Raw genomic sequence first — 57428 nt, 5'->3', positions numbered from 1 at the left:
AGATCGCGGGGGCATCGCCCGGCGCCGTGGAGGAGTGTATCGCCCTCCGGAGGCAGGGGCGGCAGTTCGAATCTGCCTGGGGGCACACCAAGAAAGGCCCGGGAATGACGCGGCGGCGGGTTACGAGCTACGCCGTGACGTCGAGGGCCGCTTGGGGCGCCTGCCCGGTCAGGTAGCTCAAAGCATTGTCGATGGCGAATCCGAATGATTGCGAGTACTCGTCACCGGCGTATTTGGTGGCCAGGAGCTGAAGGTACGCCGGTGAAATCTCCTGACCGGCAAAGAGATATCCCGACTGACGGTCCAAGGCGATTTCGACCGCAAACATGGACACGATCTTTGAGCTGTCATCGACTCGACGTCCGGTCGCTTGATAAACGACCTCGCGATCGGATGCCGTCAACAGAGACATGAGCTTATCGCCCGGCTGCGCTCCGGTGGCGCGAGGGGCAGAAGTTCGCCTCAGGGCGAGCCCAGCGATCGATGGGGCGGAGTTGACGCTCAGTGACATAGAAACTCGCTTCTAATAGAAGTAGTCAATTGGGGATGTGGGTCCCACTGTATCGAGGTGGTTTCGTCTATGTGTGTAGGGACCGCCGCTACTACTGCGCGCGGAGCAACTCCAGAAACTCGTCGGCCATGCCGAGTTGGTGCTGGAGTTTCTGGCGTCGGGCAACGGTTTCGGTGATGAAGGCGTCCAGTTGCTGCCTGGTTTCGGGGGTGTCGGCATCCGCTTCACCGTTTTGTCGGGCGTCGATGACCGCCAGCAGTGTCGTCATCTCGTCGAGGGTGAAGCCGAGCGGTTTCATGCGACGAATGAGCATCAGCCGAGTGAAATCGTCGGGCGTGTAGAGCCGAAAGCCACCATCGGTGCGAGCGGATGCCTTGAGTAGGCCGACCTCGTCGTAGTGACGGATCGTGCGCAGCGAGAGCCCGGTCTTGTCGGCGAGTTCGCCGATATGCATCGTGACCGCAGGGACTGTCGCGCCTGGTTCCACCGGAAGCCTCTTTCTTTAGGATCATAATCAACCCTTACGTTAGGGTAGTGTTGCAGAAGTCGGCTGACATTCATCTGTGAGCCCACTCTCCCACCATTGTCCTTGAACGCCCTGCCCGTGTGGGCACGGCCTCAAGGTCCGGTGGAGGTGCGCACTGCGGCGCCCACCCAACTCTTCCCTATCCACTTCGGCCGCATTGTCGGCCCAGCTTCTGGAGGCCTCATGGCCATCGTTCAAAAATCTGCTGCATCCAACCGCTATAAAGCGGAACCCTCGGTGCTCACCGCACTGCGCACGCCGCGCCTGCTCACCCGCGAAGTGCTCGCCGGACTGGTCGTGGCGATGGCGCTGATTCCCGAGGCCATCGCCTTCTCGATCATCGCCGGCGTCGACCCCCGCGTGGGCCTGTTCTCCTCGTTCGTCATGGCCGTCACTATCGCGTTCGTCGGCGGACGCCCGGCCATGATCACCGCCGCGACCGGCGCTGTCGCCCTCGTGATCGCCCCGGTCGCCCGCGACTACGGGATGGAATACTTCGTCGCCACCGTCATCCTCGCCGGGGTGTTCCAAATCGTGCTGAGCGTGGTCGGCGTCGCCAAACTCATGCGGTTCATCCCGCGCAGCGTGATGGTCGGCTTCGTCAATGCCCTCGCCATCCTCATCTTCACCTCACAGCTCCCCCAGCTGCTCGGCGTTCCGTTCCTGGTGTACCCGCTCGTCGCCGCCGGCCTGATCATCATGATCGTCATGCCACGTATCACCAAGGTCATTCCGGCGCCGCTCGTCGCGATCGTAGTACTCACCGTGGCGACCGTGGTCATCGGCCTCAACGTGCCGACGATCGGCGACCAGGGCGAACTGCCCAAGAGCCTTCCCGAACTGTTCCTCCCAAGCGTTCCGCTCAACTGGGAAACGTTCACCATCATCGCGCCGTTCGCGCTCGGCATGGCGCTGGTGGGAATTCTCGAGTCCCTCATGACGGCGAAGTTCGTCGACGAGATCACCGATACCCACTCCAATAAGACCCGCGAGACCTGGGGCCAGGGCGTCGCCAACGTCATGTCCGGCATCTTCGGCGGCATGGGCGGCTGCGCCATGATCGGCCAGACCATGATCAACGTGAAAGCCTCCGGCGCCCGCACCCGCATCTCCACCTTCCTCGCCGGCATCTTCCTGCTCGTGCTGGTCCTCGGCCTCGGCGACGTGCTCGCCGCAGTTCCCATGGCCGCCCTGGTCGCGGTGATGATAATCGTGTCCTATCTCACGTTCGACTGGCACAGCATCCGCTTGTCTACGTTGAAGCGGATGCCGAAAAGCGAGACCACCGTCATGGTCGCCACGGTCATCGTCATCGTTCTCACTCACAACCTCGCGATCGGCGTGGTCGTCGGGGTCATCGTCGCAATGGTCGCCTTCGCCCGCCGCGTCGCCCACCTCGCCCGGGTGGAACGCACTCTCGAACTCGACCAGCCCGTTCCTACCGCGTATTACACGGTGACCGGAGCGCTGTTCTTCGCCTCCAGCAACGACCTGATGACCCAGTTCGAGTACGCCGACGACCCCGACCGCATCGTCATCGATATGTCGGCCTCACACATCTGGGATGCCTCGACGGTCGCCACCCTCGACGCCATCACCTACAAGTACGCCCGACACGACAAGCACGTTGTGATCGAGGGGCTCAACGAGGCCAGCCACGAACTACACGCCCGTCTCGCCGGCAACCTCGGCGGCGCCCACTGACGCCGGCCTCAGTGGACAACTTTGTACGGTTGGGGGCGGCCAACACCCCACAAAAGTGACTATTGAGCGGGCCGGTCCCCCCATACCTGGGCCATAGGGATCTCTTGGTGCAGAATATTCGACGCCGCTCGGTGGCCGGAGCAGAGGGCCGCGGTGACCGTCGCGGGATCGTCCGTCCAGGTTGCCTCACCGGCGAGGTGCAGCACTCCCCCGATGGGCGTCGCGAGGTCGTCGTGGTCCGCCGTCGTGGAGCCGAGCTTCATGTAGGCGTACGAACCGTGAGCGAAAGGATCGTCCTGCCAGGCGGTGATGTGCACACTGGTCGGCTGCTCAACTCGGTCGCCGTACAGCCGCCGCAGCTGCGCGAGAACGGAGTCGACGACCTGTTGTTCTGACCACTCGCGAATCTCTCGGGCCACCGGACCCGCTGCAAAGGTCAACAGTGTCGGCGGTCCGTGCAGGGCCGTGAGGTCGTACCAGGAGTGCCACCGACGCCCTTCGGCCCCTTGCTGCCGGATTGCATAGACTCCCTCGTCCCAGAACGTGGTCGAAAACCGCAGAAAGACCTTCTCGAAGGCGTTCATGGTGAGTCGCCCCAGGGCGTTCGCGTTCGGTTCGGGGAGCGCTGGTTCAATCGTGAAATCCGGCGACTGGAGCACCCCGACGGGCACCGTCACGACCGCGGTGCCCGCCGTCAGCGTGCCGCCCCCTGTCGTGACGGTGACGCCCTCCGTCGACCAGCGCACCCGGGTGACGATCTGGTCGAAGCGGATGTCCAGCCCGGCCGCCAGGCGCCCCGGCAGTTGGTCATAGCCGTTTGGAAAGACCACTTCATCGCCGTCGATGACATCGTCGTCGAGGCCGTGCGCGGCCAGATCTTCGATCCACGCCCCGTATTGTTCCTCGCTCCGGTGCTGCAAAAACTCGCGCACCCGTTCCCCGCGCTCGAAGCTCCAGCCCTGGCTGGCCAAGGCCGTCTCGGTAGCGTCGCGGTAGGAGGCATCCGCTTTCGAGGTAGCGACCGCCGTGACGAGCGCGGCGTCGACCGCCCGCACGTCGTCGGCGAAGGCCAGCGCGGCATCATCAGAGAGTCGCTCGCCGGTCGGACCGTAGTAGGCGATCGGGCGGCTGTCCGGCTGGTATCCCCCGACGGTGAACTCCACGGTCGGCAAGCCGAACACCTCTGCCGCTGCCGCGACGGGGTTGTCAGTCACGCCGTGAATCCAGGATGCGCCCAGGTCGGTGACCAGCCCGTCGGCGCGGTTCGTGTACACCCGGCCGCCGACGCGGTCGCGGGCCTCGAGCACGACGACGCTGCGGCCCGCTTTCGCCAGCAGTCGAGCGGCCGTCAGGCCGGCTACGCCGGCGCCGACCACGATGGTGTCTAAATGTTCCATGCCTGACTTTGGCACACTTCTGCCACCGCGACCGTGTCTCAAGTCTGAACGGATACAACCAGGAAGCCCCAGTCTTTCGACTGGGGCTTCCTGGTCACTCAGTGGAAGTTAGTGGCTGCTCAAAGCCGGTTCCTCGAACTGGTTGCTCGTGTTATTCACGCCGCCAGCCTTGAGGGCTGCGGCACCGGCGAAGTACTCCTTGTGGTTGTCACCGAGGTCTGAACCAGACATGTTCTGGTGCTTGACCGTGGCGATTCCCTCGCGGATTTCACGACGCTGCACGCCCTTGACGTAGGCGAGCATGCCCTGGTCGGCGAAGTAGCCCTTGGCCAGGTCATCCGTCGAGAGTGCGGCCGTGTGGTACGTCGGCAGGGTGATGAGGTGGTGGAAGATGCCAGCCTCTTTCGAGCTGTCGCGCTGGAAGGTGCGGATCTTCTCGTCGGCGTTCACGGCAAGTTCAGTCTCGTCGTAGTCGACGCTCATGAGCTTGGCGCGGTCGTAAGCGGAGACGTCCTTGCCCTCGGCGAGGAGTGCGTCGTAGGCCTGCTGACGGAAGTTCAGGGTCCAGTTGAACGACGGGCTGTTGTTGTAGACCAGCTTGGCGTTCGGGATGGCCTTGCGAACCTCGTTCATCATGCCGGCGATCTGGCCGATGTGCGGCTTCTCCGTCTCGATCCACAGCAGGTCGGCACCGTTCTGCAGCGACGTGATGCTGTCGAGCACGCAACGAGCTTCGCCGGTTCCGGCACGGAACTGGAACAGATTGCTGGCCAGGCGCTTCGGGCGCAAAAGCTTGCCGCCCCGCTTGATGACGACGTCGCCGTTGCCGAGGTCGGCCTCTGTGATTTCGTCAACATCGAGGAAGGAGTTGTACTGGTCGCCCAGGTCGCCGGGCGTGTACGTCACGGCGAGCTTTTGGGTGAGGCCGGCACCGAGCGAGTCGGTGCGCGAGACGATGATGCCGTTCTCGATGCCGAGTTCGAGGAACGCGTAGCGAACGGCGTTCAGCTTGGCGATGAAGTCTTCGTGAGGAACGGTGACCTTGCCGTCCTGGTGGCCACACTGCTTCTCGTCCGACACCTGGTTCTCGATCTGGATGGCGCAGGCGCCAGCCTCGATCATTTTCTTGGCCAGGAGGTAGGTGGCTTCCGGGTTACCGAAGCCGGCATCGATGTCGGCGATGATCGGCACAACGTGGGTCTCGAAGTTGTCGATCTGCGTCTGGATCGTAGCTGCCTTGGCGTCATCGCCAACGATGCGGGCGTTGTCGAGGCCGGTGAAGAGCAGGTCGAGCTCGCGGGCGTCAGCCTGGCGGAGGAAGGTGTAGATCTCCTCGACCAGAGCCGGAACGGTCGTCTTCTCGTGCATGGACTGGTCGGGGAGCGGACCGAATTCGCTGCGCAGCGCCGCAACCATCCAGCCGGACAGGTACAGGTAGCGCTTGTTCGTCGTCTTGAGGTGCTTCTTGATCGAGATCATCTTCTGCTGGCCGATGAAACCGTGCCAGACGCCCAATGACTGGGTGTAGACGGAGGAGTCGGCGTCATACTCGCCCATGTCTTTCCGCATGATGTCGGCGGTGTACTGCGCGATCTCGAGGCCGGTCTTGAACCGGTTCTGGGCACGCATCCGGGCGACGGACTCGGCGTTGATGGCGTCCCAGCTGCTGCCGACCTGCTGCTTGAGAGCTTCGATGTCCTCGATGTCTTTCTGGTACTCAGTCATGTTCATTCCTTCGACGTATGAGTTGGGCTGAGCCGGGACTGCTGACTCAACTGGCCGGTATCGGCTGCTAAACCCAGATTGGCGCAAGAACAAGCGGTCTTCTCAAGAATGTTCACCAGAATAAACGTGATTCTTCTGCAATTGAAAAGTTTTTCGCCAGGGATCGGCCTATTCCGGCCAGAGGCCGGGTATGACGATAACCAGTCGGCATCGTGGGCACCGATGGCAGGATTCCAGCCCCTCGGCGGTGTCGACGCCGTCGGTGATCATCGTGACGCCGCAGGCAGGACACAGGGGGGCGTCCGCGGGGTCGTCGTCGATCATGAGTACCGCGTGGTTGACGTGGGCGATTTCAGGCCGGCACCGCAGAGGGGCACGACCACCGACTCGGCCGTGAGCAGGCTCTCGGCCGCCGCCCAGGTGCGGCTGGCGGAGTCGAACGTCTGGTCGACGGCGGCGCGCACCGCGGCGAAACACACGGCCGAGGTCGGCTCGACGAAGAGTCCTTCGTCGGCCAGTTCCTGCCGGGCGGCCGCGGTCTGCCGGTCGGTGATGGAGACGATGGTGCCGCCGGTCGCGCAAACGGCCGCGAGAATTTGTCGTCCCCGCGGTGGCGCCGCAATGGCGATGCCCTCCGCGATCGTGGCTGAGCCGTCAAGGGTCACGGGCGAGTCGAGACCCTGTGCCATGGCCTGTTCCAGCGGTGCACAAGCGGATGCCTGCACCGCGACAATCCGCGGCATCCACTCGGCGAGACCCGCGGCCACCAGCTCGCTGAAGGCGAGGTAACAGCCGAGCAGCATCGTTCCGTTGCCGACTGGAACCACCACGGTCTCGGGTAGGGAGCGCCCGCGCTGCTCCCAAATTTCGTAGCCGTAGGTTTTGACGCCGTGCAGAAAATAGGGGTGGTAGACGTGGCTCGCGTACAAAACGCCGGGTTGCCCGGCAGCCCGCAGGGCCGCCGCGGAGGTGTCGGCGCGCGAACCGGGTACCAGTTCAACCGTGGCGCCGTGGGCGCGCATCTGCGCGAGCTTGCCGGGCGAGGTGGATTCGGGAACGTAGACCGTGCAGTCGATGCCGGCCCGACTGAAGTACGCGGCCATCGCTGTGCCGGCGTTGCCGCTGCTGTCGACCATGGCGCTTTCGACGCGCAACTGTTTGGCGAGGGTCGCGAGCACCACGGCGCCGCGGTCCTTGAACGAGAGCGTCGGCAGCAGAAAGTCCAGCTTGAGCTGCACGTGCGGCAGCGCGCGGGCTGGCACGAGCGGCGACAAGCCCTCCCCCAGGGTGATGGTGGGGTCGGCGGCGATCGGCAGGGCTTCGGCGTAGCGCCAGAGTGAGGGGGCGCGGCCGGGCAGGGCCGCGGCATCCACTGTGGTGTCGAAGGCAACCACGTCGAGCATGCCGCCGCAGCTGCAGAGCCAGACCAGGCTCTCCACCGGGTAGATGGTGCCGCAGTCGGAGCAGACGAGGTCGGGCATCTCTCCAGACTAGCTACCCGTGGTGAATTTCCAGCTGGTCGATGAGACGGGGTTGCCGGCCAGGTCGCGCACGCCCGCGGCACCGCCGGTGACCGTGACCGTGAAACTGGTCCTGGCCGCGAGCGTGGAGTTGGGGCGCAAAATCGTCGAGGTGCACAGCCCCGCTTCAACCTCAGTTTGCGCGCCGACCGCCACAGAAATCGGATTCAGCCCACGGAACGGGTCCGAGCATGACCGGGTATGGACTCAGCTCTCGGCCGTCAGCGATTGCCCGCGCGCGCCCACAATCGACGAATCTTTAGTGGTCCAAAGCTGACTCTGGCATGCCGCGCTGGTGCGGCCGGTCGGCGCGGGCGACACCCTCATCGCCGCATGCGCTCTCATCAATGATGCGACTGTTGTGCACTACGACAGCGACTTCGAGTCCGTCTCGAAGGTAATAACCCAGTTTCGACACGAGTGGATCGTGCCACGCAGCACCCCTTGAGGCTTCCCGCTCGTCTGAGCCAATAAATTGTTTCGATAAGGTCACAGGTAGTGAACCACAAATTGGGGGAATGATGGAATTTGCAGAATTAATTGGGGCATTGGCTCTCAAGGTGCGCAACCAGCGCGAAGCAATTCAGACTGAAGAAGCAACCAAGAACGCGTTTATCATGCCGTTCATCTCGACCATTTTGGGCTACGACGTTTTTAATCCATTGGAAGTTGTCCCCGAATTTACCGCTGATGTCGGCGTGAAAAAGGGCGAGAAAGTTGACTATGCGATTATGCGCGACGGTGAGGTCCAGATCCTCATCGAATGCAAGAAATCCACGGAAGCATTGAAGATAGAACACGCCTCGCAACTCTTCCGTTACTTCGCGGTCACCAATGCGCGTATCGCCGTTCTCACGAATGGCGAGATTTACCAGTTCTACACGGACCTGGATGCACCCAACCGCATGGACGAGAAGCCGTTTCTGGTTCTCGATTTGATGGACATCGATGAAACACTGATTCCGGAACTGCGGAAGCTCACCAAGGAAGTCTTTGACCTCGACTCGATCATCAACTCGGCTGAAGAGCTCAAGTACATTGGTCAAATCAAGCGCACTATCGCAGCTCAGTTCACGCAGCCCGAAGACGACTGGATTCGATTCTTCACGACGCGAGTCTATGAGGGTGCGTTTACGCAGAAAGTCCGTGAGCAGTTTACTTCCCTGGTCGCAAAGTCTACGAAGCAGTTCCTGAATGACCAGGTCAATGACCGCTTGAAGACGGCGTTAGGCGGGTCGAACTTCTCAGGAGCTTCAGCAACAGAGGGCGGTGTCATCAACAGCCACGACATTGTTGAAGTTGATCTCGCCCGTGACACGGAGATTGAGACGACCCTTGAGGAGTTGGAAGGGTATCAAATCGTTAAGGCGATCGCCTGCAGCGAGGTGAAGCCTCAGCGAGTGATGCACAGGGATTCCAAGTCGTATTTCGCTGTTCTTCTCGATGACAACAATCGCAAGCCGGTCGCTCGACTTCACTTCAACGGAAAGAAGCAGAAGTATCTTGGAGTCTTCGACGCTGAGAAGGTCGAGACTCGCCACCCGATTGAAACTCTCGATGAGATCTACCTATTTGCGAATGACATCCGCGAAACGATTAAGAGTTATCAGGACTAGATAGTCAAGTCAATCTCCGCATTTTAGGGTTGGACGCATGATGTTTCACCGGTACTGGCCCATTGCGTTGCTGGCGCCCGTACTCGGATTTCTTCTGGGTACCGCCGTGCTCGGCGTGATGACCATGGGCGGTAACCCCCAGGCGCGAGCTGGTCAGACGATCGAAGGCGTCGTACGGTCAGTTCTGGGCTTCGGTTCCGTCGGTCTGGCGGTCAGCATCGCGGCGCTGATCGGCGGCGTCGTTCTGGTCGCCTGCGTCGACCGGCAGCTCGAGAAAACGTCGGGCGCGCGCAGTGCATGGGCCGCTTTGGGGGCGGCCAGCGGCGTGCTGGTCCTCGGAATCGTGTTCGCCACCGTGGAGGGAGTCATCGGAGAGGGCTGGGCATACCTGATCATCACTTTCACCCTGGTGCTGGCCGCTGCGGCGGGCATCGTGGCAGCGTTTCTGGTGTACCGGATGGAGCGGCGAAGCGAGCGCATCGCGCCGACGCGAGTGGAGCATCCGCTGCCCAGTGCGTGGGTGGAGTTCTAGAACGTAGGGTGGGCACATGATTATTCGGCGTTACTGGCGCATCGCGGTGTTCGCACCGTTCGTGGGGTTTCTTCTCGCGGCGGTCGTGGCGATCGTCATGACCAATGCCGGCACCGGGGAAACCGAATTTCGGTTCTGGTTTGTCGTGCGTTCCATGGCGAACTACGGCGTGATCGGCGCGGTCATCGCGGCGGTGGCGCTGCTGGGCGGCCTGGCCACCGTGGCCCTGGTCGATCGGCACCTCACGAAATCGCGGCGGGTGCGCACCTCGGTAGCCGCAGTCGGCGCGACCCTGGGCGTGGTGCTGTTCTCAGTGGTGGTGGCCGGAGTGCTCTCCCTGGTGGACGACGGAGCCTACGCCGGAATCACCATTGCCTTCGGTCTGGTCTTCGGTGTGGCTGCCAGCGTTGTGGCGGCCGTCATGGTGTTCTATGCGGAATGGCGCACCCTTTAGGCGGCAGCAAACCGCTTCTGGGAGCGCGCTTTGGCCTTCTCCGCCTCGATTTCACGGTTCTTCGGTGGCGCGGAGATCACCAGATCTTCGAGCAGATGACGGGAAATGTGCGCGATCTCGTGCACCGCGCGGTCGAACGCCTCGGCGTTCGCCTTCGACGGATGCGCCCCGCCGCTGATCTTGCGCACGTATTGCAGCGCGGCCGCGTGCACCTCGTCGTCGGTCGCGGCAGGCTCAAAATTACTCAGGACATGAATGTTTCGGCACATGCCCTCAGGGTAATCACGCTTCCGTCAGCGTTCAAGACCCGGGCGTGTTCGTGCCTCGGCGGCGTACCGAGTTTCTGGTGACGCAGGCCCTCGCGCTCTGCCCGCGCGACGCGCTCGTCGTCGATCTCTGCTGCGGATCCGGCGCCGTGGCTCTCCCCCAGCGGATGCCTGCTCGTTGAAACCGGGCAGCGTCAAGCACCGCGGACCGCCGAGATCTTCACCCGCTTCGGCCTGCTCCCGCGCATCATTCGGAGCGAGGAGCTGGACTCGACCATCGTGATCGGCCTTGCCGTCTAGTGAAATCAGTGTTTTACTGAGTGCACTTGAAGGGACGAGCGCGATGGAGAAGGCCGACAGTACAACCCGCACGGCGGAGCGCGCCCTGACACTGCTGAGCGTGGTCTGCGAGGGCGGTTCGGTCACCCTCGGCGACGCGGCCAAGGCCGCCGACCTGTCGCCGAGCACTGCGTTGCGGTTGCTGCGAACTCTCGAATCGACATCGTTTGTGCGGCGGGACGATGCCGGACTCTATCGGCCCGGCACGGCCATCGTTCGGCTCGGTGTACTCGCGCTCAGTCAGGAATCGCTCGTCGCCGTGTGCCGAGAACCGATGAACCGCATAGTTGGAGAGACCGCTGAATCCGTGTATCTGAGTGTTGCGGCCGCCGCCGGTCAGGGGCTCTACATTGCCATCGTCGAAGGCACCCACTCGGTGCGACACGCGAACTGGGTCGGCCGTCGCTTTCCCCTGGAGTCGAGCGCTTCGGGCCGCGTGCTCGCCGGTGCGACCGGCGACAGCGGATACTGCGTCGTCAGCGACGGCGTCGAACAGGACGTCACCGCCATAGCCGTACCCATCCGGGTGGGTGAGCGCGTCGTCGGAGCCCTGAGCGTGGTCGTTCCCAGCTACCGAGTCACCCCGTCCAGCATCGAGCACATGGCGCGGGTTCTGCTCACTGAAAGCAGCGCGCTGTACCGCGCCGAAGCATCCGTCTAATTCTGTAATCAAAGGAGATTCACATGACGACCACCCACACCGCACGCCCCGTTCGCGCTGCCCGCGGAACCGAACTGACCGCGAAGAGCTGGCAGACCGAGGGCCCGCTGCGCATGCTCATGAACAACCTCGACCCCGAGGTTGCCGAGCGCCCCGACGACCTCGTCGTCTACGGCGGAACCGGCAAAGCCGCCCGCAACTGGGAGTGCTACGACGCGATCGTGCGTACCCTCAAAACCCTCGAGAAAGACGAAACCCTGCTCGTGCAGTCCGGCAAACCGGTCGGCGTGTTTCGCACCCACGAATGGGCGCCGCGGGTGCTGATCGCCAATTCCAACCTCGTCGGCGACTGGGCCACCTGGCCGGAGTTTCGCCGACTCGAGCACCTGGGGCTCACCATGTATGGGCAGATGACCGCCGGATCGTGGATCTACATCGGCACCCAGGGCATTCTGCAGGGCACCTATGAAACGTTCGGCGCAGTGGCAACCAAGAAGTTCAACGGCACCCTGGCGGGCACGCTGACCCTCACCGGCGGGGCCGGCGGCATGGGCGGCGCGCAGCCGCTCGCCGTCACCATGAACGACGGCGTTGTGCTCATTGTCGACGTCGACCCGGCGCGGTTGCAGCGCCGCGTCGATCACGGTTACCTCGACGAAATGACCGACGACATCGACGACGCCATCGCCCGGGTACTCGCGGCCAAGGCGGAACTCCGCGCTCTGTCGGTGGGTCTGGTCGGCAATGCCGCAACCGTGTTCGCCGAGTTGCTCGACCGCAAGGTGCCCATCGACATCGTGACCGACCAGACCAGCGCCCACGACCCGCTCTCCTACCTGCCCGAAGGCGTGATGGTTGAAGAATGGCACGCCTACGCGGCCGAAAACCCCGAAGAGTTCACCGTGCGCGCCCGAGCTGCGATGGCCAAGCAGGTGCAGGCGATGGTCGAATTTCAGGATGCCGGCGCCGAAGTCTTCGACTACGGCAACTCCATTCGGGCCGAGGCGAAGCTCGGCGGTTACGAGCGGGCTTTCGAATTTCCGGGGTTCGTGCCGGCCTACATCCGCCCGCTGTTCGCCGAGGGCAAGGGCCCGTTCCGCTGGGTGGCGCTCTCCGGCGACCCCGCCGACATCGCGGCCACCGACAAGGCCATCCTCGAACTTTTTCCCGACGACGCCGGGTTGCACCGCTGGATCACCAAGGCCGAAGAGAAGGTGCAGTTCGAAGGCCTGCCGGCCCGCATCTGCTGGCTCGGCTACAAGGAACGACACCTCGCCGGGCTGAAATTCAACGAGATGGTCGCCTCCGGCGAGCTCAGCGCGCCGATCGTGATCGGTCGCGACCACCTCGACTCCGGCTCGGTCGCATCGCCCTACCGCGAGACCGAGGGAATGAAGGACGGGTCGGACGCGATCGCTGACTGGCCGCTGCTGAACGCACTGCTCAACACAGCGTCCGGCGCAACCTGGGTGTCGATTCACCACGGCGGCGGCGTGGGAATCGGCCGCAGCATCCATGCCGGGCAGGTCATCGTCGCCGACGGCACCGCGCTGGCCGCCGAGAAGATCGAGCGCGTGCTCACCAACGACCCCGGCACCGGCGTGATGCGTCACGTGGATGCGGGTTACGAACGGGCCGAAGAAGTGGCCCGCGACCGCGGCCTGCGCGTGCCCATGTGGGAAGAGTGAGCATGCTGGCGGGCCTCGCCGAAATCGCGGAGGTCGGCCGCGATTCCCGCCGCAGCGGCTACTCTCGCCACCTCTGGCAGGCGGCCGACCTCGAGCTGCGCTCCTGGTTTGTGGAGCGCGCCGAGCGCCTCGGCCTCGATGTCGAAACCGACCGCAACGGTAACCTCTGGGCGTGGTGGGGCCAGCCCGGAACGGATGCCGTCGTCACCGGCAGCCACCTCGACTCGGTTCCCGGCGGCGGCGCCTACGACGGTCCGCTCGGCGTGGTCTCCTCACTGGAGGCCATCGCCCGGCTGCAGGCGAGCGGATTCGTGCCGTCGAGGCCGTGCGCCATTTTGATGTTCGCCGAAGAAGAAGGTTCCCGCTTCGGCGTTGCCTGCCTCGGCTCCAGGCTGTTGGCCGGCGCGATCGACGCCGACCAGGCCCGAGCGCTCACCGACCGTGACGGCGTCACGCTCGCGGAGGCCGCCCGAACTGCCGGTGTCGACCCGGCGCACCTCGGCGTCGACCGCGATGCGCTCGCCCGCATCGGGTTGTTCATCGAACTGCACGTTGAGCAGGGCCGCGGCTTGATCGATCTCGGCCAGCCCGTGGCCGTGGCGTCGTCGATTCTCGCTCACGGACGCTGGCGACTCACCGTCACCGGCCAGGGGAACCACGCCGGTGCTACCACCATGGCCGAGCGCCGCGACCCGATGGTCGCCACCGCCGCAGCCATCGTCGGCGTGCAGACCGCAGCCCTGGGTCGCCCGGGCACCCGCGCGACGATCGGCCGCATCGAAGCGATCCCGGGCGGCACCAACGTCATCGCCAGCCGCGTCGACGCCTGGCTCGACGCTCGCGCCGAAACCGACCAGGAAACCCGCCTGCTCGTGGCCGACATTGCCGCCAGCGCCCAGCAGGCCGCCGCGCAGAATGGATGCTCCGCCACCCTCACCGAGGAATCCTGGGCTGGAGCGGTGCAGTTTCACCCCGGGCTGCGCGAGCAGTTTGCGCAGGCCCTCGGCCACGTGCCGCAACTCTCGACCGGGGCCGGCCACGACGCCGGCGTGCTCGCCGCCCGGGTGCCGAGCGCGATGCTGTTCGTGCGCAACCCCACCGGCATCTCGCACGCGCCGGAGGAATTCGCCGAGGTCGCGGACTGTGTCGCCGGCGTCGACGCCTTGGAACTGCTGCTGCGAGAACTACTGTGAACGCATTCTGGTGCGAGTACCTGCTGATCGACGGCCGGGCAGCCGCGGGAGTGCGGCTGGAAGCTGGCGCAGACGGACGCATCGCGCGGGTTCAGACGGGGGCTGCGGAGGAGGCGGCGGACATCCGTTTGGGAACGGTCATGCCGGGGTTTGGCAATGCACACTCGCATGCTTTTCACCGGGCACTGCGCGGCCAGACCCACGGCGAAGGCGGCGATTTCTGGCTCTGGCGCGAGCGGATGTACCGGGTCGCCGCCCAGCTCGACCCCGTCAAGTATCAGGCGCTGGCCACGGCGGTGTTCGCCGAGATGCTCGTCAGCGGCTACACGGCGGTCGGCGAGTTTCACTATGTGCATCATCACTTCGATGGAACGCCGTATGACACCGAGCACGCCATGGAACTGGCGCTTGCGGCGGCGGCGCGGGCCGTCGGCATCCGTTTGGTGCTGCTCGACACCGTCTACCTGCAGGGCGGCATTGGGCAGGAGCTCGCACTCCAGCAGCAAGCGTTTGGCGATGGCAGTGCCGCCGGCTGGCTGACCCGCTGGCAGTCGCTGAACGAAGTGCTGGCCGGAGACGATCTGGTCACACTCGGGGCGGCCCTGCACTCGGTGCGCGCGGTCACGCCCGACGCGATGCGCGAGGTACTCGCCGGGCTGCCCGGCGAGATTCCCCTGCACATTCACCTCTCCGAGCAGCCGCAGGAGAACGCGGATTGCCTGGCCGCGTACAAAATGACCCCGGCCGGCCTGCTCGCTTCGCTCGGGGCACTCGCGCCGCGCCTGAGCGTGGTGCACGCGACCCATCTCAGCGACGACGACCGTGCACTTCTCGGCGATGCCGGGGTGAGCGTCGTCATGTGCCCCACCACCGAAGCTGACCTCGGCGACGGCATCGGGCCGGCGCTCGCGCTGGCCGCAGCGGGTGCCCCGATCGCGCTCGGCTCCGATCAGAACGCGGTCATCGACCCGTTGCTGGAGATGCGCGGCCTCGAAATGGGCGAACGGCTCGCCTCCCACCAGCGCGGACGGTTCACCCCGTCCGAGTTGCTGAACGCGGCGTCGACCGCCGGCTACGCCGCCCTCGGGGTCGGCCGCCACCGGCTGCAGGTCGGCGACCCGTGCGATCTCGTCGAGATCAGCACGACCGGCGTGCGCACGGTCGGGTCGTTGCCGGAGCAACTGCCGCTGACCGCGACGGCCTCCGACGTGCTGCGCGTGTTCGTCGGCGGGCGCCTGGTCGCCGAGTGCGGTCAGCTGGTAGACGGCACTCGACCGGCAACACTCATGGCCGATGCGCTCACTAGGCTCGGCAGATGACAGAGTTGATCACGGGTATCGGCGAGCTGACCACGCACGATGACTCCGGCGAGCGCCGGCACGACGCGGCTCTGGTGATCGGTGACGGCCACATTCTCTGGATCGGCCCGGCCGCCCAGGCACCCGCCGCCGATCGTCAAACGGATGTCGGCGGCCGCGCCGTTCTGCCCGGCTGGGTCGACACGCACACCCACCTCGTGTTCGGCGGGGACCGCTCGGCCGAGTTCGAAGCACGCATGGCGGGCCAGGCCTACGCCGCCGGCGGCATCAACACGACCGTCGCGGCGACGCGTGCTGCGAGCGAGGTCGAGCTCGTGGCCACGGCGCGCGGCCTGCGCCGCGAGGCGGAAGCCCAGGGCACCACCTTTCTCGAAACGAAGACCGGCTACGGGCTCGACGTTGAAAGTGAGGCGCGTTCGGCGCGGGGCGCCGCCCAGGTGGCCGATGTCGTGACCTTTCTCGGTGCCCACATCGTGCCCCCCGGCATGGATCGTCGGGATTACCTCGACCTCGTGACCGGGCCGATGCTCTCGGCGGTGCTTCCCTACGTGCAGTTCATTGATGCGTTCTGTGAGCAGGGCGCATTCGACGTCGAAGAGACCCGCGAGGTGCTGCTGGCCGGCCGGGCCGCCGGCCTGGGATTGCGGGTGCACGGCAACCAGCTGGGATTCAGCGGTGGTGTGCGGCTCGCCGCCGAGCTGGGCGCTCACAGTGTTGACCACTGCAACTACCTGGAGCCGGCCGATATCGACGCGCTGGCCGCATCGACCACGGTCGCCACGCTGCTTCCGGCCTGCGATCTGTCGACCCGGCAGCCGTTCCCGCCGGCCCGCCGGCTGCTCGACGCCGGCGTGAGCATCGCCCTCGCGACCAACTGCAATCCGGGCACCTCGTACACGACGTCGATGCCGTTCTGTGTGGCGACCGCCGTGCTGCAGATGGGTCTGACCGTCGGTGAGGCTGTTTGGGCGGCAACCCGCGGGGCAGCCCGGTCGCTCGGCCGCGACCAGGGAGCGGATGCCGTCGGCTCCCTGTTTGTCGGCGGCCGCGCCGACCTGCAGGTTCTGAATGCTCCGTCGATTTCCCACCTGGCCTACCGCCCCGGAGTGCCGTTGACCGCTTCGGTCTGGCGCCGAGGGGTGCGCGTTGACTCCGACGTGAGATGCGAGAGGCAGGGAGCGCAAACTACGCTGGGGGGATGACCTCTGGCCCGATCACACCTCCCCTCGCCGCACCCGTCGCCGCACAGAAGCCGCACCGCCGCGAACACCACAATGACGTCTATATCGACGACTACGAGTGGCTGCGCGACAAGGACAGCCCCGAGGTCATCGCCCACCTCGAGGCCGAGAACAGCTACACAGAGGCCCGAACCGCCAATCAGGAGCCACTCCGGCAGCAGATCTTCAACGAGATCAAGAACCGCACCCAGGAAACCGACCTCAGCGTTCCGGTGCGCCGCGGCGACTTCTGGTACTACACCCGCACCGTCGAGGGTCAGGAATATGGCATCCACTGTCGGGCACCGATCAGCGGCCCGGATGACTGGGCCGCGCCGATTCTCGGTGACGCCCACCAGGGTGTGCCCGGCGAGCAGATTCTGCTCGACGACAACGTTGAAGCCGAAGGCCACGAGTTCTTCTCGCTCGGCAGCTTCGACCTGAGCAATGACGGCACCCAGCTGCTCTATGCCGTCGACGTGGAGGGCGACGAACGCTATACAATCCGCGTGCGCACCATCGCGACCGGCGAAAACCTCACGGACACGATCGAAAACACCAGCGCCGGTGCTCTGTTCGACCCGAGCGGACGCTACCTGTTCTACACAACCGTCGACGATGCCTGGCGCCCCGACACCGTGTGGCGGCATGAAATCGGCACCGCCCGAGACACTGATGCCAGCATCTTTCACGAACCCGACGAACGATTCTGGGTGGGCGTCGGCATCACCCGCAGCCGCAAGTTCCTCATGATCGAGGCCGGGTCAAGCGTCACCACCGAGTCCTGGGTGCTCGACGCGAGCGACCCGACCGGCGAGTTCACCGTGGTCTGGCCACGGCAAGACAACACGGAATACGACGTCGAGCACGCCGTCATCGCTGAAGAAGACCGCCTGCTGATCGTGCACAACGGCGGCAATGCAGTGAACTTCGAGCTGGTCAGCGTAGCAGCCGAAGACCCGCAGGGCGTTAAGCGGATGCTGCTGCCCCACGACCCCGAGATCCGCCTCGAAAGCGTCGACGCCTTCGCCGACTTTCTCGTCGTGGAATATCGCCGGGACGGCCTCACCCGGCTCGCCATCGACCGCCACGACGCGAGCGGACTGACCGAGCTTGACTTCGACGAACCCCTGTTCGCCGTCGGTTCGGCCGGCAACCCGGAGTGGACCCAGCCCACCCTGCGGTTCGGTTTCACCAGTTTCGTCACCCCCTCAACGGTGTACGACCTCGTCGTTGCGACGGGCGAGCGGCGCCTGCTCAAACAGCAGCCCGTGCTCGGCGGCTACGACGCCACACTCTACGAACAACGCCGGGAGTGGGCCACCGCCGCCGACGGCACCCGCGTGCCCATCTCACTGGTCTACCGCCCCGACCTCGTCACGCCCGGCACACCGGCTCCGACCCTGCTTTACGGCTACGGCTCCTACGAGCACAGCATCGACCCCGGATTCGGCATCGCCCGGCTCAGCCTGCTCGACCGCGGCATGATCTTCGCCATCGCGCACGTGCGCGGCGGCGGCGAGCTCGGCCGCACCTGGTATGAAAACGGCAAGACGACGACCAAGCGCAATACCTTCACCGACTTCGTCAGCTGCGCCCGGCACCTCATCGACGCGGGCTTCACCACCCCCGGCCAGCTGGTCGCGGAGGGCGGAAGCGCCGGCGGACTGCTCATGGGCGCCGTCGCAAACCTCGCACCCGAGCTGTTCTCCGGCATTCTCGCCGAGGTTCCGTTCGTCGACGCCCTCACCTCGATTCTCGACCCGTCCCTCCCGCTCACCGTGATCGAGTGGGACGAATGGGGCGATCCCCTGCACGACGCCAAGGTGTACGCCTACATGAAGTCCTACTCCCCCGTCGAGAATGTGCGGCCCGTCGCCTACCCGGCAATTCTGGCCGTGACCAGCCTGAACGATACCCGGGTGCTCTACGTCGAGCCGGCCAAGTGGGTGGCCAAGCTGCGCGAAGTGGGAGCGGATGCCCTGCTCAAGACCGAAATGTCGGCCGGCCACGGCGGCGTTTCCGGTCGGTACAGCGCCTGGCACGAACGTGCGTTCAACTACGCCTGGGTGCTCGACGCTGCCGGCCTGAACCGAGAGTGACCGCGCGGGAAATGTCAGATTCTGACGACACCCCGGCCTGGAAGCGACTGGTGCTGCCGCCGGAGCAGTCGGCATCCACTGTGCCGCGTATCGGTAATTTCGGTCAGCCTCGGCCGGTCGCCACCGGCCCAAAAGTACCGATGGGACTGCAGTTCGAGCTGCGCGAGCAGACGCCGCGCACCAACGACCGCTGGCGCGGCCCGACAGCCAAAACCGTGAAAACGCTCACGCCCAGCCACGGTGAGTACCGGCTCGGCGTGCGACCGGTCATTCACAACGCCCAGGGCAACTGGGTGCGCAGCAACGTAACCTGGAGTCACCTCACCTTTCAGCTGAACCGGTTCAACCTCGACCCCGAGCACCACCGCTGGATCTCGCAGTTCGCCGCCCTGTACAAGGCCGTACGCGAGGTCTACTCCAGCCAGGAAACCGACTGGATCTACCTTGACAATTTCACCAGCCCGCTGCTGTGGCCGCTGCTGGCCGAGGCCGAACAGCTTGGCATCGGCCTGGTCGGCAACAAGAAAGACGTTGTCGTGCGGGTCGCCTCGCTCGCCGAGATCAGCCTCGACGCCTCCCAACCGGATGCCGCCGGCCCGCTCACCCTGCAAGCCCGGCTGCAGATCGACGGCGCCCCGCATCCGCTCGAGGCCGCCGGAGTCATCGCCGGCCACGGCGTTTACAGTGTGCGGTTCGGCGCCGCCACCGTGTTCACCCTCGCGCCGACGGCCGGCCCGCTGAGCGACGAGCAGCGTCACCTGGTCGGGCAGGTCGGCGCGGCGATCGTTCCCGCGGCCGACACGGCCGAGTTTCTCGGAACGGTCTACCCGGCCTTGCAACGCCGGGTCGCGGTCACCAGCACGGATGCCTCCGTGCAGTTTCCCGAGGTGCTGCCCGACAACTTTGAGCGCACCGAAACGCCCCACCTCGTGATCACGACCGTGGAGACCGACCAGCGCGACTGGTTCGACCTCGGCGTGATCGTCACGGTCGGGGCGATCACGGTGCCGTTCGGCCCGCTGTTCAAGGCCCTCGCGAAGGGGCAGACCCGCCTGAAGCTGGTCGACAACAGCTATCTCTCCCTGCAACAGCCGGAGTTCGAGCAGCTGCACGACCTCATCAACGAGGCCCGAGCCCTGCAGGAATGGGAGACCGGCCTGCGCATCAGCCGCTACCAGGCCAGCCTGTGGAGCGATTTCGAGGACCTCGCCGACGAGACCGTGCCGGCCGTGTCCTGGCGGGCGGCCGCCGCCGGCCTGAAAGACCTCAGCGGCGTCGACGCGGTTGAATTGCCCGCTGAAGTGCATGCCACCCTGCGCCCGTACCAGCAGGAGGGGTTCGCCTGGCTCGCCTTCCTCTGGAAACACCAGCTCGGCGGGGTGCTCGCCGACGACATGGGCCTCGGCAAGACGCTGCAGACCCTGGCGCTGCTGGTGCACGCGAGCAACGAGCGGCCGGGGCCGTTTCTGGTCGTGGCACCGACATCCGTTGTGGCGAACTGGCGCAGCGAGGCGACCCGCTTCGCCCCGGGCCTCACGGTTCGCACGCTCACCGCGACCGAGGCGAAAAGTCGCACCCTGATAGCGGATGCCGCCGCAGGCATCGACGTGCTCGTCACCTCTTACGCGCTGTTCCGTCTCGACTTCGACGCGTATCAGGCGGTGTCCTGGGCCGGCCTCATTCTCGATGAGGCGCAGTTCGTGAAGAACCGCACCAGCCGAGCGTATGCCTGCGCGAAGGAGCTGGACACACCGTTCAAACTGGCCATCACCGGCACCCCGATCGAGAACAACCTGATGGACCTGTGGTCCCTGTTCAGCATCGTCGCTCCCGGCCTGTTCGCGTCGTCGCGTAAATTCACCGAGGACTACGTGCGGCCGGTGACCCGTGGGCCAGTGACGATTGGATCTGGCCCGGAGCGGCTCACGAAGCTGCGCCGGCGCATCCGCCCGCTGATTTTGCGCCGCACCAAGGAGGTCGTCGCCCGCGACCTGCCGCCGAAGCAGGAACAGGAACTGCAGATCGCGCTGAACCCGGCGCACCAGAAGCTCTACGACACCTTCCTGCAGCGCGAACGGCAGAAACTCTACGGGCTGATCGAAGAGCTCGACAAGAACCGGTTCATCATTTTTCGTTCGCTTACCCTGCTGCGGCTGCTCAGTCTCGACGCCTCGCTCGTCGATAAGAAGTACGCCGGCGTGCGCTCGAGCAAGCTCGACGCCCTGTTCGAGCAGCTCGACGATGTTATCGCCGAGGGGCACCAGGCCCTCATCTTCAGCCAGTTCACCTCTTTTCTGAAGCTCGCGGCCGCCCGGCTCGACGCGCAGGGCGTTCCGTATTGCTATCTCGACGGGTCGACGCTGCGGCGCAGCGAGGTGATCGACCGGTTCAAGAGCGGGGCCGCGCCGGTGTTTCTGATCAGCCTCAAGGCCGGCGGCTTCGGTCTCAACCTCACCGAAGCCGACTATGTCTTTCTGCTTGACCCGTGGTGGAACCCGCAGACCGAGACGCAGGCCATCGACCGCACCCACCGCATCGGCCAGACCCGAAACGTGATGGTCTACCGACTCGTCGCCACCGGCACCATCGAGGAGAAGGTGGTGGCGCTGCAGAAGCAGAAGTTCCAACTGTTCAGTTCGGTGCTCGACGACGATGCCATGTTCAGCACCGCGCTCACCGCCGACGACATTCGCGGCCTGCTCGAACCGTGACCAGGGTTAGACGTCGCTTGAGGCTGCCCAGAGGTTGATGCCGTTATCGACGGCATGCACGTCGATCGCGGTGAGTTCCTCGGCGCTGAACTCAAGGTTCTGCAGCGCCCCGACGTTGGTTTCGAGCTGGGCAACCGACGAGGCGCCGATCAGAGCGCTGGTCACCTCGGAATTGCGCAGAATCCAAGCCAGTGCCATCTGTGCGAGCGACTGGCCGCGTTCGGACGCGATCTCGGTCAGCGCCCGAATGTGAGTCAGCGCCTCCGCGCTCACCATCGACTTGTTCGCCGATCCGTCCCTGGCCACCCGGGAGTCGGCCGGGATACCACCAAGGTAGCGGTCGGTGAGCAGTCCCTGGGCCAGCGGCGAGAACGCAATGCAGCCGGCTCCGATGTCTTCGAGGGTGTCGAGCAGGTCGCCCTCGACCCACCGGTTGAACATGGAATACGAAGGCTGGTGAATGAGCAGCGGCGTGCCGAGGTCAGCCAGAATCGCCGCGGCCTCGCGGGTGCGCTCCGGCGAGTACGAGGAGATTCCGGCGTACAGGGCACGGCCGCTCGTGACGGCCGTGTGCAGGGCGCCCATGGTCTCTTCGAGCGGAGTGTCGGGGTCGGCTCGATGGGAGTAGAAGATGTCGACGTAGTCCACCCCCATGCGGGAGAGCGACTGATCGAGGCTCGACAGCAGGTATTTGCGGCTGCCGAAGTTGCCGTACGGGCCCGGCCACATGTCGTAGCCAGCCTTGGTGGAAAGCACGACCTCGTCGCGGTGCGCCGCGAAGTCTTCACGGAACAGCTGACCGAAGTTGGTTTCGGCCGAGCCGTAGGGAGGCCCGTAGTTGTTGGCGAGGTCGAAGTGGGTGATGCCGAGATCGAAGGCTCGGCGCAGAATGGCTCGTTGCGTTGCGAGCGGCTTATCATCACCGAAGTTCTGCCACAGGCCCAGCGAAATGGCGGGAAGTTTGAGGCCGCTCCGCCCCGCCCGGCGGTACGGCATGGATTCGTAGCGGGATTCATTCGGGAGATAGGTCATCAGAACATGATCCCATTTTTCTGGTCAGTGTGGATACGATCACGCAGGTATCCGGCGAAACCGGCCGGGGCCCGACCGATTCGTCGCCCAGAGGTCAATACGGGAATCAGCGCCGTGCGGGCCTCGACCACCCCGAGATTGCGCAGCGCTGCCACGAGCAGCACGTCTTCATCCCGATCAACGGGCGCAAATTCCCCGGCAGCAAGATAGCGGTCGGCACGTACACCCAGATTGGCGCCGTGAACGTGCGGATGCCCCTCGCCGATCGTGTGCAGCTCCTCCCAGCGCAGCAGTTCGTGGGCGGCCAGATCGTCATCGGGCTGCACGGTTCCGAGCACAAGCTCGGCCCCGTTACGCGCCAGGGCGAGTTGGGTGACCAGCCAGTTCGGCGGCACGGCCGAGTCTGCATCGGTCGTCGCGATCCAAATCTGCGAAGCGGATGCCGCTCCGTCCGTTTGCAAACACCCAAGCTGCCCCAGCGCGTGCCGAATACCGTCGCGGCGGGCTACACCGACCGCCCCAGCCGCGATCTCGTAACGTCGAAAAGCTCTCCAGTGGGCGGCGACGCGCGCGGACAGGTCCGTGCACTGGTCCAGCACCAGAACCACGAACACTCGCGGTCGCTCCGGCTCCGGCACGACACTCAGCGTGTCGATTGCCGCGGACAGCGCGCTCGAGCAGCGCGGCAGCAGCACCTCTTCGTTGCGCACGGGAACGACGATGACCACGTCTGTGATCGGCAGGGGTTCGGTCACGGCACCAGCCCGTCGCGCTGGGCCACCGACAGGGCCGGCCGCTGCTCGTAGACTTCCAGTACGAAGTCACGTTCCAGATGGTGCACGGTGCGCTGTAGCCCCACCACGTGGGTGAGCTGGGCGTGAACCGCGTCGCCGGTGAGCGGGTAATCCGCGACCGGATGCCGCCAGTGGCAGGCCACGAGTACCCCGCCGACGGCGAGACTGGCGCGGCATCGTTCGAGCAGGCGGCGCAGGTCGCCGGCCGAGCAGTAATACCCCACCTCCGACAGCACGATCAGCCCGAACTCCCCCTCCGGCCAGTCCCCCGGCAGAGTTCTGCGCTCAAAGCTCACTCCCGGGCGGCCCGCGAGCCTTTGCCTGGCAATGACGAGAGGCTGCTCGACCAGATCGACTCCCAGCACGGTGTCACAGCGGTCGGCCAGTTCGGCGGTGAGCACACCGGTGGAGCAGCCCAATTCCAAGGCGGTACCGAACCGTTGCCGGGGCAGTGCCGCGATGAGGGTCGCTCGCTTGCGTTTCTCATACCACCGGGTCTCAAAACCCCACGGGTCGGGGCCGGAGGAGTAGACGGTGTCGAAATACCCAGCGGTGACGGTGCGGTCGGGGTTGGCGCGGGCATCCGCTGGAGAGTTAGGCCGCGAACCCACCTCAATCAGCGTTTCAAAGTCGCGCGCGAAGTGCGCCCGAAAACCGGGCGGCACGATGGCTTCATCGCCGGGGGAATCCGACAGGGGACCCACCTGGCTGCGATGCAACGCGAGGGCTCGAGCCTTGGCCTTGCGTTCGGCCGGCTTCAGTTGAAATAACCGAACGGTGTCCAAAGGCCAGACTGCATCGTCAGGGGTCGACCAGTGCCAGGCCCAGATCGGGTATTCGAACAGGCGCGCCCGTCGTGCACGCACGGCGCGTTCCGCGGCCGCACTGGCTGCAGCATGATCCGGATGCCCGTCGGCGCGCCACGGCGCCACCACCCAGGTCGAGTCGCCAGCGTCGCCGATTGCCTCGGCGATTGCTCCCTCGGCGATGGCCACGTGCTCGGCGAGTTTGCCGTCGGGAAGTTCCAGCAGGTGAACCTGAGCGTTCGGGGCGAGGTGTGCGAGGGCATCCGTCACCTCAATGCGGCGGATCTGCGCGAGTCTGGCCGGGTCGTGGGTCTGCGACTTCGGGTGCGACGCCTCGCCGTTGCTGAGTACGATCACGACGATCGGCAGCCCGAGCCCGGCGACGTGGGCGATGAGGCCGCCGACACCGAGACTCTCGTCGTCGGGATGCGCTGACACGACAACCAGGCGTTTGAGGGTGTCGAGGCCGAGTGGGGTGAACCGATCGGGCCAGTGGGCTGCTTCCCAGGTCTTCTCGGGTGTTCCGCTGGCGGAATGATTGAACGTCACCATGGCGCACTCCCTGTCGCCACGAGCATGTGGCCCAACGCCGCATCGTCGCGTTCGGCGTGGTGCTGGCGCACATACAGCTGCAGGTCGGCGACCCGCTGGGCATGCCGGGCGTCGAGCGCCAGGGGTGCCGGCCCCAGTGCATGCCCGATGTGGAATATGACGTCATCGACCGTGCGCGCGACGATTCCGCGCACGCGTGCGGCCAGGATCGAACCGGCCTCTCCATCGGCGGCCCCGGCGTCGATGGCTGCGGCCGCCGCCGCAAGCGAAGTGTGCGCCGCCGTCACCGCCAGATCGACGGCCCCGAGGTGGGCGAGGGCGATCTGGTCGGGAATGCGGCTGTGGACGGAATGATACAGTGTGCGCGCCAGTCCCACCGCACCGCCACACCACGCTGCTGCCACACCGATACCACCCCAGGCGAAGCCCGGTCGGCTCAGGTACCATCCGTCGTCGCCGACCGGATCGGCAGCCACGTGCGAGAAATCGACCGGACCGCTCGTCACCTGGGCGAGCCCACGGGCCACCCAGACGTCGTCGTGCGCGGTCAGCCCGGGTTGACGCAGATCGACGGCGAACAGCCGTCGGCCGGTTGTGCCGTCCGGACGAGCAACGTGCGCGGTCACGAGGGCGTGGCTGAGCAGTCTGGCGAGGGAACACCACGGCTTGGTCCCGTCGAGCCGCCAGCCGCCATCCGCCGGCATGGCCGTGAGCGTCGTCCCTGGCCCCTCCGCCGCGAAGACACCCCAGGTTTGGTCGGGCCGGGCCGGGTAGCCCGCCTGGTGGAGTATCGCCAGCGCGTCGAGATGCGCCTCGACCACCCGTGCCGCCGTGAGGTCAGCGGCCCCGAGCGTCGACAGGGTGTCGAAGAGCTGCCGGGTGCGCCCTTCCCCCGGCCGGGGAACGGATGCGAGGGAGCTCGCGAGCGTCAGCGCCCGCCGCGCGTCACCGTTGACCGCGCTGGCGGCGGCGGCCAATTCATCGCCAACACGGAACAGTTCAGCCGGCCGCGGGTTCGCTTCAAGCCGCATATGTTAGGAGGAGCGGTGGGCGGACTTCACCGCAGACCGCTTGCGCGGTTTGCGGTTCTCAGCGCTGACCATCCAGGAGTACTGCTCGAGCTTCTCGATAAATGCGTGCAGGATGTCGGCGCTGGTGGGGTCTTCCTCGTCGACCTCATCGTGCACCTTGCGCATATTGTCAACGACGGCATCGAGGCGTTCGGTGATGAGCGTCACCGTCTCGGCTGTGTCGACTTCTCCGTCGGGAAACTTGGGCAGGTGGGTGGTTTTGGTGACCGTCTCGCTGCGGCCATCGGGCATAGCGTCGAGGGCGCGCATCCGCTCGGCTACTTCGTCGGAGAATTCGCGAGCATCGACGATGATTTCATCGAGCTGCAGGTGCAGGTCGCGAAAGTTCTTGCCGACGACGCTCCAGTGCGCCTGCTTGCCCTGAACGTGCAGCTCGATCATGTCGACCAAGACGGACTGCAGGTTGTTGCTGAGAGATTCGGAGGCGTGCATGGTGTCCTTTCAATCGGGGAGATTTGCCTCCAGACCATATCACCGCCGCGGAATTTGGGCCACAATGCCACCACCCGACCGAGGGCCGCAGACCCGACGTGCGGCCCCCGGCAATGGCCAGATGGATGCTCGCGCCAGGCTCAGTCGGCGGTGGTCGTGCGCGCCGGCCGCGGTTTGCTGTACTTCTTGTGTGCGGTCTGCGGGGCGGTACCGAGGATGCGCGCGATAGCGGCCCAGGTGCCGCCGCCGTCGTGCATGGCGGTCACCGCCGCTGTAACTCGCAGGTTGACCTCGGCCCGGTCGCGCACCGCGCGTTCCAGTTCTCGCTCGAGCGCGCGGTAGGGGCGCGCTATATACGGTGCCGGTTCGTCTGCGCGTTCGACCGTTGGATTGGTTCCAACCGGCGGCGCAGGTGCGGTCACGGTGCGGGACTCGTCGGGCTGGCCCGGGGCAACACTGGTCATCGGCAACCTTTCCACTGATGCAATGTAGGCCCGGCAAGTTGCCGCGTCAACCGCTTGACACAAACATTTTGACGCCTGCGCTCTCGGTGTTGTACACATCTCTTCGAACGTGCGTGCGCTGTGGCAGAATCGGTGGCATGACAAGTGACGGACCCGCTGGCACGGTTGTTTCCGTCAGCCGTGATGACGAGCACCGCTTCAGTAAGCCGGTGGTGAGCAGCATCCGTTTGCTGGCCGGATTCGGCGTCGAGGGTGACTCGCACGCTGGCGCCACGGCGCAACACCTCTATCTGAAGAAGCGCAACCCGTCGGCTCCGAACCTCTGCCAGGTGCACTTCATCGCGGCCGAACTCTTCGGCGCTCTCACGCCTACCGGCCACATCGTGGCTCCGGGCGAACTCGGCGAGAACGTGACGACCACCGGAATCGATCTGATGCAGCTGCCGCTCGGAACCCTGCTGCACCTCGGTGCCGAGGCTTCGGTGTCGATCACCGGCATGCGCAGTCCGTGTTCGCAGATCAACGGGTACCAAAAAGGCCTGATGAAGCAGCTGATCAGAACGGATGCCGCCGGTATCGTTGAGCGGCGCGGCGGCATCATGGGCGTCGTGGTCACCGGCGGTGTCGTGCAGCCGGGCGACGGCATTCGGGTGGAGCTGCCCGCTGGCGAACACCTGCCCCTCGGCGTGGTCTAGCCTCGAACGTTTGCGCGCCGGCCCGCCACCGGGCCCACCTTACGTCCGTGGGCCCAGTTTATAAACTGGGCCCGTGGACGGGGCCCGGGCCCCGTCCGGAAAAAATGGCCCGATCTTGCTATTGGGCGTCAGCGGAGGTGTGAAACCACGGCGGGTAGACCGCTACCTTGGGCTTGAACGCGCTGGCCTTCAGGATGCCGCGCACGGTCTCGCGCACGTTGTCGTTGCAGACGCCGATGAGCGTGATCAGTTCCATCGGCACGGCGTCGGGAACGAGCAGCTCGGCTCCGAGGATCATCGCGCCGTCGGCCTCGGCACGCAGGGTCTGCAGCATGCGCTCGGCGGTGGCCGGCGTGGCGCCGAACCGGGTGAGCGCTCCGGCGGCGTCACCGTTCGTGACGGCGACCACGCTGGGAACGAGGGGGGCCCGCTCGTCGGTGGCGTCAGCATCCGTGGCCGTGCCGGTAAACGCAGCGAGACCGTCGTTGATCTTCTTGACCGTGCTGACGAGCATGACGAAGTCGAAGGCCTCGGAACCGTGGGCGTCGAGCGCCAGCAGCGGGTCAGCGGTCTCGGCGCGCACGCTCTCCCACACGGTCGCGTTCGGCGATAGGAAGAACGGCACGTACTCGGCAACGCTGCGACCATCGCCGGCGACCAGTGCCGACCGGCGCAGCTCGCGCGTGGCCGGGGCGGAGATGTCCACAACCGGACGTGTCGTCAGGGCGGCGTTGGCCAGCAGGCGCCCGTCCTTCAGGATCGCGGCGAGGTTGCTGATGTGGGTGAGGTGATACACGCGCTGCTCGTCGACGTTGTCGGTCGACACTTTCTCGGCCCGCACCGGTCGCGGGGCTCCGGCGACGCGAACCGGGCGAGCCGCGCGGGTGGCGGGCATGGACGCGGTCGGCAGCGGGTCGCGCAGCGAGGACAGCTTCGGCGCGCGGGTCTTCTTCACCGGGGTGAGGGGTTCAGTGACCACTTTGGGATAGCACAGGGCGCACAATTGGCCCTCGAGTCCGTGGATGCATTCGTCGTCCAAGAGGGAAGAACCTTTCGTTTCGCGTATTCGCGCCACTCGGAAAAGCCGAACGCGCATACCGCCTATCAACGTTACGTTCATTTGGGTGGTGACGGTGACCGTTCTTAGCTATTCGGCGACACGAGACGAAAAATCAGTCCGCCAGCCGCGACCTCGATGCGCAGGTGGTCAAGCCCGGGAACAATGAGATCGGCGTCAAGCTCGGCGGCAGCATAGGTTCCGGCGACGCCGATCGTGGTGCAGCCGGCGGCTCGGCCGGCCTGCAATCCGGCGGGCGCATCCTCGATCACCAGGCAGCGTCGCGGGTCGACTCCGAGCCGCGCGGCTCCCTCGAGAAACGGCTCCGGAAAGGGTTTGCCACGGGGGGTGTCATCGATGGTCACGATCACCTTCGGCGCCGCCAAAGCGGATGCCCCCAGCCGCGCGACCGCCAGTGGCCGCGCGCAGGACGTGACAATGGCCCGTCGACTCTCCGGCAGGCTGTTCATGAGCGCGGCGGCGCCGGGCAGCACGGTGATGTCGTTGGTGTCGGCGGTTTCGAGCTCGAGAATACGCGCGATCGCTTCGTCGACACGTTCAGCCGGCACGAGTTCCTCGATGATGTCGCGGGCCGGGCGTCCGTGGGACGTCTCGTCCTTGGCCACTCCCCATTCTTCGGCCCACAGTGCCCACGAGCGGTTGACCGCGGGCGTGGAATCGATGAGGGTGCCGTCCATGTCGAAGAGCACGGCATCGAAGGTGCGCCCCTGCAAAACGTTCTCGGTACCGGGGTCGGGCATCCGCTGTCCTTTCGTCGTGGCGGCTGAGTGCCGTTCCTCAACGGTAGGCCACGCATCAATGGCCACGCCATTCGGCGGGGGTACGGGCAGGTATCGTGGATAGCAAATAATCAAGCTGGGAGACCGTACCGTGGGGACGACCGTTCTGGTGATTGCGGCTGTTCTGATCGGCTCGAGCATGCAGCGCATCACCGGCATGGGGTTCGCCCTCGTCGCAGCCCCGTTTCTGGTGCTGCTGCTTGGGCCGGTCGATGGCGTCATCGTAGTCAACGTGTGCGGAGCGCTCACCGCGAGCATCATTTTGCTGCGCGTGTTTTGGCAGGTGGACTGGCGGCGCTACGGCATTCTGGCGATCTGCGCTGTCATCGGCATCGTGCCGGGCTCCTACGTGCTGCAGTTCGTGCCGGCGGCCTGGCTCGAAATTTCGATCGGCGTAGTCGTGATCGCCGGCCTGACCATCTCGGTCAATCTGGGCCGCGTCGTTCTGCCCGACCGAACCGGTTTTCGCGTGATAGCCGGGATGGCCAGCGGGTTTATGAACACCACTGCCGGGGTCGGCGGCCCGGCAGTGAGCATTTACGCGATCGCCACTGGATGGCCGCAACGGTCATTCGCCGCGACCATGCAGCCGTACTTTCTCACGATCGGGCTGGCGTCCCTGGCCTCAAAGTTCGCCCTGGGATCGGCCGATCTGCCGCACCTGCCCGTGCTGGTCTGGGTGTTGATCGCGTGCGCCTGCATTGTCGGGCTTATCGTGGGCGACCGGCTGAGCACGGTGATCGAGCCGCACGTGGCCCGACGCCTGCTCGTTATCGTGGCCTATCTCGGGTCGTGCGCGACCATCGTGCGCGGAGCGCTCGAGCTGCTCGCCTGAACTCAGATCGTGAAGTCGACGCCCTCGACCGACACCGATTCGGAGGCGGCCGGATACGCGAGGTGATGCGCGGCATCCGTCTGCATCATTTGCTCGTCGGGATAGGTGGCCGTCACCAGAATGGGCATGTGGTCCGAGGTACCCTGCGGGAGGGTCTCGACGTTGGCGATGGTAAGCCCCATTGACGTGGCCAGATCGAAATGCCCGCGAAAGAACTTGTAGCGGGTGTAGGTGCGCGTGTCGCTGAGCGTGAGGTCGTAGCCGGATTGGTTCACCTTGTTGCCGAGTTTGCCCTGGAAGATCGGGTAGTTGTAGTCGCCGACCATGAGGGTCGGCAGGCCGGGGCCGAGGATGCCCAGTTCTTCGTGCGCGGTGCGGATCTGGTTGCGGCGCAGGGAGTTGAGCGCGGTGAGAGGAGCCGCGTGAAAGGAGGCGACGACGAGTTCACGCTGCGCCACATTGTCGATGAGGCGGGTGGCGATCAGGCGCTCGTGCGCGGGCGCGGCGACGCGGTCGTGCAGCGACTTCTTGAGCGCAAAGGTCTGCGTCTTGATCGCCGTGAAGCGGTCCCGGTTGTAGTAGATGGCCAGGCCGAGCCGGTTGCGGTGGGTCGAATCCGCCAGGTGCAGATGCCCGACCTCGGCCGGCAGCTCGATGGTGTTGCATTCCTGCAGGCAGAGAATGTTGGGACTGTAACGCTCGGCCAGGGCGACGAGTTCGCTGCTGGCACGATTCTTGCGGAGGTTGTAACTAATGACCCTCATGGCACCCGTCTCAGACTTGATGGCTATGCCTCAAGCCTACGACTCTCTCCGTGGTCGAAATTGAACATCCGGGGTCTGTTGGCACATGCGCAGGTGGCATCCAGCCTGCGGTCGACCCCCGTCAGGGGCTAGCCGGCGCCGACGATGAACATGGTCGCGATGAAGACCAGACCTGCCGCCAGAAAGGTGATCGTCGTGTAGCCGAGAATGTCGCGCATCTTCAGCCCGGCGATCGCCAGCAACGGCAGCGCCCAGAACGGCTGGATCATGTTGGTCCACTGGTCACCGTAGGAGACGGCCATGATAGCCACCGACGGGTCGACGCCGAGGCGCTCGGCCGCGTCAAGCATGATCGGGCCCTGTACCGCGAACTGGCCGCCGCCGGAGGGTACGAAGAAGTTGACCAGCCCGGCCGCGAGCAGCGCCATGACGCCGAAGGTTGCCGGGGTCGACACGTTCACGAAGAAGTCGGAGAAGACGCCGATCAGTCCCGAGCCGACCATCATGCCGAGGATGCCCGCGTAGAGCGGAAACTGCAGCAGAATGTCGCCGACGTTCGACGCGGCGTCCTTGGTGAGCCGGATGAGTTCGAACGGGTTGCGCACGAGCAGAAAGATGAGCGCGAGGAACGACCAGTTCACGATGTCGAGGGTGAGTGTTCCCCCTTCGACGAAGTGGATGACGAGGTACGCCACCAGAGCGAGACCCACGATCAGGGTCAGGATGCGACTGGCATCCAGTCGGTCAGCGGGCGTCACGACACTTTCCTGCGCGACCTGCTTCTCGCGTGCATCAACCTCGAGCACGAAGACCGGAACACCCCGGCGCGGGGCGACCAGCGCCAGGGCGAGGCCCACAACCACGATCGTCGCGATAGCCGCCGTGATATTCCACGCGGAGAATGTGGTGTCGGCCAGCGAGATCGTGCGGCCGAGCTGCTCGGCCAGAAAGGAGCCCTCGGTGGCCGCGGTGAGCGGGCCCGAACCGGAATAGCCCATATGCCAGATGACAAAGCCCGAGTATCCCGCGGCGACCAGCAGGGGAAAGTGCACCGGTACACCCTTGGCCCGCAATTGAAAGGCCACCTCCTTGGCCAGCAACCCGCCGACCACGAGGCCGAGGCCCCAGGTGATAAGGCAGGCCACCGCGGCGACGGTGAACACGAAGATGTAGGCCTGCAGAGCCGTTCGCGGCACACCACCGAGCCGCACCAGCAACCGGTGCACCGGAGTCGTGTTGGCCAGAATGTGCCCGAGCAGCAGCACGAGCGCCATCTGCGTCATGAAGGCGAGCAGCCCGGCCAGGCCGTCACCCCAGCTGCGCACGACGTCGATCGGGCCGGAATCGGTGAGGATCAGGGCGAGAACGGCCACGATCACGGTCAGTGCGATCACGAACACGAGGGCGCTCGGAATGAACCGTTCGACGAGCGAGTTGATCGGGCGCATGAACGCGGCGGCCGGGCCGGTGGCGCGTTTTTCAGTGGTAGTTGACACGAAGGTCCCCCTGAGTTGCTACAGCATTGTGGCTCAGGGCATCTGCACTGACCATATAAACGTAGCAGTCAGGTCGTCTACTCCCCGGTCGGGGCTACCCCGACGCACGAAACGTAGACTTGTCGGGCCGCCGCGTTCCGGTGGCGCAGTGAGGGAGCCGCATGACCCAGAACGACATCGTTCTCATCCGCCACGGACAGACCGAGTGGAGCATCTCGGGTCAGCACACCGGGCGCACCGACGTTCCGCTGACCGACTTTGGCCGCCAACAAGCGGATGCCCTCGGCGAGATGCTCGACGGGGAACACTTCGATCGGGTCTACTCGAGCCCGCTGGTGCGCGCCTGGGAGACCATGGAACGGGCCGGCTACGGCGGGCAGGGAGTGGCAAGCGACGACGTGCTGGAGTGGGATTACGGGGTCTATGAGGGTCGCCGTACCGCGGACATCCGCTCGGAGATTCCCGGCTGGACCGTGTGGGGCAACCCAATTGCGGGGGGCGAATCCGTTGACGAGGTGGGCGCTCGCGCCGATCTCGCCATCGAATTGTGCCTCGCCGCCGAGGGCCGGGTGGCCGTCTTCGCCCACGGACATTTTTTGCGCATCATGACCGCACGCTGGATGGGCCTGCCAGCGGCCGCCGGCAAGAGCCTGAGCCTCGGCACCGCAACTGTGTCCACCCTCGGCTGGGAGCGCGAGAACCGAGTACTGCAGATGTGGAACGACGCCTGCCACCTGAGTTCGATGGACCCCGTCGTCTAACTGGCCCCCGAATAGCCGCAAATGCCCCTAGTCTGGGGTTAGACAGATTCTATTCGTTGGAACCATTGTCGTGGGGGCGCACGAACGAATGTGCGGATTGCGCCCGGAGGGCACGACCAGTGGGGGCTTGGGGGCGCTACCTGCTCGCGAGCCCGGTCAACGGGAGAAACCCGATGTGCAGCATCGGCGACCATGCCCGCGCGTGGCCCTGCCCCGACCCGCATCGTGCGGGTCTTTGGAGAGGGAAAACACCATGAGTACGTTCACACAGCTTTCACCGTCGCGCAAGCGACTTCTCGGCGCCCTGCTGGTCGTCGGCATCATCGGAGTCGGCAGCATCGGAGTCGGCGGAGCCGTCGCCGCTGAGACCGCCCCGCGCGCAGCGGTCGCCCTCGGCGAGGCCGGCACCTTCGCCATCCTCTCGAAGTCCGGCATCACGGATGTCTACGCCTCGTCGGTCAGCGGCAATGTGGGCGCGAGCCCCATCACCGGCGCAGCAATTCACCTCACCTGCCCCGAGGTGACCAACGGAACCATCTACAGCGTCGACGCCGAGGGCCCCTCCTGCAAGGTGACCGACGACACCTATCTCACCGCTGCCGTCAGCGACCTCGAGATCGCGTACACCGATGCCGCCGGGCGCACCACTCCCGACTACATCAACCTGGGCGCCGGCGAAATCGGCGGCCTGACCCTCACCCAGGGCCTCTACAAGTGGGGCACCGACGTGAACATCTCCACCGATGTCGTCCTCACGGGCACCGCGGATGACGTCTTCATCTTTCAGATCTCCAAGGACCTGGAACAGGCCTCCGCCCAGAACGTGATCCTGGCCGGCGGCGTGCAGGCGAAGAACGTATTCTGGCAGGTTGCCGGATCCGTCGCGATCGGCACGACCGCGCACTTCGAAGGCACCATTCTCAGCCACACCATGATCGCCATGAAGACCGGAGCGACCATCAACGGCCGTCTCCTGGCCCAGACGGCCGTCACCCTGCAGAGCAACACGGTCACCGCGCCCGTCGAGTAACGCAGCAAAAAAGGCGCGGGTGACTCTGGTCACCCGCGCTGTGGTCGTTAACGCACCGGCACCCAGGTCCCCTTTACCCGTTCGGTGACCATGAATGCTCGCAGCTCGGCCACGACGCGCAGGTCGGCCACCACGTGGGCGCCGATCTGGAGAGCCGACGCCGCGTCATCCGCTGTGAAACGCACGATGACCCGGGCGGCTCCCGCGACGATAGTGAGATCAGAAGCCTCCACCGTGGTGAATTCCGCGGCCGCCGCCGCGGCTCGGGGCACGACCGAAGCGGGCGCGGTTCCCGGGTGCAGGGATTCGATACTCATGGTCACGCGATAAGAAGGCATGGTTTCAGGGTACGGGTACTGCTTTACTGTACGAGTCCTCTTCCCCTCAAGTTCGGAGACCCATGACCTTCACGGCCACGATCGTTGCCCAGGTTCAGCGCACCAAGCCCGATGCCCTCTGGGCCATCGCGACCGCCCTCAGCACCAAAGTTGAGGAGGAGACCGGAGCGAACGCCTTCATCGCACTACCCGACGGCGGCCGGATTGACGTGGAGATTCCCAAGTTCGGCGAGAGCCTGCCGCTGACCATCGACGTGGTGGACGCGCGCAGCCAGGCCGAGGCGCGGGCATCCGCTCAAAATATTCTGGATCTGCTGGAGCAGTCCACCGGCTGGCAGGTCGACCACCTACACGACTAAAGCGGATGCCCACCCGCGGCACACAGGCGCGCCGCATAAGCTCTCTGGTATGACTGAAACCACTGCCCCTGCACCGCGCATCACGATGTACGGGGCGGAGTGGTGCGGCGACTGCCGCCGTTCCAAGTCGCTGCTCGACCGCCTCGAGGTGGACTACGACTACGTGGACCTGCTGCTCGTCGAAGACGGTGCCGACCGCGCCCGCGCCATCAGCGGGCGCACCAACATTCCCGTCATCGTGTTTCCCGACGACACCCACCTGGTCGAGCCGAGCGACGCCGAGGTGCGAACCAAGCTCACGCAGCTCGGCCGCCTGAGCTGACCCGACGCCGTAGCCGCCACCCCCGTGCTACTGTCAGAAATCGTAGATACCAACGGGGGTCGCACCATGCACGCAACGCTCACACCTACGACACGGCGCGTTCCCATTTCGCTGTGGATCAGCGCGGTACTTTTCGTGGTCTACAGTGCCCTCGGCGTGGCCGTAGCTCTGGCCGTGCGCACCGATGCGCTGAACATTCTCGCCCTGTTGACCGTGTCTCCACTGATGTTCGTGGGCATGGTCGTGTCCGTGGTCGACATCGTGCGCACCCGCAAGCGCGGCGACGCCGACCCGGCCTACACTCGCCTGCAGTGGGTCGGCCTCGCACTCATGGTCGCGGCGATGCCGCTCTGGATGGCCATCGCGATTGCCATCGCCTCCCTGCCCTAGACCTTCTAGGCTGGAATCGATCTCGGCTTCAGTGAGCTCCTTGACCACCCGGAGCAGTTCAGGAAAGTTGCGGCCGGTGACAACCCCGCAGCAGTCTGCTCTCCAGCGCAATCGGCTCCTCATAGCCGAAGAATTCTTCTGCTGTTCACACAGAACGCTGATATTTCATCAGCTTCGGGCGTAGTGTCGAGGGACTACCCCGGACCCGGTAGCGGTTTCGACCGCGACGAGCGAGGGGTTTTGATGTTTCACACGTTTCTACATTCAATAAGCGACTTCTCCGGCGGGGCATCGCTCTCCGTCGGGATAGCCCTGCCACCGATCGCCGTGATCGCCACCGGGGCCATTGATCTCGATCAACAGTTCTCGCCTCAGGTTTCGGCACTGCACGCGACCACACGATCGGCTAGCACGACGACACTTGAAGATTGGCTCGACCAGCTGCCGACGCGTGGCTGGGACGCCTGAGCGCAGTCAGGATGCCTCGGTGCGCGCAGCTGCGTCAGCGCCAGCCGAGATCGGGTGCGATCTGCTGCACGATGGTCTCGAGCAGGTGAGAGTTGTAGTCCACGCCGAGCTGGTTCGGGATGGTCACGAGCACGGTGTCGGCGTCGGCCCAGGCCTGCCGGTAGATAGCGATCTGCTCGGCCGGCAGGTCTCCGAACGGCACGCCGGTGTCTTCGGTGAGCAGGGTCGAACTCATGAGGTTCATGCCCTGCTCCCCCACCCACTTGGCCGTCTTGCGGGTTCCGGCGCCCCACCAGATGCGCTCGCTGAGTCCGGGCGACTGCGGCGCAATAGCCAGCAGACCGGTGCGCCCGGTCATCTGCGGGTTGGCCGGCGCCATTCCGGCGCCGCTGATCGCGGCCCGAAAGATTGCCGTGCGCGCACGAGCGTCATCGGCGTCGCTGCTGCCCTCGGACGGAACATACCCAAACGCCTCGTAGCCGCGCAAGGCGGTCTCGGGTGAACCGCGGCTGATGCCGAGTTGCAGACGCCCGTTGCTGATCAGGTCGGTGATCGCGGCTTCTTCGGCCATGTACAGCGGGTTCTCGTAGCGCACCTAGTTTTCACATATCGCAGGTACGGGCCATAACTCACCAATGAACTGGAAGGCAACCAAACCCAATAGAGTTGCGTCGACGAGATAGGGGAAGTATGGCTTCGAAAGCACTGCAAAAACTCAGCTTCGGTAAAGTAGATTCCGAATCTGAGATCGACCTTGACAAGCTGTTTGTCCGCACGAGAGATTTCGATAAGTTTGCGCAAGACGATATCTGGCTGGCTCTAGGTGCAAAAGGCACTGGCAAGAGTGCACTTTTCGAATTGCTCACGAAATACGAGCCGACCGCACGTCGGTTGGCCGGGACCGCTCTGGACGATGTTGTCATTGCCGCAGGAACAGGTTTTGGTGATTTGTCGGAGGTTGCAACAGGCGATATTCAAACGCTCAGAGACGCCGACACCAACTTTGACCACGATCGATTGTGGCGACTCTACATAGCTATCAAAGCCGGTCTCGCTCTTGACAGTAGTTTCACTGTTCCGCGGGGGCCGCTCAGGGACCTTCTGACAGCGTTGGGGGAACGCCATGACTTCCGGGTCGGTCCCCTTCTTCGGGAGCTGTGGCAGTTGACGTTGGGTGCCGCGCCATCAGAAATCACCGTTACTGCTGGTGGAGCTTCTGTCGCTTTGCGCGGCGGGAAAAGATCCCTGGACGTTGTGACTCTATTGAGTGATGTCAACACGTCCCTGCAATCGCGTGGTAAACGTCTCTGGCTTCTATTCGACAAAGTCGACGAAATCTGGCCAGCCGACCGTGCCGAACGAAAGAGAGCGCTGGAGGGACTTCTCACCGCGGCGATGCAGATCCGACGCACCTTCCCTCTTATCCAACCGAAAATCCTCTTGCGAACAGACTTGTGGGCTGAGCTGGACTTCACCAACAAGGACCACCTGACTGACAAGCGAATCGAACTCAACTGGAATGCCTCACAGATCACGACTTTGCTTCTCAAGCGGGCTGTCGCAAGTCCTGAGGTGCGCTCATACGTCGAAGACCGCTCACCCAATCTAATTGGGCGTGAAGTTGAAGAACTCTCTCCGAACGACCGCGAGCGAAGTCTGATGACAATTTTTCCTGTCACGGTGTATCCAGGTCAACGTGAAGCACTGACGATTGACTGGATTGTCGAGCGGGTCACGGACGGCCGAAAAACGGTGCTCCCCCGAGATGCAATCGTTCTAGCGAATTATTCTAAATCAATAGAATTGGATAGAGGCGACGATCAAGAAGGAAGCACAATTCTTTCCAGAGACTCTGTGCGGGCAGCTTTCACGAAGACTTCCGAAACCCGCTGCGAGGCTTTTCTTGCCGAGTTCCCCGATCTGAGGGAGCACTTCCGACGTTTGTCAGGACAGCAAACGTCCGAATATTCGAAGGAATCATTGCTTCACCTCATGAAAGGACTCAACCCCAGTGGAGACCTCTTGTTGGAGCGCCTTTTCGAAATCGGGATTATCACGCCCGATACGGGACGCATCTTGACGGCACGGTCCTTTGAAATACCGAGGCTCTATCGAACTGGACTTGGATTGGTGATTCGCGGTAGGCCGTGATCATCTATTTACCGGGGCCGCCCTGCAGTGAACTGATCACTCTCGACATGCGCGTAAGGGTTCTCGTAGCGCATGTCGATGACGCCGGTGCCGAGCTCGATCCGGCTGGTGCGGGCCGCCATCGCGGCGAGCAGGGGAAACGGGGATGCGAACTGCGGGGCGAAGTGGTGCACGCGCAGATACGCACCGTCGATTCCGAGCTCCTCGGCAGCCTGGGCCAGGCCGACCGTCTGCAACAGGGCATCGCCCGCCGTTCGCGCCTGCGATCCTGGTACCGGTTGGTAGTGGCCGAAGGAGAGGAATCCGATGCGCTTCATATTCGGTGCAGCGTTTGCACCCGCCGAGCTATTCCCACGCGTTCGGCACCAGGGGCGCCCCCGTGTGGGGGCACCCCGGTTCTCACACCTAGCGGCGCACGATGGAGCGCAGCAAGCGCACAGCAACTGAGAGCGACGCCATGTCGTCCTGCGCGAGCGAGTTGACCTCTTCGAAGACGCTGCGCGCGCGGCCGAGCTGTTCGGCGTTGAGCGCTTCCCAGGCCAAGAGGCGGTCGTCGGCAGCACCGGCATCCGTTTCGTCGAGAACTGACCGGGTCATGTCGGCGACAGTTGAGTACAAGTCATCGCGGAGTGCGGCTCGGGCGAGTGCCTGCCAGCGGTCCTTGCGTGGCAGCTTGGTGATGCGCTCGAGCAGGTTGTCGACACCGAAACGGTTGTAGACCGTGTAGTAGATCTCAGCGACCTCGGTGACCTGCACGTTCGCCCGGGCAGCCACCTTGGCCACGTCGAGCAGCGCGTATGCCTCGAACAGTTCGGACCAGCGACGACCGAGGTCGTCGGGCAGGCCCCATTCTCTGGCCTTTTCCTCCTGCGTTTCGAGGCGACCCCGGTCGGTGCCCTGCAAGTATTCGCCGAGGTGCTCCCGCATGAGCGCGATCTGCGGCTTGTACTTGGCGATCACCGCGCCGACAGGCATATTGCCGCCGTGGTTGACCTGCCAGCGCACCGCGCGGTCGAGCAGCCGGCGAATATCCAGGTGGATCGCCGTCCACTTCTCGGTCGGGAACGACGACGGCAGCGCATTGAGCTCGCCCACCATCGTGTCAATATCGAAGATCTCGCGCAGTGCCACGAAGGCACGCGCGATCGTCGCCTGGTTGGCCGACGTCTCTTCCATCGCGCGGAAGGCGAAGGTGATGCCGCCGAGGTTGATCATGTCGTTCGCGACGACCGTAGCGATGATTTCCCGGCGAAGCGGATGCGTGTCCAGTTCCGCATCGAACCGCTCCGACAGGTGCGTCGGGAAGTACCGGCGCAGGGTGCTGCCGAACCAGGGATCATCTGCCAGGTCGCTGTCGCGCAGCGCCGTGGCCAGTTCGATCTTGGCGTAGGCGGCGAGCACGCTCAGCTCGGGGCTGGTCAGGCCCTGGCCGCGGTCGAGGCGTTCCCTCAGTGTGGCCGTGGTCGGCAGGGCTTCCAGCTCGCGCTGAAGGTCGCCCGATTCTTCGAGCCAGTTCATGAGGCGCTCGTAGCTCGGGCTCCAGTTGTTCACGAGCACCCGGTCGTTGAGCAGCAAAATGTTCTGGTCGACGTTGTCCACCAGAACCAGACGTCCCACCTCGTCGGTCATCTCGGCCAAGAACGCGGCGCGTTCGGCCGGGTCGAGCTTGCCGGCGGCGACCATGCGGTCCACGAAGATCTTGATGTTGACCTCGTGGTCGGAGCAGTCCACCCCGGCCGAGTTATCGATCGCGTCGGTATTGAGGATGACGCCGGCGAGCGCGGCTTCGATGCGGCCGAGCTGGGTGAAGCCGAGGTTTCCGCCCTCCCCCACGACCTTGACCCGCAGGTCGCGGCCGTCGACCCGAATCCCGTCGTTGGCCTTGTCGCCGACCTGCGCGGCCGTTTCACCGCTGGCCTTGACGTAGGTGCCGATGCCGCCGTTGTAGAGCAGGTCGGTAGGGGCAAGCAGAATGGCTCGCAACAGTTCGGGCGGGCTCAGCTGAGTCGTGCCTTCCGGCAGACCGAGCACGACCTGCACTTCGGCCGAGATCGGAACGACCTTGGCCTGACGTGGAAAGACGCCGCCGCCGGTGCTGATGAGGTCGGTGGAATAGTCAGCCCAGGACGAGCGCGGCAGTTCGAACAACCGGGCCCGTTCGTCGAAGGAGAGCGCCGGGTCGGGGTTGGGATCGAGAAAAATGTGCCGGTGGTCGAAGGCCGCGACGAGTTTGGTGTGCTTTGAGAGCAGCATCCCGTTGCCGAACACGTCACCCGACATGTCGCCAACGCCGACGACGGTGAAGTCTTCGGTCTGGGTGTCGACGCCGAGTTCGCTGAAGTGGCGTTTGACCGACTCCCAGGCGCCCTTGGCGGTGATGCCCATCTCCTTGTGGTCGTAGCCGACCGAGCCACCGGAGGCGAATGCGTCGCCGAGCCAGAAACCGTACTCGGCCGCGAGGCCGTTGGCGATGTCGGAGAAGGATGCCGTGCCCTTGTCGGCGGCCACGACCAGATAGCTGTCGTCATCGTCATGACGCACCACGCGGTGCGGCGCCACAACATGCTCACCATCGGCTTCGGCGACCAAGTTGTCGGTCAAGTCGAGCAGGCCGCGGATGAATGTTTTGTAGCTGTCGATACCCTCGGCCATCCAGGCGGCACGGTCGAGGGCTGGGTCTGGGAGCTTCTTGGCGAAGAACCCGCCCTTGGCACCGGTGGGTACGATGACGGCGTTCTTGACGGTTTGCGCCTTGACCAGGCCGAGCACCTCGGTGCGGAAGTCTTCACGACGGTCCGACCAGCGCAGCCCTCCGCGGGCCACCTTGCCAAAGCGCAGGTGCACGCCCTCCACGCGCGGCGAGTACACCCAGATCTCGAACATGGGCTTGGGCGAGGGCATCTGCTCGATCTGGGAGGGGTCGAGTTTGATGCTGAGGTAGGGCTTGTACTGAAAGAAGTTCGTGCGCAGCGACGCTTCGATCAGCGTGATGAGGGTACGCAGTACGCGGTCGGCGTCGAGGGTGGCGACCTGCTCCATCGCGAGCCGCAGCTGTTCGCGCACGTCGGTGAGGCGCAGGATCCGCTCATCGTCGGCCAGGTCGGGGTCGAACCGCGCTTCAAACAACGCCACCAGCCCGCGGGTGACGTCGGGGTTGGCGAGCAGGGCATTCGCGACGAAGCCGTAGGAGTTGGTGTTGCCGATCTGGCGCAGGTACTTGGCGTAGCTGCGCAGGATGACCACACGGTGCCAGGGCATGCCGTCTTGCAGCACGAGACGATCAAGGCTGTCGGATTCGATGACTCCGCTGATGGCCGCGCCGAACGAGTCCGCGAGTAACGTGCCGGTCGCGACCGGGTCGACGCCGGCCGGGTAGTGCAGGCCGAGGTCGTAGAGATAGAAGCGACGCCCGTCGGTGGTCTGAATTTCAAACGGCACCTCATCCAGTACCTCGATGCCGAGATTCTGCAGAAACGGCAGAATCTGGCTGAGGCTTTTCGGTTCGGTCATGTAGAGCTTGATGCGAGCGTCTTCGCCGGGGTCACCGGCGGTTTTGGGCAGGTACACGTGCAGCCCCGGGCGGGTGTGACCCTCAGCGGATGCCCCGACCTCCGCAGCGCAGGCCTCAAATCGGGAGATGTCTTCGAGGGCATCATCGATTTCGTAGTCGACCCGGTAGCTGTCGGGAAAAGCGTCGGCCCAGATATCGGCCAACCGCTCGGCTTCTTCGACCGAGTGTGTTTCGCGAAGTTCGTCACTGATACCCTCTGGCCACGAGCGGACGGCCATGGCCAGGCGGTGTTCCAAGGCGGCGATATCGACCGAATCCGCCGAGACATCCTTGGGCAAGCGGATGCGATAGAACAGTCGCGCGAGCGCCGATTCGGTCATGCGCGCTTCGAAGTCCAGCGACTCAGCGCTGAAGGTCTCTTGGAGCTCTTTCTCGATGCGCAGCCGCACGGCGGTGTTGTAGCGGTCACGCGGCAGGTAGACCAGGGCCGACATGAACCGACCGTAGATGTCCGGCCGCAGGAACAGGCGGGTACGACGACGTTCCTGCAGACGCTGGATGGCGAGCGACGCGGTGACCAGGTCGGGCACCTCGATCTGGAACAGCTCGTCACGGGGATAGGTTTCCATGATGCCGAGCAGGTCTTTACCGCTGTGTGACTCGAGCGGAAAACCGACCTCGGTCATGACGGCTTTGACCTTTTCGCGCAGCACCGGAACTGCCGTGACCGAGCTGGTGTAAGCGCTCGCGGCGAACAGACCGATGAAGCGCTGCTCACCGTTGACCTGGCCGGCGGCATCGAAACTCTTGATTCCGATGTAGTCGAAGTAGGCGGGACGGTGCACGGTGGAGCGGGAGTTGGCCTTCGTGATCACCAGGGCGGTGCGCTCGCGCGCTTTTTGTCGGCCGGCATCCGTTAGGTGCTGAATCTGGTGGCGGTCGTCAGCGGAACGCAGCAGACCGAGGCCGCTGCCCTCGATGAGGGTGAGCACGTCTTCGCCGTCCAGCGTCTCGAGGTTGTACTCGCGGTAGCCGAGAAACGTGAAGTTGCCCTCGTCGAGCCAGTGCAGCAACTGCTGGGTCTGGTGGAGGTCTTTGATCTGGTCGCCACCGGTGATGGTGTCGAGCGCGTTGGCGATCTGCATGGCCTTGGTGCGCATGAGCGGCCAGTCTTCGACGGCGGCACGAACGTCGCCGAGAACGGCGGCCAGCCCGGCGATGAGGCTGGCCTGTTCCTCGTCGCTCGCGCTGTCGATCTCGATGGCGATCCAGGACTCGAGGTGTGAGGCATCATCACCGGTCGCAATGAGGTGCGCGATGTTCGGCATGGCAGAGGTATCGCCGCTGGAGACACCGGCGCTGGCCGGGATTCGGTTGATGTCGACGAGATCGTTCGTCGCCTTGCTGCGGGCCACGATCAGCAGGGGGTGCACGACCAAATGGATGGCTGAGTGCTGGCGCACCAGCTCGGCCGTGACCGAGTCCACGAGAAAGGGCATGTCGTCGGTGACGATATAGACGACACTGCGACCGGATTCATTGTGAATCTCGATCGTTGCCGTCTTGGGTACTCGGCGCTGGGCGACCTGCCAGTGCTCGCGGGCCCGGGATGCAAGAAGCTCCGGGGCATAGTTCGCGGCATCTTCGTCTGTTAGATGCTCATAGTAATCATCTATGAACGTTTCGAGCGTGGGATCTGACGGGGACAGACCCGTTCGGGTGAAACCAGACGACATCGAAAAAACGCCTCCATCAAATTCATCGTCGTGCGGTACGAATCGACACGACGAAATACGTGTGCAGGGCTCCTGCGCCGGGCACGTCGGTGTGCCTCGTCGAACTCAATCATGGAGATCCCTTGCTCGCCCATCGTACCGCCGGGCCCTGCACCCGGGCTGGTCGCCGCAGATCCTGCGGCCAGCCGCGACGAAACGGCCCGCGCGTCGTCGATTCGCTCGTGACCGGGGCATAAACTGCCTAAAAGCGTTGAGCTAGTACCAGCCGACGGCCTGCGAGTGCGACCAGGCGGCGCACGGCGTTCCGTAGGACGAGGCCTTGATGTAGCCGAGGCCCCAGGCGATCTGCGTGGTGGCGTTCGTGGCCCAGTCGTTGCCGGCCGACGCCATCTTGCTTCCAGGCAGCGCCTGGGGAATTCCGGTCGCGCCGCTGCTGGAGTTCATGGCCGCGTAGTTCCAGCCGGATTCCTTCTGCCAGAGACGGTCGAGGCAACTGAACTGATCCGCGCCCCAGCCGTACTGCGAAGCGGCCATGGATTGTGCGGTGGCGCGTGCACCGTCGACGGTGTTTCCTCCGGCGACAGATTGCACGCGAGCGGCTTCGGCAGCCGCCTGGGCAGCGGCTTCGGCGGCAGCAGCGGCCGCCGCAACCTCGGCGGCGACGCGGTCGACTTCAGCGGTGGCGGCAGCGACGGACGCGGTCTCAACCTTCGTCTCGGCCGTGAGCGATTCCACCTGGTCGATGGGCATGATCGCGTAGCTGGCGAGCGAGCTGGCTACCGAGGTGAGTGTGGTGGCATCCACTTTGCTCTCACTGGCAGCGATGACGACGTTGGCGGCGCTGAGCGCAGCGGATGCGTTGTCGCGAGAGACCGACTCACCGTGCGCCGCGTAGTAGTCGAGCTGGTCGCTCTGCAGGCCGGTGCTTTCGGCGAGTACGGTCGTGGCGGCGATGCTGTCTTGCCGGGCATCGGCGGACTGGGCGACGAATCCGCTGCTGGCGACGAGGCCGGCGATAACGAGTGCGGCACCGGTGGCAACGAAGATCTCATGCCGGCGGGTGCGTGGTTTGCGGGGCTTGTGCTGCGTTCGAGGGGCGAGGTGGGCATGGGGCGTTTCAGTGTTTTTTGGGCGCATGTCCTTCATCTGGCGCGAATGATGGACGCTAGGTACGCCCGTTCGCTGGGTTTCGAGCCCGTGCACTTCGGGGTGGCGCGGGCGAGTTGGCCAGCATGCCCGGCCTGTTTGAAAGAAACCTCACGATTTTCTCCGAAACCCCTGATTTTCGGTCACAGGCGCTGAGCCATGGCATACTTTGCGATTTCCCACGGGCGGCGACGCGGCAGCAACCAGACGATTATGCTGATCAAAGGTGAATTATTCGGCAGGATGCGATTTGACCGGCGGGGCCTTGTAGCCTACAAAGAAGTCAGAATTAATCTTTCGCCGCGAGGGCGAGCAAGCGCCCCAGCGCGTGATTTTACTCGACGCGCTCCTGCTCCAGACGCACATTTCCCTCCGAGCGCTCAACGGTGTGACGGCCGACATGCTCGAGGATGGTCGCGCAGATTCTCATGCCGACCTTGAACCGCGACAGCTCGAAATTCTCGTTGGGGGCGTGATTGTTCTGGTCGGGATTGGCGTAGGGCACCAGAATTGAGGGAATGCCGAGAATGTCGGTGAAAACGTAGTTCGGCAGCGAGCTGCCGAGGCTGGGCACGACGAAGGGAATCACCCCGGTCGCCTGCTCAACGGCGCCGGCCAGAATCGCAACGTAGGGATTGTCGAGGGCGGTACGCGAGGGGGGAATCGAGCTGAGTCGCGTCAGCCCCACCATCGGGGCATGCTGCGCCAGGTGCACCTGTAGCAGCCGAAAGATCTCGTCCGGATGCTGCCCGGGCACGAGTCGCATGTCGAGGTGCGCCCTGGCGCTGCTTGAAATAACTGTTTTCATGCCTGGCCCGGTGTAACCGCTGGTCAGGCCGGTGATGGTCATCGTCGGCCGCAGCATCAAGCGTTCGTAGTAGTCGTGTCCCTCCGGCGAGGGCAGCTCCGTGATGTCGTAGTCGCTGAAGTGGTCCTTCAGATCGAGGGGCAGCCCGGCAAGATTCGCACTTTCGGCGGGCGTCGGCGGCCGCACGTCATCGAAGAAGCCCGCCACGGCAATCTCGCCACTCGGTTTCCACAGCGTGGCCAGTGCCTGAGTGAGCTGCTGCGCGGCGTCGGGCAGCAGACCGCCGAGGCTGCCCGAGTGCGCATCCCGATTCGCCCCGCGTGTACACAGCTCGACGCCGAGCTGCCCGCGAGTGCCGAGCACGAGCTGCGGCATGCCGCTGCGATGCACGGGGCCATCCGAGGTTATGGCCAGATCAGCCATCAGGAGATGACGATTTTGTCGAACGAGTTCGGCCAGGTGCGGGCTGCCGATCTCTTCTTCTCCCTCGATGAGCACCTTGACGTTCACCGGCAGCTCGCCGTGTGCGGCCAGCGTCGCCCGGAGGGCAAAGAGCTGCGCGAGGTGCTGGCCTTTGTTGTCACTGGTGCCGCGCCCGTACATGCGACCGTCGCGAATGGTCGGCTCGAACGGGTCACCCTGCCAGTGCGCGCTGGTTTCGGCCGGTTGCACATCGTAGTGACCATAAATGAGCACCGTCGGTCGCCCGGGGTCGACGATGCATTCGCCGTACACGGCCGGCGGCCCAAAACCCTCGATCAGGTGCGTGCGCAGACCACTCCCGCACACGCTGTGCTGCACGGCCTGGGCGCACAGGGCCAGGTCCTCCGTCGGCGAAGCGCTGACGCCAGCGATACCAACGAGGTAGGCGAGTTCTTCGAGCGCGGCACCGAATCCGGCGTCGATGTGGGCGTAAACATCGTCAATGCTCACGGTGTCGCCGGCCCGAAGACTGGCACCGGCGCCTGCCCCGGCCGTGATCGCCAGCCGACCTGCACCGGGCTGCCGATTCGGCAGGCTTCCCCCGTGAGGTTGGTCAGCAAGCGCGGCCCCTCCTCGAGCTGTACGACCGCCACAACGTACGGGGTCACCAGCCCGAGTTCCGGCGCGGCCTTCAGATGCACGGTGGTCTGCGAATAGACCGTTCCCCGGCCGCTCGCCGCGACCCATCCGATGTCATCGCTGTCGCAGGCGAGGCAGAAGGGGCGAGGATAGAACTGATACTGACGGCAGGCTCCGCATTGTTGGATCACGAGCTGTTCCTTGCTCGCGGCCTCCCAGAAATGCGCGGTCGTGGGGTCGGCCCAGTCGAACAGTGACTCAACCACGAACCAACACCGCCGTCGCTGCCGTGGAGAAGAGTCCGCCAATGCCGTGCACCAGTCCGACCGTCGCCCCGGGCACCTGCCGCGCTCCGGCCTGGCCGCGGAGCTGCCGCACCGCTTCGATAACCAAGAGGATGCCCAGCGCCCCCGGATGACAATAGGACAGCCCTCCCCCCGAGGTGATCGAGGGGAGACTGCCGGTGATGCTCAGATTGCCCTCCTGCACAAACGCGCCGGCGTCACCGCGCGCGCAGAACCCGACGTCTTCGAGCGCGAGCAGCACGCTGATCGTCGACGCATCGTAGGGCTCGAAGACGTCGATATCGGCGTGCCCAACCTCCGCCATCCGTAGCGCGGCACGAGCGGCCGCGACCCCCGGCGAGGCCTCAAGACTCGGCAGCTGCGGAATATGCCACTGCCTCGCGCTCTCCCCGGTACCGGCCACTCGAATCGGCGTATTCGCCGAATCCCGGGCACGGTCCCCGGTCGTCAACACGATGGCACCGCCGCCGTCGGTGACCAGGCAGCAGTCCAGGCGACGAAGCGGAGCACAGATCAGGCGCGACTCGAGCACATCGTCAATGGTGAGCCGATCACGCTTCCAGGCCTTGGGGTTCAGGCCCGCCCACTGCCGTGCGGTCACGGCCACGGACGCCAGCTGTTCGCGTGTGGTCCCGTACTCGTACATGTGTCGGGCCGCGAGCAGCCCGAACTGGCCCATCGGGGCCGGAAGACCATACGGCTGTTCAAACTGGGGGGACGTTGCCTTCTCATTCCAGTGATTGAGCTTGCGAGTGGCTCGGGTGCGCTGCCGGGACGCGTACACGATCAGGGCAACCCGGCAGCGTCCGGCCTGCAGGGCCGCCGAGGCATGACCGAGAAAGGCAACGAAGGCGGCGCCGCCGAGATCGCTGGAGTCGGAGTAACTCGGCTGGATTCCGAGATACTCCCCGACCTGCACCGTGCCCTCCTCGCCGAGGTAGTTCACAAACAACCCGTCGACATCACGCAGGGTCAGGCCGGCATCGGCGAGCGCTTCCCGCGCAGCGAGCGCAATCATGGACAGCTCGGAATGGTCGCGCACCTCACCCAATGGCGCTTCGGCTACCCCCGAGATGAATACCTCACGGTCAGGTCCTGTCATCAACATTGCGTAACCCCTCGGCGAGCATCGACGGCGATTTCTGTTCATCATATAGACATGTCATCTATCTAGGGATACAGTTTGAGAAATTCCACGACGCACGAAACACCGACCCACCCGAACCGGGCGACACGGAAAGCGACACCATGACCGCAGACTCACCTTTCATCACCTCGCCGGTCTCCTACGCGCAGCGCATTGCTGACCTCGCCGCCGAACGCGGCGAGCGCACCGCGCTCATTTTCGTCGCCCCCGACGGCAGCGAGAGTTGCCTCAACTGGGCAGAGCTCGATACGCGCGCCAATCAGATGGCACGCCTACTGGCGGGCTACGGCGTTGGCCCGACGACCCTGCTGGCAATCTGCCTGCCCACCCGCGCCGAACACATTATCGCCGCCATCGCCGCCTGGCGACTCGGCGCCTGCACGCTCCCGTTGTCGCCGCAGATGCCAGAGCGGGAACGTCGCGAAATTCTCGCGGTGAGTGAATCGTGGCGCACCACCGTCATGCTCGTGGAACACGAGGGGCAGCATCCCGGCGATATCTCACTCGACGAGCTTTCGGCACTCGACACCGTTGACGCATCAGCGCTACCAGCCATCACCGCGTGGCCGGGAAAGGCGATCTGCTCCGGCGGCTCCACCGGCCGCCCCAAAATCATTCTCGACGACCGACCGTGGCAGAAGATCCCCGGCCAGGGCAGCTCTCTGCACCGGTTCGGCCTGCGCGCCGACCAGACCCAGCTAATCACCGGCCGGCTGTATCACAACATCTCCTTCAGCCTCACGCACAACGGTCTCTTCGAGGGACACACGGTGATTCTGCTGGAAAAGTTTGATGCCGCCCTCACCGTGTACGTCATCGAGCGGCACCGGGTCACTTTTCTCGCCATGGTGCCCATCATCATGCAGCGCATCGCTCGACTGCCCGATGTACTCACCCGCGACTTCTCCAGCATTGACGCCTTCTATCACAGCGGCGCGGTCTGCCCTGTGTGGGTCAAACGCGTCTGGTTACAGCTGGTCGAACCGGTGAAACAATACGACTGTTATGGCGGCGCGGAGGGCACCGGAGTCGTCGCTATTCGCGGCGACGAGTGGATGCTCCGCGAGGGTAGCCTGGGCCGGCCGGTTGACACGCGACTGAGCATCCGGGACAGCGCCGGGGTTCCGCTGCCGGCTGGCGAGATCGGGGAGATCTTCACCGGGCCCGAGGGCGCCCCCATGACGTTCCGGTATCTCGGCGCCGAACCACCGGCATCCACTGCCGACGGACTGGTCACGCTGGGAGATCTCGGTTGGCTCGACGAGGACGGCTACCTCTATCTGGCTGATCGCCGGGTCGACCTGATCATCACCGGCGGCGCCAATGTGTACCCCGCCGAAGTCGAGGGGGTGCTCTCGGAACACCCCGGCATCGCAGACGCCGTGGTGATCGGCGTCGACGACGACGAGTGGGGCAAACAGGTCTACGCCATCCTGCTGCCCACCGACCCGGGCGCGCCGCCCGACGTCGACGAGCTGCGGGAATTCTGCCGGGAACGCCTCGTCCCCTACAAGGTGCCGAAGACCTTCGAGTTCGTCAGTACGAGCTTCCGCGACGAATCGGGCAAGATGCGCCGATCGGCGCTGGCGAGCGATCGCAACCAGCGCCAGGCATCCGCTCTGGTTACAGCCTCCGGAAACGACCTCTCATGACACCCCAGTTGCGCGCCCTGATCAATGCCCGGCTCATCGACGGCACCGGCGGCCCGGCCCGCGAGCGGGCGACCGTGATCATCGACGGCGAGCGGATCGTCGAGGTGACCGAAGACCGACCGCTTCCCGTCACGGTCGAGGTCGTCGACCTGGGCGGCGCCACCCTGATGCCCGGCCTCATCGACTGCCATACCCACCATGCTGCCTGGGCGCAGAGCCTTGTCACCCATCCGGAACCGCTGGGACTGCTGATGTCCCAAACGGTGGCCGCCCTGAAGACGACCGTGGAGGCGGGAATCACCACGGCACGAGACCTCGGCGGTCTGGAACGGGGCTTCGTTCTGGCCGTCGACCGCGGCGTCATTCCCGGTCCGCGGCTGCAGACCTCGCTGATCATCGTGTCGCCGACCAACTCCCTGATGGATGCCCACCCGGTGTCGGGCGGTGCGATCACGTCCCGCGGACGCTACGAGACTCTGCCCGGCCTTCCCGAACCCTGGTGCGACGGTCCGGTGGCCGCGCGGGCCAAGGTGCGGGAGGTTATTCGTATGGGTGCCGACGTCATCAAAGTGGCGATGACCGGCAGCATGACCTTCGCGGCACGCCGCCCGAACCGCCCGCTGTTCACCCCGGAAGAACTCGCTGCGATCGTGGACGAGGCCCATCTGGAGGGAATCCCGGTGTGCGCGCACGCCCACGGCGATCCCGGCGCGATCCTCGCGGTGCGTGCCGGCGTTGACACGATCGAGCACGGAACCTATCTGACCGAGGAATGCGCGCGCGAAATGGCTGATCGGGGCACATGGTATGTTCCAACAATGTGCATCTCTAACTGGCACAGCACCCTCTCCCAGGAAAGTGTGCGAGCCCACACCATTGACATGCCGGTGCGCCATCGCGAAAGCCTTGCTCTGGCCGTTCGACTCGGCGTGCGCATCGCTGCTGGCACCGACACCAACCCGTTCCACGGCTTCGGCCGCACCGGCATGGAACTGGAGCTTCTGGTCGAGGCCGGTATGACCTCGCCCGAAGCGATCAGGGTCGCCACGGACCAGTCCAGCCAGTGCATGGGCGTTTCAGCCGACGTTGGCACGGTTGCCGCGGGAAAATTCGCCGACCTGCTCATTGTCGACGGCGACCCGCACCGGGACATCCGCTTGTTGCAGGATGCGAAACGTCGCACCGCCGTGTTGAAAGGCGGCCAGTTTATGAGCGGTTCGCTCCTGTCTATAGCGGATGCCCACAGTCGCCACACAATGGCGGTCACCGCATGACGGCCCACGCCACGGACGATCCGGAGACCTCGGCCGCCCCAACCGCAGTTGCACCAGCCGGCCCCGCCACCGATTACATGATCGGGCCGGTCGCTGCGGCCCTCGATATCATGCTCGAGTTCGAGAACGGGCAACAAGAGCTGCGCGTCGCCGACATCGCCCGCCGAGTTGGCGTGACCCGCAACAAGGCGTTTCGTCTCATCAAAACCCTCGAATCGCGCGGCTTTCTGCAACGCACCGGCGACCACTACCGGGTGGGCAGTCGATTGCTCACCCTCGGCGAGATGGCAGCCCAGCCAATCGAAGCGTTGCGGGCCGCCGCGCAGCCCGAGATAGAAATGTTGCATGCCGCGACCAATGAAACGATCTATGTGCTGGTTCCGGTTGGCAACGAGGCAATCTGTATCTCCAGCATAGAGAGCACCCATTCGCTGCGCATCTCGGCCGCCATCGGCACCAAACGACCGCTGGATTCGGGGGCCGGGCAGAAAATGCTGCTCTCGGGTCAGGACGAGCAACGCCTGAGCCAGGTGCTCAGCCACCGGGGGCCGGCTTTCACCGAACACACCATCACCGGCGAGGCAGAGTTGCGCCAAGAACTACAGGAGATTGGCCGACGCGGTTACAGCCTCAGTCTCGGTGAGGTCGACGCCGGGGCCGGTGCCGTCGCCGCGCCCGTCTGCGATTATTCGGGCGAAATGATCGCGGCTCTGGTCATAGGGGGGGCCATGTCGCGGGTGACAGGCAATCTCGAGGGCGCCTGGAAAGATTTGGTCGTCAGCGCTGCCCACCGAATTTCTACAAGGCTCGGCTTCCACCGACCTTAGCGACGCTTCTGCCAACACCACCAGCGCGGGTCGCCGTGCCGCAGCTTCGATGCGGTGGCTTCAGTGACCCGCGGGTCAACCGTCAGCCCCGCACGCTCGCCGAAGTAATCAACCGGTATACCAAATGTCTATACAGTGATTCACTGCCATGATACGCTCAGCCCCAACTTGTTGGTAACGAGAGTGGACCGGGCAGCATAACAAACCACATTTCCAGCAGGCGCGTTGAGTTCAGCCCAATCAACTACAGCAATGGAGTACCGACAATGAAACGTATCCAGGTCGCGAAAACCCTCTGCCTAGCCCTCTCCGTCTCGCTCTTAGCCGGCTGCAGCGCAGCCGTCGAACCGGACGAACCGGCAGCATCCACTCTGATGGACCAGGCCATTCACGATGCCCTTCCCCAGGACATTCAGGACGCCGGTGAGTTCACGGTCGTCACGAGTGGCGCAAACCCGCCGTGGTGGGTCACGACGCCCGGAAAAACCGGTGAGTACACCGGCGCCGGCGCCGAACTGATGGATGCCATCGCCGAAGTGATGGGCGTAGAGGCCAAGATCGCGACCGTGCCGGACATTTCCGGAGCGTTCGCCGCGATCAGCGCCAAACGTTACGCCTTCGGCTTCTTTCCCTACGCTGACTCGGTCGGGGGACCGAAGGAACGCCCAGGTGCCGAATTCGTTGACGTTTTGCAGGAGGTCGTGCCTTTTCTGGTCGAAAAGGGCAACCCCAAGAACGTCACCAACATGGACGAGCTGTGTGACGTCACCGTGGCCGCGCTCGCCAACGCCGCAACCTATAAGGTTGCCGAGGCTCAGGCAGTGAAGTGCCAGGAGCAGGGCAAAGACCTCACGGTGCTGAGCGTCGCGAGCGTTCCCGACGGCGTGCTGGCGCTGAGATCGGGACGAACGGATGCCTTCTTCACGGGTGGAGCCTCGCTGTTCTACGCGGCCAAGGAATCGAACGGCGAGTTGGAGGTCGTCGGCGACGAGTTCTCGAACGGGTTCGCCGGTCAGTTCATGGGTGCCCTGCTCCCCAAGGGCTCCGAACTCTCCGCCCCCCTGCTCGCGAGCTTTCAAGTGCTCTTCGACAATGGTGACTACGAGAAGATCATGACCAAGTACGGCCTCGATCGCGAACTCATCGACCAGCCCGGCATCAACCTGTACGCCGATTGGCTCGTCGAGAACCCGCAGTAGTCATGGCAACTCTGCCGAGTAACCAGACCGACCTCGAGCTCCCGGTCACGCACCACCCCGTGGACGTAGCCCGGGCGTTGTCACCAAGGCGCCCCGCCACCTGGGTGCTCTCCATCATCACCGTGGTCGTCGCCGCACAACTCGTGCACCTGCTGTTGACGAACCCCAACTTTGAATGGAACGTTGTCGCGCAGTACCTCAACAGCGAAACCGTGCTTCAGGGCGTCGTCATGACTCTCTTTCTCACGGTGACAGCGATGACAATCGGTCTGGTTCTCGGCGGCATTCTGGCGGTGTGCCGCTTGTCGGACAACGCCCTCCTGCGCGCGCTCGCCTCGTCGTACATCTGGTTCTTCCGGGGTACACCGCAGCTCGTACAACTGATTTTCTGGTTCAACATCGGCTTACTCGTGCCGGTCCTGAGCATCGGCATACCGTTCGGTCCGACCTTCGCCTCGATCGAGTCCAACACCCTGGTGACACCACTGTTGGCGGCTATCGTGGGTTTGGGCCTGCACGACGCCGCGTACCAGGCGGAGATCTATCGCGCCGGGCTGATCTCGGTGGACGAGGGGCAGCTTGAGGCCGCCAAGGCCCTGGGCATGAAGCCGGTGCGAGTCTTCTTTCGCATCCAGCTGCCGCAGGCGATGAGATTCATTGTTCCACCCACCTTCAACTCCATCATCGCGCTGGTCAAAGGCACGTCCCTGGTCAGTGTGATCGGGGGTGCCGAGTTGTTGTTCTCGGTCAAGGAGATCTACAGCCAGACCTACCAGACGGTGCCGCTGCTGATCGTCGCGAGCATCTGGTACCTGTTCATCACGACGGTGCTCAACGGCGTGCAATTCTTCATTGAGCGTCACTACGGCCGGGGTTCCAGCCGCAACGGCAGCTCCTCCCCCGTCGCGCGTTTTCTCGATCGACGGGCCGCCGAACGCAATTTGAATCGAGGGATGGAATCATGACGCAGCCCATTCTGCGCATCAGCGGATTGCGCAAACAATTCTCTGGAGTCGAGGTGCTCAAGGGCATCGACCTTGAGGTGCGGGTCGGCGAGACCGTCGCAATTCTCGGCTCGTCGGGCTCGGGCAAATCCACGCTGCTGCGCTGTGTGAACTGCCTCGAGGTTCCCAGCGGCGGGTCGATCTGGCTGGGCGATGAGCTGATGGGCTACCGGCAGGAGTCCGGCGGGGCCGTGCGTCGGCTCACCGAAAGCCAGATTGCCGTGCAGCGTCGCAAAGTGGGAATGGTTTTTCAGAACTTCAACCTGTTTCCACACTGGACCGTTCTGCAGAACATTGCCGACGGACCGCGCTCAATTCTCAAGCTGAGCAAGGCCGAGGCCATCGAACGCAGCATGACGCTGCTGACCCGGGTCGGCCTGGCCGACCGCGCTCATGCCTATCCGCGCCAGTTGTCCGGAGGGCAGCAGCAGCGCGTCGCCATCGCTCGGGCCCTGGCCCTGGAACCCGCCGTGCTTCTGTTTGACGAACCGACCTCGGCCCTCGACCCGGAGAACGTCGGCGAAGTCACCGACGTCATGGCTGCCCTGGCGGCCAGCGGCGCCACCATGCTCGTGGTGACCCACGAGCTCGGCTTCGCCCGGGCCGCCGCCGATCGAGTTGTCTTCATGGACGGGGGCGTCATTCTGGAGCAGGGAACCCCGACCGAGGTGTTCGACCATTCGCAGCAAGCGCGTACCCGGGAGTTCATGCGCAAAACCCTGGTCTGATTCGACAAGTCTCCTGCGGCGGCTCACACTAGAACCACCAATCAGTCGCATTCAGTCGCATTCAGTCGCATTCAGTCGCATTCAGTCGCATTCAAAGGAGAAGCCGTGACCGTGCTCGCCGACGCCCGTGAACTCGCCCCAGACATCACCGACCTGCGCCACCGACTGCACCAGGAACCCGAAATCGGGCTCGACCTGCCGCGCACCCAGGAGAAGGTGCTCGAGGCTCTCAGCGGTCTGCCGTACGAGATCAGTCTCGGTACCGACACCACCTCGGTGACGGCGGTGCTGCGCGGAACCGGCACCGGGGCATCCGCTTCACGGCCTGTGGTGTTGCTGCGCGGCGATATGGACGCGCTGCCCGTGCAGGAACGCACCGGGCTGGAGTTCACCTCGCGCATTGACGGTGCCATGCACGCCTGCGGACACGACCTGCACACGGCCATGCTGGTGGGCGCGGCGACGTTGCTCGCGCACCATCGAGATCAGCTTGCCGGTGACGTGGTGCTCATGTTCCAGCCGGGCGAGGAAGGCTACGACGGTGCGGGTGTGATGATTCGCGAGGGCATCCTCGACGCTGCCGGGCGCCGTGCCGACGCAGCCTATGGGTTGCACGTCATGTCGGCGGGCGCGCCCAACGGGCAGTTCATGAGTCGCGCGGGCACCCTGATGTCGGCCAGCGATGGCCTCACGGTGACGGTACACGGAGCCGGCGGGCACGGTTCGGCGCCGCATCAGGCGCAGGATCCGGTGACGGTGATCGCCGAGATGGTCACAGCTTTGCAGGTGCTGGTGACTCGCCAGTTCGACATGTTCGACCCGGTGGTGCTCTCGGTCGGGGTGCTGCAGGCGGGCACCAAGCGCAATATCATTCCCGATTCGGCGCGGTTGGAGGCGACGGTGCGTTCCTACACGCCCGAGTCGCGGGCCAAGCTCGCGCGCGTCGTTCCGCGACTGCTTCAAGGCATCGCGGCCGCGCACGGCGTGGAGGTGACGGTGGACTACGTCACCGAATATCCACCGACCCGTACCGACGCGGGCGAGACCAACCGGGCCGAGCGTGTGGTGGGCGAGCTCTTCGGTGGCGAGCGTTTCACGCGCATGATCAACCCGCTGGGCGGCTCCGAGGACTTCTCGCGCGTGTTGCAGCAGGTGCCGGGAACCTTCGTGTTTCTCTCGGCGTTGCCGCGACAAGCGGATGCCCAGGCCGCCGCGTTCAACCACTCCCCCACGGCGACCTTCGACGACGGTGCGTTGGCCGACGGCACCGCCTTGTATACGCAGTTGGCGCTGTCGCGGATGGCTGAGCTGGCAGGCTGAGCTGGCAGGCTGAGCTGGCAGGCTGAGCTGGCAGGCTGAGCTGGCAGGCTGAAGCATGCCACTGCTCGCCCGTTGTTGCACAAATGCCACGGATCAGCGTCACGACACGGCACCAAAGTTCACCCAGTTCGCGGGGAGGCGCATGTCGGTTGCGCGTGCTTAGGTAGATTCAGAAGCAAATTTTTGGAGAGTAAGACAATTCATAATTTCACGCTGAACAGCGCCAGCACGATAACCGATATTGCATATCCAGAGCCCCGCGAAGATGCGGGCTACACCACTCGTCACGACGGAGGGACAAAGTGAACGTTCCACGGCTCTACCTCTCTGTCAACGGATGCCTCTGCCCCCGTTTGGACCCCGACCCGGCCTGGGGTGATGTGGCCAAAGCTTCGATCAGTGTCGAGCACGGCGACGGTCACGCTTCCACTCGGAATGTGCACTGGGCGCCCCGACTGATCACGGCCCTCGACTCCCTGCTGATGCAATACGGCGTCGAGCTGGTCTGGCTCACCTCCTGGAACGAGCTCGATGCCACCCGGCAACTGCTCGTACCCAAACTGCACGGGCTGTCCGGCGGACGCATGCTCGACGTCACGACTCCGCCGAAAAACCCCGGCCAGACTGATGGCGAGACGGGACTCTGGAAGTCGCAGCGCATCGAAGAAGATCAAAGCGTGCCGGCACCGTTCATCTGGATCGACGATGCCGACGTGCAACTTCACGGCGACAAGGTTCTCAGCGCCACTCACGAGACGCCATCCTTGCTCATTCCGCCGCGCTCCGAAGTGGGCCTCACCGTCGACGACATCGCCCGGATGCGCACCTGGCTCGAGCAGCTGCCCACCTGACAGCCCTTCTCGGAGGGGGGAATACCCCGCCAAGCTTTCCGCCGTGACTGGGCACGGCTCTGCTAGCTGCGCCAGGGTGGTTCGGGGCTGGGGGTGTTGGCGCGTTTCTCGCCTGCGGTGCGGCGGTCCCCGTCGAAGCGGGTGTCGCCGTTGAACGGGTCGGAACTGAACGGGTCGGCGCTGAACCGCTCGCTCTCCGTGTCGCTGTCATCGAGGCCGTCTAGCTCGGCGTTGCGGGCGCCGTCGGTACTGCCGTCGAGGGTCTCGGTGGGCACGAACATGGGGGTGCGTGAGCGGGCGGATAGGTAGGTGTCGAAGAGGGTGTCCATGATGCCGCGCAGTTCCGGGGTGACCTCGGCGCGCAGCGGGTAGAGCCCGTTGCGCAGCAGCCCGAACGTCAGCGTGCTTTTCGCCTCGGTCACGTCCCAACTGGGGGCGGTGCCGTCGGGGTCGAGGCGGGCCTGCCATTCCATCGCCTGCGCCCGCAGTACGTCGGGCGCGAAGCGGATGCCCGCCCCGGGGAGCCCGGCGGTTTCCGGGGTGATGGCTCCGGTGGCGGTGGCGACGAGGGCGCGCTCAACCCGGTCGAGGTCATCCGGCAGGACCTTTCCCTGTAACGCGGTGAGGGTGCTGGCGATGATCTCGGCCGATTCCACCCCGAGTTCCCCGCTGGTCAGGCCGTCGGCGATGACCGGGTACCGCGCCGGGACGGGCAGGCCCAGCGGGGTACGTTCCAC

The 57428-nt window shown here is 64.7% G+C and carries 52 protein-coding genes and 3 pseudogenes; 29 read left to right on the top strand and 26 right to left on the bottom strand.

Going from position 1 to position 57428, the window contains the following annotated elements; genetic code table 11:
• Nucleotides 1–127 precede the first annotated feature (127 nt).
• Nucleotides 128–412 (bottom strand): hypothetical protein, encoded by a 285-nt coding sequence (locus tag E3T35_RS15335; protein ID WP_134345923.1) that lies wholly within the window; start codon nt 410–412, stop codon nt 128–130.
• 190 nt (nt 413–602) lie between these two features.
• The gene (locus tag E3T35_RS15330; RefSeq protein ID WP_134345921.1) at nt 603–965 is read right to left on the bottom strand and encodes a MerR family transcriptional regulator; all 363 of its coding nucleotides are present in this window, start codon (nt 963–965) and stop codon (nt 603–605) included.
• Between the two features lie 255 nt (nt 966–1220).
• Between E3T35_RS15330 and E3T35_RS15325 the strand changes: the two genes are divergently transcribed.
• A complete protein-coding gene (locus tag E3T35_RS15325) occupies nt 1221–2741 on the top strand; it encodes a SulP family inorganic anion transporter (protein ID WP_134345919.1) in 1521 nt (506 codons plus the stop codon).
• Between the two features lie 59 nt (nt 2742–2800).
• Here the strand turns inward: E3T35_RS15325 and E3T35_RS15320 are convergent, their stop codons facing one another.
• The 4 genes from E3T35_RS15320 to E3T35_RS15305 form a co-directional block, all read right to left on the bottom strand.
• Nucleotides 2801–4138, bottom strand: coding sequence for an NAD(P)/FAD-dependent oxidoreductase (locus E3T35_RS15320; RefSeq protein ID WP_134345917.1), 1338 nt, complete (start codon nt 4136–4138; stop codon nt 2801–2803).
• Between the two features lie 108 nt (nt 4139–4246).
• A complete protein-coding gene (locus E3T35_RS15315; protein WP_134379960.1) occupies nt 4247–5863 on the bottom strand; it encodes an isocitrate lyase in 1617 nt (538 codons plus the stop codon).
• A 320-nt stretch (nt 5864–6183) separates the two neighbouring features.
• Nucleotides 6184–7344, bottom strand: a complete 1161-nt coding sequence (locus E3T35_RS15310; RefSeq protein ID WP_134345913.1) for a threonine synthase — start codon at nt 7342–7344, stop codon at nt 6184–6186.
• Nucleotides 7345–7353: 9 nt separating this feature from the next.
• Entirely contained in the window at nt 7354–7539 is a 186-nt protein-coding gene (locus E3T35_RS15305) for an Ig-like domain-containing protein (protein ID WP_241987805.1), read from the bottom strand.
• A 139-nt stretch (nt 7540–7678) separates the two neighbouring features.
• Here E3T35_RS15305 and E3T35_RS20295 point away from each other — a divergent pair, with 139 nt between their 5' ends.
• The 4 genes from E3T35_RS20295 to E3T35_RS15290 all read left to right on the top strand — a co-directional run bounded on the left by E3T35_RS20295 (nt 7679) and on the right by E3T35_RS15290 (nt 9985).
• The gene (locus E3T35_RS20295) at nt 7679–7831 is read left to right on the top strand and encodes a hypothetical protein (protein ID WP_370449345.1); all 153 of its coding nucleotides are present in this window, start codon (nt 7679–7681) and stop codon (nt 7829–7831) included.
• A gap of 73 nt (nt 7832–7904) precedes the next feature.
• Nucleotides 7905–8999: a type I restriction endonuclease gene (locus tag E3T35_RS15300; RefSeq protein WP_134346044.1), complete on the top strand. Its 1095-nt coding sequence runs from the start codon at nt 7905–7907 to the stop codon at nt 8997–8999.
• 37 nt (nt 9000–9036) lie between these two features.
• Nucleotides 9037–9531 carry a hypothetical protein gene (locus tag E3T35_RS15295; protein WP_134379958.1) on the top strand — a complete coding sequence of 165 codons (495 nt, stop codon included), beginning with the start codon at nt 9037–9039 and terminating at the stop codon, nt 9529–9531.
• A gap of 16 nt (nt 9532–9547) precedes the next feature.
• Entirely contained in the window at nt 9548–9985 is a 438-nt protein-coding gene (locus tag E3T35_RS15290; RefSeq protein ID WP_134345907.1) for a hypothetical protein, read from the top strand.
• Here the strand turns inward: E3T35_RS15290 and E3T35_RS15285 are convergent.
• Complete coding sequence (locus E3T35_RS15285; RefSeq protein ID WP_104088676.1) at nt 9982–10254, bottom strand: DUF2277 domain-containing protein; 273 nt, start codon at nt 10252–10254, stop codon at nt 9982–9984. The genes E3T35_RS15290 and E3T35_RS15285 overlap by 4 nt on opposite strands.
• Before the next feature lie 38 nt (nt 10255–10292).
• Between E3T35_RS15285 and E3T35_RS20290 the strand changes: the two are divergent.
• From E3T35_RS20290 to E3T35_RS15245, 8 genes and pseudogenes are all read left to right on the top strand, one after another.
• A pseudogene (locus E3T35_RS20290) lies at nt 10293–10403 on the top strand (putative protein N(5)-glutamine methyltransferase); the annotation flags it as partial.
• A gap of 191 nt (nt 10404–10594) precedes the next feature.
• Complete coding sequence (locus E3T35_RS15275) at nt 10595–11251, top strand: IclR family transcriptional regulator (RefSeq protein WP_092340836.1); 657 nt, start codon at nt 10595–10597, stop codon at nt 11249–11251.
• 23 nt (nt 11252–11274) lie between these two features.
• Nucleotides 11275–12939, top strand: coding sequence for a urocanate hydratase (gene hutU, locus E3T35_RS15270; protein WP_134379956.1), 1665 nt, complete (start codon nt 11275–11277; stop codon nt 12937–12939).
• A 2-nt stretch (nt 12940–12941) separates the two neighbouring features.
• Nucleotides 12942–14132, top strand: coding sequence for an allantoate amidohydrolase (locus E3T35_RS15265; RefSeq protein ID WP_134346042.1), 1191 nt, complete (start codon nt 12942–12944; stop codon nt 14130–14132).
• Nucleotides 14129–15451, top strand: coding sequence for a formimidoylglutamate deiminase (locus tag E3T35_RS15260; RefSeq protein WP_134379954.1), 1323 nt, complete (start codon nt 14129–14131; stop codon nt 15449–15451). Before E3T35_RS15265 ends, E3T35_RS15260 begins: the two co-directional genes overlap by 4 nt.
• Nucleotides 15448–16653 (top strand): imidazolonepropionase, encoded by a 1206-nt coding sequence (gene hutI / locus E3T35_RS15255; RefSeq protein WP_134379952.1) that lies wholly within the window; start codon nt 15448–15450, stop codon nt 16651–16653. The genes E3T35_RS15260 and hutI overlap by 4 nt, the downstream gene beginning before the upstream one ends.
• On the top strand, nt 16650–18773 hold the full coding sequence (locus E3T35_RS15250; RefSeq protein ID WP_134379950.1) for a S9 family peptidase: 2124 nt from the start codon (nt 16650–16652) through the stop codon (nt 18771–18773). The genes hutI and E3T35_RS15250 overlap by 4 nt, the downstream gene beginning before the upstream one ends.
• Nucleotides 18774–18784: 11 nt before the next feature.
• Complete coding sequence (locus E3T35_RS15245; protein WP_134379948.1) at nt 18785–21484, top strand: DEAD/DEAH box helicase; 2700 nt, start codon at nt 18785–18787, stop codon at nt 21482–21484.
• 6 nt (nt 21485–21490) lie between these two features.
• Here E3T35_RS15245 and mgrA read toward each other — a convergent pair whose 3' ends face one another.
• The 6 genes from mgrA to E3T35_RS15215 form a co-directional block, all read right to left on the bottom strand.
• Entirely contained in the window at nt 21491–22516 is a 1026-nt protein-coding gene (mgrA, locus tag E3T35_RS15240) for an L-glyceraldehyde 3-phosphate reductase (RefSeq protein ID WP_134379946.1), read from the bottom strand.
• Nucleotides 22516–23271 (bottom strand): glycosyltransferase, encoded by a 756-nt coding sequence (locus E3T35_RS15235; RefSeq protein WP_241988882.1) that lies wholly within the window; start codon nt 23269–23271, stop codon nt 22516–22518. The genes mgrA and E3T35_RS15235 overlap by 1 nt, the downstream gene beginning before the upstream one ends.
• The gene (locus E3T35_RS15230; protein ID WP_134379944.1) at nt 23268–24668 is read right to left on the bottom strand and encodes a bifunctional PIG-L family deacetylase/class I SAM-dependent methyltransferase; all 1401 of its coding nucleotides are present in this window, start codon (nt 24666–24668) and stop codon (nt 23268–23270) included. The genes E3T35_RS15235 and E3T35_RS15230 overlap by 4 nt, the downstream gene beginning before the upstream one ends.
• Complete coding sequence (locus E3T35_RS15225; RefSeq protein WP_134379942.1) at nt 24662–25699, bottom strand: acyl-CoA dehydrogenase; 1038 nt, start codon at nt 25697–25699, stop codon at nt 24662–24664. Before E3T35_RS15225 ends, E3T35_RS15230 begins: the two co-directional genes overlap by 7 nt.
• 3 nt (nt 25700–25702) lie before the next feature.
• Complete coding sequence (locus tag E3T35_RS15220) at nt 25703–26191, bottom strand: Dps family protein (RefSeq protein ID WP_092340827.1); 489 nt, start codon at nt 26189–26191, stop codon at nt 25703–25705.
• Between the two features lie 140 nt (nt 26192–26331).
• Nucleotides 26332–26655 (bottom strand): hypothetical protein, encoded by a 324-nt coding sequence (locus E3T35_RS15215; protein ID WP_092340826.1) that lies wholly within the window; start codon nt 26653–26655, stop codon nt 26332–26334.
• Nucleotides 26656–26792: 137 nt separating this feature from the next.
• Here E3T35_RS15215 and E3T35_RS15210 point away from each other — a divergent pair, with 137 nt between their 5' ends.
• Nucleotides 26793–27350, top strand: a complete 558-nt coding sequence (locus tag E3T35_RS15210) for an MOSC domain-containing protein (RefSeq protein WP_134379940.1) — start codon at nt 26793–26795, stop codon at nt 27348–27350.
• Between the two features lie 118 nt (nt 27351–27468).
• Here E3T35_RS15210 and E3T35_RS15205 read toward each other — a convergent pair whose 3' ends face one another.
• Together E3T35_RS15205 and E3T35_RS15200 are read right to left on the bottom strand one after the other, a co-directional pair.
• Complete coding sequence (locus tag E3T35_RS15205; protein WP_166789988.1) at nt 27469–28329, bottom strand: DarT ssDNA thymidine ADP-ribosyltransferase family protein; 861 nt, start codon at nt 28327–28329, stop codon at nt 27469–27471.
• 164 nt (nt 28330–28493) lie between these two features.
• A complete protein-coding gene (locus E3T35_RS15200) occupies nt 28494–29168 on the bottom strand; it encodes an HAD-IA family hydrolase (protein WP_134379936.1) in 675 nt (224 codons plus the stop codon).
• A gap of 130 nt (nt 29169–29298) precedes the next feature.
• On the opposite strand from E3T35_RS15200, the gene E3T35_RS15195 reads away from it, so the two are divergent.
• Complete coding sequence (locus E3T35_RS15195; protein WP_134379934.1) at nt 29299–30042, top strand: sulfite exporter TauE/SafE family protein; 744 nt, start codon at nt 29299–29301, stop codon at nt 30040–30042.
• Nucleotides 30043–30044: 2 nt separating this feature from the next.
• On the opposite strand, the gene E3T35_RS15190 is transcribed toward E3T35_RS15195, so the two are convergent.
• Nucleotides 30045–30806 (bottom strand): endonuclease/exonuclease/phosphatase family protein, encoded by a 762-nt coding sequence (locus E3T35_RS15190; protein WP_134379932.1) that lies wholly within the window; start codon nt 30804–30806, stop codon nt 30045–30047.
• Between the two features lie 128 nt (nt 30807–30934).
• Complete coding sequence (locus E3T35_RS15185) at nt 30935–32254, bottom strand: short-chain fatty acid transporter (RefSeq protein WP_134346038.1); 1320 nt, start codon at nt 32252–32254, stop codon at nt 30935–30937.
• A gap of 209 nt (nt 32255–32463) precedes the next feature.
• Between E3T35_RS15185 and E3T35_RS15180 the strand changes: the two genes are divergently transcribed.
• Nucleotides 32464–33063 (top strand): histidine phosphatase family protein, encoded by a 600-nt coding sequence (locus E3T35_RS15180; protein WP_134345880.1) that lies wholly within the window; start codon nt 32464–32466, stop codon nt 33061–33063.
• A 253-nt stretch (nt 33064–33316) separates the two neighbouring features.
• The gene (locus E3T35_RS15175; RefSeq protein WP_134345878.1) at nt 33317–34093 is read left to right on the top strand and encodes an ice-binding family protein; all 777 of its coding nucleotides are present in this window, start codon (nt 33317–33319) and stop codon (nt 34091–34093) included.
• Between the two features lie 47 nt (nt 34094–34140).
• On the opposite strand, the gene E3T35_RS15170 is transcribed toward E3T35_RS15175, so the two are convergent.
• Entirely contained in the window at nt 34141–34431 is a 291-nt protein-coding gene (locus E3T35_RS15170) for a hypothetical protein (protein ID WP_134345876.1), read from the bottom strand.
• Nucleotides 34432–34493: 62 nt separating this feature from the next.
• Between E3T35_RS15170 and E3T35_RS15165 the strand changes: the two genes are divergently transcribed.
• From E3T35_RS15165 to E3T35_RS15155, 3 genes are all read left to right on the top strand, one after another.
• On the top strand, nt 34494–34790 hold the full coding sequence (locus E3T35_RS15165) for a hypothetical protein (RefSeq protein WP_092340818.1): 297 nt from the start codon (nt 34494–34496) through the stop codon (nt 34788–34790).
• A gap of 49 nt (nt 34791–34839) precedes the next feature.
• Nucleotides 34840–35112, top strand: a complete 273-nt coding sequence (locus E3T35_RS15160) for a glutaredoxin domain-containing protein (protein WP_104088645.1) — start codon at nt 34840–34842, stop codon at nt 35110–35112.
• A 66-nt stretch (nt 35113–35178) separates the two neighbouring features.
• Complete coding sequence (locus E3T35_RS15155) at nt 35179–35502, top strand: hypothetical protein (RefSeq protein WP_104129955.1); 324 nt, start codon at nt 35179–35181, stop codon at nt 35500–35502.
• Nucleotides 35503–36004: 502 nt separating this feature from the next.
• Here E3T35_RS15155 and E3T35_RS15150 read toward each other — a convergent pair.
• Nucleotides 36005–36565: pseudogene (locus E3T35_RS15150) on the bottom strand (LLM class flavin-dependent oxidoreductase); the annotation flags it as partial.
• 95 nt (nt 36566–36660) lie between these two features.
• Here E3T35_RS15150 and E3T35_RS15145 point away from each other — a divergent pair.
• Nucleotides 36661–38121, top strand: coding sequence for a P-loop ATPase, Sll1717 family (locus E3T35_RS15145; protein WP_134379930.1), 1461 nt, complete (start codon nt 36661–36663; stop codon nt 38119–38121).
• 17 nt (nt 38122–38138) lie between these two features.
• Here the strand turns inward: E3T35_RS15145 and E3T35_RS15140 are convergent.
• The 6 genes and pseudogenes from E3T35_RS15140 to E3T35_RS15115 form a co-directional block, all read right to left on the bottom strand.
• Nucleotides 38139–38438, bottom strand: a pseudogene (locus E3T35_RS15140) (LLM class flavin-dependent oxidoreductase); the annotation flags it as partial.
• 88 nt (nt 38439–38526) lie between these two features.
• Complete coding sequence (locus E3T35_RS15135) at nt 38527–43368, bottom strand: NAD-glutamate dehydrogenase (protein ID WP_134379928.1); 4842 nt, start codon at nt 43366–43368, stop codon at nt 38527–38529.
• Between the two features lie 255 nt (nt 43369–43623).
• A complete protein-coding gene (locus tag E3T35_RS19925; RefSeq protein WP_241988881.1) occupies nt 43624–44505 on the bottom strand; it encodes a hypothetical protein in 882 nt (293 codons plus the stop codon).
• Nucleotides 44506–44848: 343 nt separating this feature from the next.
• Nucleotides 44849–46255, bottom strand: coding sequence for a M20/M25/M40 family metallo-hydrolase (locus tag E3T35_RS15125; RefSeq protein ID WP_166789987.1), 1407 nt, complete (start codon nt 46253–46255; stop codon nt 44849–44851).
• Nucleotides 46252–46650, bottom strand: a complete 399-nt coding sequence (locus tag E3T35_RS15120) for a Zn-ribbon domain-containing OB-fold protein (protein WP_166789986.1) — start codon at nt 46648–46650, stop codon at nt 46252–46254. The genes E3T35_RS15125 and E3T35_RS15120 overlap by 4 nt, the downstream gene beginning before the upstream one ends.
• Nucleotides 46643–47791 carry an acetyl-CoA acetyltransferase gene (locus E3T35_RS15115; protein ID WP_198421041.1) on the bottom strand — a complete coding sequence of 383 codons (1149 nt, stop codon included), beginning with the start codon at nt 47789–47791 and terminating at the stop codon, nt 46643–46645. Before E3T35_RS15115 ends, E3T35_RS15120 begins: the two co-directional genes overlap by 8 nt.
• A 146-nt stretch (nt 47792–47937) precedes the next feature.
• Here E3T35_RS15115 and E3T35_RS15110 point away from each other — a divergent pair, with 146 nt between their 5' ends.
• The 8 genes from E3T35_RS15110 (at nt 47938) to E3T35_RS15075 (ending at nt 56691) form a co-directional block, all read left to right on the top strand.
• On the top strand, nt 47938–49488 hold the full coding sequence (locus E3T35_RS15110; RefSeq protein WP_134379924.1) for an AMP-binding protein: 1551 nt from the start codon (nt 47938–47940) through the stop codon (nt 49486–49488).
• The gene (locus E3T35_RS15105; protein ID WP_134379922.1) at nt 49485–50762 is read left to right on the top strand and encodes an amidohydrolase family protein; all 1278 of its coding nucleotides are present in this window, start codon (nt 49485–49487) and stop codon (nt 50760–50762) included. Before E3T35_RS15110 ends, E3T35_RS15105 begins: the two co-directional genes overlap by 4 nt.
• A gap of 110 nt (nt 50763–50872) precedes the next feature.
• Entirely contained in the window at nt 50873–51589 is a 717-nt protein-coding gene (locus tag E3T35_RS15100) for an IclR family transcriptional regulator (RefSeq protein ID WP_166789985.1), read from the top strand.
• Nucleotides 51590–51855: 266 nt separating this feature from the next.
• Nucleotides 51856–52788 carry a transporter substrate-binding domain-containing protein gene (locus E3T35_RS15095; protein WP_134379918.1) on the top strand — a complete coding sequence of 311 codons (933 nt, stop codon included), beginning with the start codon at nt 51856–51858 and terminating at the stop codon, nt 52786–52788.
• 2 nt (nt 52789–52790) lie between these two features.
• The gene (locus E3T35_RS15090; RefSeq protein WP_134345855.1) at nt 52791–53753 is read left to right on the top strand and encodes an amino acid ABC transporter permease; all 963 of its coding nucleotides are present in this window, start codon (nt 52791–52793) and stop codon (nt 53751–53753) included.
• On the top strand, nt 53750–54520 hold the full coding sequence (locus E3T35_RS15085) for an amino acid ABC transporter ATP-binding protein (RefSeq protein WP_134345853.1): 771 nt from the start codon (nt 53750–53752) through the stop codon (nt 54518–54520). The genes E3T35_RS15090 and E3T35_RS15085 overlap by 4 nt, the downstream gene beginning before the upstream one ends.
• A 105-nt stretch (nt 54521–54625) precedes the next feature.
• On the top strand, nt 54626–55840 hold the full coding sequence (locus E3T35_RS15080) for a M20 family metallopeptidase (RefSeq protein WP_134379916.1): 1215 nt from the start codon (nt 54626–54628) through the stop codon (nt 55838–55840).
• A 302-nt stretch (nt 55841–56142) separates the two neighbouring features.
• A complete protein-coding gene (locus E3T35_RS15075; RefSeq protein WP_134379914.1) occupies nt 56143–56691 on the top strand; it encodes an HAD domain-containing protein in 549 nt (182 codons plus the stop codon).
• Nucleotides 56692–56753: 62 nt separating this feature from the next.
• Here the strand turns inward: E3T35_RS15075 and E3T35_RS15070 are convergent.
• Nucleotides 56754–57428, bottom strand: a 675-nt coding sequence (locus E3T35_RS15070; RefSeq protein ID WP_166789984.1) for a DUF222 domain-containing protein, incomplete at its 5' end; no start/stop codon positions are given.

Source organism: Cryobacterium sp. TMT1-2-2, from assembly GCF_004403505.1.
Classification (GTDB): Bacteria; Actinomycetota; Actinomycetes; order Actinomycetales; family Microbacteriaceae; genus Cryobacterium; species Cryobacterium flavum.
The sequence above is the reverse complement of the archived record's forward strand: the minus strand, read 5'-3'. Positions and strand labels throughout refer to the sequence as shown.

Coding starts and splice junctions, on each gene's coding strand:
- E3T35_RS15210 (WP_134379940.1), top strand. CDS start 26,793: ATGACAAGTGACGGACCCGCTGGCACGGTTGTTTCCGTCAGCCGTGAT.
- E3T35_RS15155 (WP_104129955.1), top strand. CDS start 35,179: ATGCACGCAACGCTCACACCTACGACACGGCGCGTTCCCATTTCGCTG.
- E3T35_RS15175 (WP_134345878.1), top strand. CDS start 33,317: ATGAGTACGTTCACACAGCTTTCACCGTCGCGCAAGCGACTTCTCGGC.
- E3T35_RS15230 (WP_134379944.1), bottom strand. CDS start 24,668: ATGGTGACGTTCAATCATTCCGCCAGCGGAACACCCGAGAAGACCTGG.
- E3T35_RS15185 (WP_134346038.1), bottom strand. CDS start 32,254: ATGCGCCCGATCAACTCGCTCGTCGAACGGTTCATTCCGAGCGCCCTC.
- E3T35_RS15285 (WP_104088676.1), bottom strand. CDS start 10,254: ATGTGCCGAAACATTCATGTCCTGAGTAATTTTGAGCCTGCCGCGACC.
- E3T35_RS15105 (WP_134379922.1), top strand. CDS start 49,485: ATGACACCCCAGTTGCGCGCCCTGATCAATGCCCGGCTCATCGACGGC.
- E3T35_RS15225 (WP_134379942.1), bottom strand. CDS start 25,699: ATGCGGCTTGAAGCGAACCCGCGGCCGGCTGAACTGTTCCGTGTTGGC.
- E3T35_RS15310 (WP_134345913.1), bottom strand. CDS start 7,344: ATGCCCGACCTCGTCTGCTCCGACTGCGGCACCATCTACCCGGTGGAG.
- E3T35_RS15170 (WP_134345876.1), bottom strand. CDS start 34,431: ATGCCTTCTTATCGCGTGACCATGAGTATCGAATCCCTGCACCCGGGA.
- E3T35_RS15325 (WP_134345919.1), top strand. CDS start 1,221: ATGGCCATCGTTCAAAAATCTGCTGCATCCAACCGCTATAAAGCGGAA.
- E3T35_RS19925 (WP_241988881.1), bottom strand. CDS start 44,505: ATGCGCCCAAAAAACACTGAAACGCCCCATGCCCACCTCGCCCCTCGA.
- E3T35_RS15300 (WP_134346044.1), top strand. CDS start 7,905: ATGGAATTTGCAGAATTAATTGGGGCATTGGCTCTCAAGGTGCGCAAC.
- E3T35_RS15180 (WP_134345880.1), top strand. CDS start 32,464: ATGACCCAGAACGACATCGTTCTCATCCGCCACGGACAGACCGAGTGG.
- hutI (WP_134379952.1), top strand. CDS start 15,448: ATGACAGAGTTGATCACGGGTATCGGCGAGCTGACCACGCACGATGAC.
- E3T35_RS15100 (WP_166789985.1), top strand. CDS start 50,873: ATGCTCGAGTTCGAGAACGGGCAACAAGAGCTGCGCGTCGCCGACATC.
- E3T35_RS15275 (WP_092340836.1), top strand. CDS start 10,595: ATGGAGAAGGCCGACAGTACAACCCGCACGGCGGAGCGCGCCCTGACA.
- E3T35_RS15190 (WP_134379932.1), bottom strand. CDS start 30,806: ATGAGGGTCATTAGTTACAACCTCCGCAAGAATCGTGCCAGCAGCGAA.
- E3T35_RS15090 (WP_134345855.1), top strand. CDS start 52,791: ATGGCAACTCTGCCGAGTAACCAGACCGACCTCGAGCTCCCGGTCACG.
- E3T35_RS15250 (WP_134379950.1), top strand. CDS start 16,650: ATGACCTCTGGCCCGATCACACCTCCCCTCGCCGCACCCGTCGCCGCA.
- E3T35_RS15265 (WP_134346042.1), top strand. CDS start 12,942: ATGCTGGCGGGCCTCGCCGAAATCGCGGAGGTCGGCCGCGATTCCCGC.
- E3T35_RS15110 (WP_134379924.1), top strand. CDS start 47,938: ATGACCGCAGACTCACCTTTCATCACCTCGCCGGTCTCCTACGCGCAG.
- hutU (WP_134379956.1), top strand. CDS start 11,275: ATGACGACCACCCACACCGCACGCCCCGTTCGCGCTGCCCGCGGAACC.
- mgrA (WP_134379946.1), bottom strand. CDS start 22,516: ATGACCTATCTCCCGAATGAATCCCGCTACGAATCCATGCCGTACCGC.
- E3T35_RS15295 (WP_134379958.1), top strand. CDS start 9,037: ATGATGTTTCACCGGTACTGGCCCATTGCGTTGCTGGCGCCCGTACTC.
- E3T35_RS15200 (WP_134379936.1), bottom strand. CDS start 29,168: ATGCCCGACCCCGGTACCGAGAACGTTTTGCAGGGGCGCACCTTCGAT.
- E3T35_RS15245 (WP_134379948.1), top strand. CDS start 18,785: ATGTCAGATTCTGACGACACCCCGGCCTGGAAGCGACTGGTGCTGCCG.
- E3T35_RS15330 (WP_134345921.1), bottom strand. CDS start 965: ATGCATATCGGCGAACTCGCCGACAAGACCGGGCTCTCGCTGCGCACG.
- E3T35_RS15145 (WP_134379930.1), top strand. CDS start 36,661: ATGGCTTCGAAAGCACTGCAAAAACTCAGCTTCGGTAAAGTAGATTCC.
- E3T35_RS15135 (WP_134379928.1), bottom strand. CDS start 43,368: ATGTCGTCTGGTTTCACCCGAACGGGTCTGTCCCCGTCAGATCCCACG.
- E3T35_RS15335 (WP_134345923.1), bottom strand. CDS start 412: ATGTCTCTGTTGACGGCATCCGATCGCGAGGTCGTTTATCAAGCGACC.
- E3T35_RS15085 (WP_134345853.1), top strand. CDS start 53,750: ATGACGCAGCCCATTCTGCGCATCAGCGGATTGCGCAAACAATTCTCT.
- E3T35_RS15320 (WP_134345917.1), bottom strand. CDS start 4,138: ATGGAACATTTAGACACCATCGTGGTCGGCGCCGGCGTAGCCGGCCTG.
- E3T35_RS15165 (WP_092340818.1), top strand. CDS start 34,494: ATGACCTTCACGGCCACGATCGTTGCCCAGGTTCAGCGCACCAAGCCC.
- E3T35_RS15290 (WP_134345907.1), top strand. CDS start 9,548: ATGATTATTCGGCGTTACTGGCGCATCGCGGTGTTCGCACCGTTCGTG.
- E3T35_RS15095 (WP_134379918.1), top strand. CDS start 51,856: ATGAAACGTATCCAGGTCGCGAAAACCCTCTGCCTAGCCCTCTCCGTC.
- E3T35_RS15220 (WP_092340827.1), bottom strand. CDS start 26,191: ATGCACGCCTCCGAATCTCTCAGCAACAACCTGCAGTCCGTCTTGGTC.
- E3T35_RS15115 (WP_198421041.1), bottom strand. CDS start 47,791: ATGACAGGACCTGACCGTGAGGTATTCATCTCGGGGGTAGCCGAAGCG.
- E3T35_RS15215 (WP_092340826.1), bottom strand. CDS start 26,655: ATGACCAGTGTTGCCCCGGGCCAGCCCGACGAGTCCCGCACCGTGACC.
- E3T35_RS15315 (WP_134379960.1), bottom strand. CDS start 5,863: ATGACTGAGTACCAGAAAGACATCGAGGACATCGAAGCTCTCAAGCAG.
- E3T35_RS15160 (WP_104088645.1), top strand. CDS start 34,840: ATGACTGAAACCACTGCCCCTGCACCGCGCATCACGATGTACGGGGCG.